A 49,833-nucleotide genomic window follows, 5' to 3' on the forward strand; every position below is an offset into this window, starting at 1 on the left:
GATTTCAACGGTGCGAAAAATATTGCAGCTATGGGGGCGCTTGTAAACCGTCTTGGAGGTCCTTGGTTGTCTTGCCAGATAACTGCAGGGCTACTGAAAGCCCGCGCTGTACTTAGCTCAGCGTCTCCTGCCTACCTTGGGAGACCCATAATGACTGAACCTGCCACCTGCTCTGAACTCAATCAAGTTTTGGATGCCATCCAAGGGATGCAAGTCATTATCCAAGCGATCGACAAAAAGTTAGACATCCACATTGCCACCACAACAGAGCGCTTCAACCTCATGGATGAAAAGCTAAAGCGCCTGGAGGACAAAATTGATGCTGTAGAAGCAAAGTTAGAGCAGCGGATCAATTCCATAGAGATACAGTTAGGGCAGCGGATTGATACAGTAGAGTCCACGTTGCAGGACATTGCTAAGCGACAGGCGGGGACAGATGCACGGCTATGGGGCTTCTTGGTAACCCTATTGGTGGCAACGCTGGGACTGCTCGCAAAATTATTACTCTTTGATTTGCCCTCGTCTTAATCGGTTTAGCCCTTTTCTAAAATACGGGATTGCAAACAGGTACTGACAGTAATGCAACGCTTAACAAAACCCAGTTTTTTAGTGAAGCTACGAGCAAGCGCGTTGTCTCTAATCCTCCTACCCTTGGTTGTACCAGCAGTTGCTAAGGCTGAAAATCCTACCCATGTGCGACAACTCTTGGAAACGCGCCAATGTCCCAACTGTGATCTGCGGCGCGCGAACCTAATGGATGCCAATTTGTTTAAGGCAAATTTGGCGGGTGCCAATTTGGAGGGCGCCTATCTGGCGGGTGCGAATCTCTTTGGCGCCAATTTGGAAAGGGCAAACTTGAACCGTGCCAGCCTCTACCTAGCGATTTTGGTCAATGCCAATTTGGCAGGGGCGCAACTCGTGGGAACCCGGCTCACCCTCAGCAACCTTGTCAATGCCAACCTTAGCGGTGCCAATCTGGAGAATGCAGTCATGAAGGGGGCAAATATGATTGATGTGAATTTGACGGCAGCAAACCTGAAGGGGGCAGATCTCGATCGCGCCAATTTGAGTGGGGCTAATTTCAGCCAAACGATCTTCGATCGCCCCCCAGCCCTTAGGAAGTAACCTGTGCCTGTTTCAATGCTGCCGCAAGTCGCGGTTGATCCCAGCTCCGTTGGTGGAGAATTTGCCACGTGGCCATTAAATCAGGACCATGGACAGCACCCGTGAGAGCAGCACGCAGCGATCGCATTGTTGCCCCTTTTTTCACACTGGCGGCTTTGGTGGCCTGTTGAATCAGGTGTTGCCCCATCTCAACCGTGAGCGTTGGCTCTGAGGGTAAATGCTCTAGTAGGTAGGTCAAAATAGTTGCACTTTGGGGTTGGCTCAATTGAGCCATTGCTTCAGCATCAAAGGTGACGGTGGGGACAAAGAAAACCGCCCCTTGATCAATGGCCTCCTTGAGGGTGTTGAGACCGGGTTGCAGGAGTTGGGCAAGGTCAAGTAACCAAGGGCGATCGCTCGCCTCATCAAAGGCATAGCCAGCTCCGCGCCAGAAAGGAATGAGTTCAGCCAACAGCTCGTCGGGTTGCAATTGCTGAATGTACTGACGATTCAGCCAGTTGAGCTTATCCCAGTCAAAGCGAGCACCCGCCTTGTTAATCCGCTCAAAACTAAAGTGCTTCGCTGCCACCTCTAGGGTAAAGAGTTCACCCATCCCTTCAGGGGGCGACCAACCCAACAGCGTCATGTAGTTGGCCAAAGCCGGTGCAAGATACCCCATCGCCCGAAAGTCAGAAATGGAGGTAACGCCATCCCGTTTCGAGAGTTTTTGTCCCGCTGAATTGAGAATCAAGGGGGTATGGGCAAAGTTGGGGGGAGTGGCGCCAAGGGCTTCGTAGAGCAAAATTTGTTTGGGTGTGTTACCAATGTGGTCTTCACCGCGAATGACATCGGTAATGCCCATGGCAATGTCGTCAACGACCACGACCAAGTTATAGAGGGGATAGCCAATCTCACCTCGCGGCGCCGCCCGCGCAATCACCATATCACCCCCCAGATCAGCCCCCTGCCAACACACGCGACCGCGCACCAGATCCTGCCACTCAATCTGGCGATCGTCCTCAATTTTGAAGCGAATCACAGGGGTGCGTCCCGCCGCATCAAAGGCTGCTTGCTCCTCTGGGGTCAAATGGCGGTGACGGTTGTCGTAGCGGGGGGCTAGACCCTTGGCTTTTTGCTCAGATCGCAGGGCATCGAGTTCTTCGGGGGTGCAGTAGCAGTAGTAGGCCAGTCCCTTATCCAAGAGAGTTTGAATCGCTTGGCGGTACAGATCAAGGCGATCGCTTTGGAAATAGGGGCCCTCATCCCACGTCAGGCCCAGCCATTGCAAGCCCTCAAGGATATTCTCGGTATATTCGGGTCGAGACCGCTCGCGATCGGTATCCTCAATCCGCAGAATAAATTTCCCTCCCCGATGGCGGGCGTAAAGCCAGTTAAATACAGCGGTACGGGCAGTCCCAATGTGCAGATTTCCTGTCGGACTTGGCGCTATACGAACACGAACTGTCACTGCTGACCTCGAATACAAAACCCTTTCGATCCTACCGCATTGGCTACAGGGCTTCTAAGCAAGGGTATAGGGACGATTCAGCCGCTCCAACTGCTGCACCATGAGGCTGAGGAACAATCCCACATCTGTGACCACACCCACCGATTCCACAGACCCGCGATCCGCGAGTTTGGTCACCACTGCTGGGTTAATATCCACACAGACCAGCTTCACCCCCGCAGGGGTCATGTTGCCCACCCCAATGGAGTGCAGCATTGACGAGAGCATGAGAATCATGTTTGCCCCTTTAATCAGGCGGGCATATTCCCGCTGTGCCACAATTAAATCCATAATCGTATCGGGCAATGGGCCATCATCGCGGATTGACCCCGCTAGGACAAAGGGCACATTATTCTTGACACACTCATACATCACGCCACTGGTGAGAATTCCCTGCGCCACAGCATTGGCAATGCTGCCACAGCGACGAATGGTATTAATCACTTTCAGATGGTGACGGTGACCGCCCCGTACAGGAACACCCCGCTTCATATCTACCCCTAAGGAGGTGCCCATGATGGCTTGTTCCATATCGTGCACTGCGATCGCGTTGCCGCCGAGGAGTCCTTGGACATAGCCTTCACGGATCAGTTTGGCTAAATGCTCACCACCGCCCGTGTGGATAACCACAGGCCCGGCCACCACAATCACTTTGCCCCCCTGATCACGGATGCGCCGCAATTCCCAGGCAATTTGTTCCACCACCAGTTCGACGCGGCGTTCACTGGAAACCCCTGATCCCATGAAGGTAAACTCTTGGCTATTGCGTTGGCTTTCTGTTTTGCGAATCGTGCGGATGCCTTCGACGCCCACAACCACGCGATCGCCCACCTGCAAATCCCGCAGAATGCAACACTCTGCCACCGTACCTTCCGGGGTTGAGCGCACCACAATCGCCCCATCCATGCGTTGGTTTTGCACCCGAACCCACTCACCGCCAACCCGCACCTCTGTGGGGTAAATTGTGGTCACATAGAAGTCGTCAGGGGCTACTCCCGCTTGGGTGACGGTTTCGAGGGTGGCATCACACACCTCTGACGGGGGCAAGATCGCACCAAGGGTGATCAGCTGCGCCATGATCGCATCCATCACCTCGGCATCGGGGGCCATGACCCGAATATCCGCTTGGGACGGACTTTGCCGTTGTTCGCCAAGATTAAATTGCAAAACTTGAAAACTGCCGCCACTTTCCACAATCGTGTCTAGAACACGGTTCACAAGGCCAGAGTCGAGGAGATGTCCCTCCAGATGAATGACCCGACTGGGAATCGTTGCCGTGGCATGGAGTTCTTCGCGCACGGGTTCGGTCACCCGCAAGGTCAAACATTTAGCCGCACCCCCTGCCTTGAGAAATTCTGTCAAGGGCGTTTCCACCACCTCAAAGCCCACTTGGGCAAGGGCGGACTTCAATTCTTGGCTGGCACAGTTGAGAATCACTGTGTGATCGATATTGACGGCATTGCAGGCAAAGTTCACCGCATCGGTTTCTTGAACAATAATTCGCTTTTCTGCCGGTACCCGCAGTTCAATCAGGCGATTGGAGTAGGCATCAAAGGCGGGAGGGTAGTAAAGCAAGTAGCCATCCGTCAGCGGACAAAAACACGTGTCAAGGTGATAAAAGCGCTCATCCATGAGCCGTAGGGAGAGGACTTCAATATCCAGCCACTTTGCCAAATAGGCATGGGAATCCAATTCTGAACGGAAGCCATACCCCGCCCACAGCCAGCGACCTTCGCGATCCAAGAGAGCATCCCCTGCCCCCTCAAAGGGCAGTTGTTTCGGTAGCTCAAAAACTTGATACCCCTGAGATTCAAACCATGCTTTGAAATAGGGTTCTTCCCCCTGCCGTTCGGGGTGGTAAAAGCGACTGAGCACCACGCGATCGCCGAGCACTAAGCCCGCATTTGCCGTAAACACCATATCGGGCCAGCCCGGCTGCGGCTCAATTAGGTCAACAGTTGCGCGGCTTTGGATGATCTCATAGAGTTTTTGCCACTGCTCCTGTGCCCGATCGCGAGAGGACTTGTGGATATTTCCCTCCATCCAAGGATTGATTACATAGTCCACCTCATAATGGGTGGGAGGGCACATGAGGAATCGCAGGGTTAAACTCATAGGGGCTGTTTAGAAAGCGTTGCAATTTTTGAAACTCAGCGGCGTGGGCTGTACGACACCCATCACGAACTTTTATTCTATAGGCAGGGGGTACCCTGACGATTGCTTTTGTCATCAAACTTTGACATTGCGACCTTTACCCTGGGCCTTTAAGGGTGGCTCCAGTTGCAAAGAGCAGGGAGTATCTGCGCTAAAATGATAATTTGCGTGTAATTTTTGCGATCGCGCCCAGGCAACGCACACGACACTGACGTTATTTGCGAAGGGGAATGACCTTGACTGACGTGACTGACATCATTTCCATCACAACTGAACCCCGTGCCAATAGCCAACTCCTCGCCACGATTGAGGTTTCGGGGGCACACTCCCAACAGGTGTATAACCAAGTGGTCAATGATCTCCTTCGCCATACCCAAGTGCCCGGATTTCGCAAGGGCAAAGCTCCGCGCCAGCTTGTATTGCAGCAGATTGGCAAAGAGCGGCTGCGCTATGTGACTATGGAAAAGCTGATTGAGGATACCGTCAAAGCCGCCGTCGAAAAGAACAATATCCCCTATCTGGGTAACCTTAGACTCGAGGGGGACGCGGTAGAGGCACTGGATCGCTTTCAGCCCGGCGAAAACTTTTCCTTCAGCGTCACCTTTGATGTTGAACCTGAGGTTACGGTCACAGGCTACAAAGGGCTAACCATTGAGTACAATCCCGTCACCTATAATCCCGAAACCGTTGAGAAGTTCCTGCAACGGCATCAGCGGGAGCACGCCACCCTCATTCCCGTCGAAGACCGGCCAGCGCAGTGGGGCGATGATGTCACCCTGAAACTGGTGACCAAGGATGCCAATGGGGAGGTGGTGAAGGAATTCTCAGCAGATGAACTGCCCCTGTCCCTCGATGAAGAGCAACCCTTTTTGCTCAAAGAAATTCCTGCTGCTGTTGTTGGCATGAGTGTCGGTGAAGCGAAAACGGTGACGGTATCTGTTGCTGAGGAAGCAGAGGAAGGGAAAGCAGAAACCCCCAAACAATTGACCGCTGAGATTGAACTTTTAGGGATTAAAGCGCCGGAACTGCCTCCCTTAGATGATGCCTTTGCTGCTGAGCACAGTCAATTTAGCACGATGGCAGAGTTGCGGGCCTACTTAGAGCAACATCATCGAGAGCGCGCTGAAAACCAAGACAAGAAGGCCAAAGAGGCAGCCCTCATTGATACCCTGATTGCCCAAAATCCAGTTGAATTGCCAAAAACACTGATCCGCAAAGAAGCAGATGTGAAGGTGCGGACGACGCTGATGCAAATTCAGTCCCAAGGTGTTGATCTCAATAAGATCATGACCGAGGAACTCTACGAAAAAATGCGTCAAGAGGCAGAGCCGGGCGCTGCTAAGGAGGTGCACTCCCGCTTATTGCTGAAGGCGATCGCTCGTCAAGAGGGCATTGAACCTAGTGCAGAAGCCGTTGAGGAACGGCTGAACCGCTACAAAGAGGTGTTGGCGAACCAAGCCGCGAAGGATCTGGAACGACTCCGCGAATTTGCCTACGATGAGGTGCAGCAGGAGGAAGCCCTCAACTGGCTCCTAGAGCAGAATACATTCCAACCAGCAACGTCCGAGGCAGCCACCGACGCCACAGCAACTGCTGAAGCGCCAAAAGAGACTCCCATAGAGCCAGAGGCCGCGGTCGAAGAAACAGCCAAGCCTTCAAAACGTTCTGGGAAAAAGGCAAGCCCTACCCCATCCCAAGAATAGTTCGGCATAATGTAAGGTGATGATCCCTATCGGGCCAAACCGCTAGTTACAATTAATTACAAACGAACCGTCATCCTAGGCAACTATGCTGCAATCGCGTTACGACCATCCCCTCAGTTCCATTTTGCGCTCTCCAGTGCTGAACCTGCCGCCTACCCATGCCAATATTGTGCCGATGGTGGTTGAGCAGTCGGGGCGGGGTGAACGAGCCTTTGATATCTATTCGCGACTCCTCCGCGAGCGAATCATCTTCCTAGGTGGGGGGGCCGGCGATCGCCGGGGGATTGATGATGCGGTTGCGGACTCTGTCGTGGCGCAACTTCTCTATCTGGATGCCGAAGATCCAGAAAAAGATATTTACCTGTACATCAACTCACCGGGTGGCTCGGTGACCGCCGGCATGGCGATTTACGACACCATGAAGCACATTCGCCCCGATGTGTGTACCCTCTGCTTTGGCTTGGCCGCGAGTATGGGTGCCTTCTTACTGTCTGGCGGTACCCCCGGCAAACGGATGGCGCTGCCCCATGCAAGGATTATGATCCACCAGCCCCTCGGAGGCGCCCAAGGTCAGGCGGTGGATATTGAAATCCAAGCGCGGGAAATTCTCTACCACAAGCGCAAGCTCAATGAACTCCTGTCACAGCACACAGGGCAACCCATTGAGCGCATTGAAGCCGATACGGAGCGGGATTTCTTTATGTCGGCTGAAGAGGCCAAAGCCTATGGCCTGATTGATCAGGTGGTGACGCGACAGACCCTCCCTAGCCACTAAGTCCACTTGACGTGCAACCCTAGAGGTTCCCTATGGCCAAGTATGATACCCACCTCAAGTGCTCCTTTTGTGGCAAGTCACAGGAACAGGTGCGTAAGCTCATCGCAGGCCCTGGGGTCTATATTTGTGATGAATGCGTCGAACTGTGTAATGAAATCCTCGATGAGGAACTGTCCACCGTTCCCAATGCAGCAGTTCCCCGTCGAGACCCCACACCATCGCGATCGCCCCAGCGTCCTCCTCGCCCGCGTCCCCTCAGCCAAGTTCCCAAGCCCCGCCAAATCAAGGAATTTCTTGATAAACACGTGGTCGGGCAGCACGAAGCTAAAAAAATTCTCTCGGTTGCGGTCTATAACCACTACAAGCGCCTAAGTCTTTTGGATGGCGATCAGCGGGGCGATGACAATGTTGAACTGCAAAAGTCCAATATTCTCCTTATTGGCCCGACGGGTTCTGGCAAGACCCTCTTAGCGCAGACGTTAGCAAAACTCCTTGATGTGCCCTTTGCGGTTGCCGATGCCACTACCCTCACTGAAGCCGGCTATGTGGGGGAAGATGTGGAAAATATCCTGCTGCGGCTGCTACAAACCGCCAATATGGATGTGGAGGAAGCACAACGGGGAATTATCTATATTGACGAGATTGATAAGATTGCCCGCAAAAGTGAAAATCCTTCCATTACCCGTGATGTTTCCGGGGAAGGGGTACAGCAAGCGCTACTGAAGATGCTAGAGGGGACGATCGCCAATGTGCCGCCGCAGGGGGGGCGCAAGCATCCCTACCAAGACTGTATTCAAATTGATACGACGAACATCCTCTTTATCTGTGGCGGCGCTTTTGTTGGTTTAGAGAAAACCATTGAGCAACGGGTGGGCAAAAAATCAATGGGCTTTGTCCGCGAGGGTGAACCCCTGCCCAAGGAAAAACGTTCTGCAGACATTCTCAAGCAACTGGAACCCCAAGACTTGGTGAAGTACGGCATGATTCCAGAGTTTATTGGCCGTATTCCGGTTGTGGCCGTGCTGGAGCCGCTGGATGTGGCGGCCCTGGCTCAGATACTCACCCAACCTCAAAACGCGCTCCTGAAGCAGTACCAAAAACTCATGCGCATCGACAGTGTCGAGTTACGTTTTGAACCGGCTGCCGTGGAGGCGATCGCCCAAGAGGCCTACCGTCGTAAAACCGGTGCCCGTGCCCTGCGCGCCATTGTTGAAGAGATTATGCTGGATGTGATGTACGAACTGCCCTCCCGCAAGGATCTGCGCGAATGCACCATCACCCCCGAAATGGTGGAGAAACGCTCCACGGCTGAGCTACTCCTGCATCCTTCTTCGCTGCCGACACTATCGGCGTAAGGTTTGCTCAATCTCTATAAAGGGCTAAAAGAAAACGTGGCTATCGGGCATCAAGCTCAACTCTAGGGGAACGGCATGGGGATCCGTTTCTAGGGTAGCGCGGATGAAACGAGCAACGGTAGCTGGACGCAACAGTTTCTGGCGATCGATTTTGAGGCTGACCGCATCCCAAAAGGGGGTATCCACGCCGCCAAAATAGAACAGACTAAAGCGAATGCCATAGCGCTTGAGTTCTTCGGCCATACATTTACTGAAACCTACAACCCCGAACTTGGCAGCACAGTAGGCTGACCCCATAGCCATTGAATGCTTACCCAGAATGCCGACAACGGTGCAGATGTGTCCTTGCTGCTGCTCTTTCATCAGTTCGGCTGCCTGTTGGGTGGTGTAAAAACAGCCTTTGAGATTGAGATCAAGCATCTGATCCAGTTCAGCCGCCGTAATTTTTTGATAGGGCTTGAGAAGGCCAGCCCCCGCTGCGTTGATTAATACATCGAGTCGTCCCTGCTCACGGCGAATGGCTTGCATCAAGTCGCTCACCTGCTGTGGTTGAGTGATGTCGCAGGGCTGAATTTGGACAGTTACTGAGGCAGGAAGCTGCGCTGCCACCGCTTGCAGGCGATCGCCTGAGCGGGCCGCTAAGACCAATTTGGCACCGGTTTCTTGGAGTTCGGCAACAACGGCTTGACCAATGCCACCCGTAGCACCCACCACTAACACCACACGATCTGCTAAGACACTCATTTTGTTACATTTCTTTACGTTCACCTTTTTATCCTAGCGTTTCTTGCATGTCCGAGAACCTACCAATGGTTTAAGCGATCAAATTTAGAAAGCCGAGCCTTTGTTCTGCGTATTAGGATTGAGCTGTTGGGCTTCTCGCCTAGGTGTGACGGAGTTGGGATGAATGACGCAGCAACCACAACCCCCCTTTAGCCTTTGGTCTCGTCAGTGGGGATGGAGAATTATTGGTTTGGTGGCGCTAGGGGCGATCGCGGGTGGAACACGGACATGGTGGCTTGTGCGCTATGAATTGGCTCCTGAAATTGCCCAGCAACTACAACAGGGCCTCAATCGGCCAGTGAGCATGGGCAATGTGCAGCAGGTGGGTTTAAATTTTATTCGTTTTGGTTCCTCAGCGGTTCCCAGCTACACGCCAGAAGAGGGCACTCCCGAATTGGACAATGCCCTAATCAACGGAATTGAGGTCGCCTTTAATCCATGGCAACTCCTCACGGGTCAAAAATTAGATCTCGACGTGACCCTCCACCAACCCCAACTCACGGTGGTTCAGGATGCCCAAGGGCGGTGGTGGCGCACGGAAGTTAAGCTCCCAGAGGAGGAGCCGACCTTTTTTCAACTGAATCAAATTAGGGTGAAGGTGCGGGATGCCTCTGTACTGGTTCAACCCTTTCAGCGTCCTGCCTACCTGCTGCGCCAAATTCAGGGGGGATTGACACTGACGCCCGATCGCCACAATTTTGTCGTCGAAGGTCAAGCGGAAGGACAACTGGCCGGGGGTGGCCAATGGTGGTTGCAGGCAGACTGGCACCAACCCCAAGAATCAGGGCAACTGGATTTGCGCTTTAGGGGGATTCCCCTTGCTCTGGGAAATGAGCTTTTGCCAGAGACTATTCGTGTCAAAGGGGGGCAACTAGAAGGACAGGTGCAGCTTAAGCTTCCCTTGCGAGAAACTCCTGAACTCACGGGGCAAATCCGGTTGCGGGATGGCACTTTACACACGGCCTTTGTGCCCCAAGACATCAAGGGATTACAGGCCCATGTGCAATTGCAGGACAATCAGGCAACGCTCCACTATCTGCGGGGGGCGATCGCCAATGTCCGCTGGCAGGCTAGAGGGACGGTGAGTCTTGAAAGTGGCTGGAACCTGCAAGGGCAAGTGGCCAGATTCGATCTAGCGCCGACGTTTAAGGCATTACAGATTGCCTCTCCCATTTCCCTCAAAGGTCAAGTGGCAATTCCCACCCTGCGGGTGCAAGGGGATTTGACGAATCCCCAAGTCAGCGGTGAACTGTACAGCCAAAGCCCGCTGCAGGTGGATCAATTGCAACTGCAACAGCTACGGCTGCCTTTTATGGCATCCCTTGATCAAGGGGTTAGGTTGATGGATGTCCGCGCCCAGTTAGTAGATGGGGGGAAGGTGCAGACCACTGTAGGCATACGGCCCAGCGGGGAATTTCGCGGCCAGGCACAAGTGCAGCAGGTGAATCTTCAGGCGATCGCCCGCCGCTACGATGTGGCTTTGCCCATGTCCCTAGGGGAGGGGTTTGCGCAACTGGACTTTGGCGGCAATTTGCGTACCCCAGAGCCTTGGCAGGCCAAGGCAGCCTTTCAACTGCCGACGGCTCAATATCCACTGCGGGGCACTGCCCGTCTGACGCAAACCCGACTGGTCGTTCCTGAGTTTCAAATGCAGTTTCTAGGGGGGAGTCTGCGAGGTCAAGTGCAAGCCGCGGCTGGTCAGTGGCAGTTACAGGTTCAGGCCGAAAATATTCCCCTGCCGCAGTTCCATCAAGATTTACAAGGTCGTCTCAGTGGGCAGGCGATCGCCCAAGGGCGGCTGGATCAACTAACGCTGCCAGCGATTCGAGCCAGGGCCAATCTGCAAGTGGATCAAATCCCCACGGGTACTCCCCTTCTGGCACAGGTAAATTGGGATGGCCAGCAACTGCAAGTCCAAGAAGCTACCCTCGGTGCCATTCGCGCTCAGGGAACCATCGGCGTTGATCTTGCGGCTTTGGAACCCACGCATATTCGATTGGGCATCCAAGCCAGAAATCTCTCTCTGAGTACCTTAAGCACCTTCTTGGAACCGAATCTTCCTGTTCCCCTCACCCTTGCGGGTACCACCTCCTTGCAAGGTCAACTGACCGGACGCCTCAAAAATCTCCAATTTCAGGGGGCACTGCTCACCCAAGGATTGGCGGTGAATGATTTGCGTTTTGCCCCTCAACTCACAGGCACGGTCACCTTGAGCCAACAACAGGGGGCAACCCTCAACTTACAGGGGGGGGGCGATCGCTTAGCGCTTCGTCTTGATGCCGATGGCCTACCCCGCTCACTGCTGGTTCAACGGCAACAGGCGCAACTAATGGGCCAGCGCCAAGGGGAAAACTTTGATTTGCGTCTTCAGCAGTTTCCTGTGGAATCCCTGCGCTTACGACCCCCGCAACTTCCTCAGGATGTCATTCTCGCAGGAGTCGCCTCTGGCAATCTACAGTTGCAAAATTGGACAAGGGGGCAGGGTAGTTTTACCGTAGAGCGACCGGGGTTAGGGGCATGGCGGGGCGATCGTCTGCAAGCGCAATTTCGTCTGCATCGCGATCGCTTGACAATTCAATCCGGCCTCTTTGAAAAAGGCGAGAGTCGCTACCAGTTCACTGCTGATCTCCAGCCGCAACAATTGGGAGCGCAGTTGACAATTGCCCAAGGCAATTTAGCGGATTTGACAGGGTTGGCGACGATTCTTGGGATTGGCCAACCCATCGCTCGCGGCACCGCGGCAGATCTAGGCACACCGACCGCAGGGGCAGGTCTGCAAGTATCACTGCTAACCCAAATTCGCCGCCTTGCTGAAATTGATCTGCTGCAATCCCAAGCGGCTTTGGTGCGGCGGCCACAACTGCTGCCCTCCTTAGATCAACTTCAAGGGGTTTTTAATGGCCAAATCAATCTCCGTCAAACCCCCCAGTCAGGTCTAGTGGCTAGCTTTGATCTCAAGGGCGCCAATTGGCATTGGGGCAACTACCAAGTTGATCAGTTTCTGAGTCGTGGTCGCTTTGCCCAACATCAACTGGTGCTGACGACCCTCAATCTGCTGGCAAACGGTGGGCAATTGAGCGTCAATGGCATTCTGGGTGGCAACCAGCAAAATGCCCGATTGCGGCTAGAGCAGTTCCCTATGAGTCTTGTGGCCAGTCTTTTGCCCCCTGGGGTGGATGTTGAGGGCAAGGTGAATGCCCAAGCAATGTTGACTGGCTCATGGCAGCAGCCCATCCTCACGGGTGAAGTGAGTCTTGCGGAGGGTCGGTTGAATCAACGTCCCTTGGAGGCAGCGAATGCCACATTTCGCTATGCCCAAAATCGTCTCGCCCTTCAGGCGATCGCCCGTTTGGACACGCCAGAACCGCTAGTGGTTACAGGTTCAGTTCCCTTGATCTCTCCCCTTGACCCGCGACCAGTGGTGGATCCGCAGTTAGCTCTAGATGTCAGCCTCAAGGATGAGGGATTGTCCTTGATTAATGTCTTTACGGATCAGGTGCAATGGCAACAAGGAAAGGGGCTGCTGCAAGCCCAACTGCGGGGCACATGGGAAGAACCCATTGTCAATGGTGTCCTTAGTGTGGATGATGCGGTGATTAAAACTCCCGCCTTTGAGGAGCCGGTAACCAATCTCAGTGCGCGCGTGCGCTTCGATCGCGATCGCCTGCGGGTGGATGGCATCCAGGGTCTCCTTAGCCAAGGGCAAATTACCATGGCAGGGGTGCTGCCCATTCAGACTCCCTTGACCGCAGATGATCCCGATGCTGTCACACCCCTCACCGCTTCCCTGCGACGCTTGCAAGTGAATGCCGGCAATCTCTATCGCGGTACGGTAGATGGCACCCTCGTGATCAAAAATACCCTCCTGAGTCCCGATCTGGGGGGCAGTGTTGAACTCAGCCAAGGCCGTTTCGATTTAGGCGCTTTGGGCGCTATTAATGGTGTTGCCAAGGGCAAGGGGTTAGCTGCTCCTTTTAGCCGTCTCTTTGAACCCCCAGCCTTTGATAACTTGGAAATTAAGATTGCAGATTCCTTACGGGTGACGCGATCGCCCGTTCTCAACCTCACGGCCACTGGCAGTTTGCTCCTCAATGGCAGCCTCGATAGTCTCCAGCCCGAGGGTAAAATTCGGCTCACGGGAGGGCAACTGAATCTGTTCACCACCCTCTTTTTGCTCCAGCGGCAAGCGGATAACTATGTGCTCTTTACCCCGGCCAATGGCTTGGATCCCGAACTCAATCTCGCTCTTGGGGCAACTGCAACAGAGGTCTATACCCCCGGCACCGTTACCCGTCTATCGGATTTTGGATCCGTCACAGCCACCAGTGTGGGGACTCTAAACACGGTTCGGATTACTGCCCGCATTAATGGTCGTGTCAGTCAATTTCAAACCAATTTGCCTGCGGTGCTTGAGCTATCGAGTACTCCCTCCCGCAGCACGACTGAACTCCTTGCCTTGATGGGCGGTGGCTCAATTGCGGATCTCAACCAAGTGGGGGGAGAAGCAGCGGTGGCGAGTCTTGCTGGATCTGCGCTTTTTAATAACCTACAGGCATTGATTGATCAGGCCACAGGCAACCGCACCTCCTTTCGGATTTTTCCAGCGGTGGTGCCCCCCGATCGCCAAGCCCAAAGCCAAGCCCCAACCCTTGCTGTGGGGGCTGAACTGGGTTTTCAAGTGAACAGTTTTACCTCGGTTTCCCTCTTGCAGTTGCTGACTGCCCCTGGTGATCCCACCCGCTTTAACCTCGGCTTTCAAGTGACAGAGCAGATTCGCCTTGGCGGACAGGTGAGCACCAGTGGTCAGGGCACAGGCTTTGTTGAATTTCGCTACCGTTTTTAAGGGGTAGCAGAGCAGTTCCGCTGCGGCATCAGATTTGCTTACCATAGGGAAAAACGCAAGACCCAACGAGTGCGCATGCTGTTGCAGTGGTGCTGCCGCTGTCCCCTCTGAAGCCATGACCAATATCCAAGCCCTGTTTGAGCGCATTGCCCCCCTCTACGATCGCCTCAACGATCAACTCAGCTTTGGCCTTCACCATGTCTGGAAACAGATGGCCGTGGACTGGCTGGAACTGCCTAAAGGGGCAGCGGCTTTAGATCTCTGCTGTGGCACGGGGGATTTAACCCGTGTCCTAGCACGGCGAGTGGGGCAGCAGGGGCAGGTCGTGGGATTAGATTTTGCCAAGGCACCCCTAGCGATCGCCCGCCAACGCAGTTATCATTATCCCCAAATTGAATGGCTCCAAGGAGATGCTTTAGCAGTACCCTTTGGAGATCAAACCTTTCAGGGCATCACGATCGGCTACGGGTTACGCAATGTGGCAGATATTCCCCAAGCCCTCAGGGAAATGTTTCGGCTGCTTGTCGCCGGTGGGCGGGCAGCAATTCTCGACTTTAGCCATCCCCAAACGCCCGTACTCCAACAATTTCAGCAATGGTATTTGCAACAGTGGGTAGTGCCTACTGCCCGTCAGTACGGCTTGGCAGCAGAGTATGACTATTTGTGGCCGAGTATTCTAGCCTTTCCTAAGCCATCCACCCTCTGTGAACTGATCCAGAAAGCAGGCTTTCAGCAGGTAAAGCACTACCCCCTTCTAGGGGGGCTGATGGCGATTACTATTGCTCAAAAGTAGTCTGTGTTACAAATGTTAGTCTTCACGCCTTTGGCAATCCCCTAAGCTATAGATAGGCGAACCGCAGGGCGTTTGGAGGGCAGTATGTATAAAAAAATTCTCGTTGCAGTTGACGACAGTGAACTGGGAGAACAAGTGTTTCAAACCGCGCTGGATTTGGCTCAGCACTACCAAGCTCGCATGATGCTGATTCATGTCCTCTCGCCCACCAACGAATCCTATCCTGACCCAATCTTTACCACCCCTTTAGCTTCAGGAGTCTATGTGGGACTCCACGAGGAAGTGATGCGTGCCTATGCTGAGCAGTGGGAAAACTTTGAGCAAAAAGGCTTGGATATGCTGCGCAACCTTACCCAAATTGCCACTGAAAAAGGGGTGCCCACAGAATTTACCCAAGCCTTGGGAGATGCCGGTCGTGCCATTTGTGATCTGGCCAAAGATTGGGAAAGTGATTTGATTGTGCTGGGGCGGCGGGGTCTCAAGGGCTTGAGTGAATTTTTCCTCGGCAGTGTCAGCAACTATGTGCTCCACAATGCCCCTTGTTCTGTGCTCACCGTCCAGCGCCGCCGTGATTGAGACTCCCATTCGCATTAAGTTCCTTGTGCAACCTACCCGTCCTGAGTGGGTAGAGCAGGCGATCGCTCACCTAGATACGATTTTACTCGATCACTCCCACTGTGAGCGCAAAGCGGCTGGCGTCGCTATTAATCTGATGTTTCGCTATCCTTCCCACAAGCCCTTAGTGGATGCCCTCACCGATATTGCCCAAGAGGAACTGGATCACTTCCGCCAAGTTAATCAGCAACTGGAACGCCGCCAAATTGCCCTTGCCCCCCTCAGTGCACCCCCCTATGCCTCCCGCTTGAATGCGGCTGTCCGCTCGCAGGAACCCCAGCGTTTCTTGGATACCCTATTGGTTTGCGCGTTGATTGAAGCCCGCAGTCACGAGCGCTTGCAACTGCTGGCTCAGCACTGTCCAGATCGGGAACTGGCGGAGTTCTTTGCTGGCTTAGTCACCTCTGAGGCACGCCACTATGGCACCTATTGGTACTTGGCCTATCAGTCCTTTGGTCAAGAGGTGGTGGCAGAGCGATTACAGCAGTTGGCTGCCCTTGAAAGTGAGATTCTCAGCACGCCCTATCCCTTGCCCCGGATTCACAGTTAGTCCTAAATGGCTGGTGGTGTTGCCCCTTGAGCAGTGGCGGGTTGACCGACCGTGAGGCGTACCGTTTGGCCAAATTGCTCTAAAACGACTGCAGGGGTAGTGTCATAGGCATCAATGGCACGCACAATCACATTGCCGGCGATCGTATCCCCCACTTGCACAGTGCGGGTGACATTCTCCTTAGGTGAGCGAATAATCGCTTGAAGACGTCCATTCACCGCAGCCACACCAAAAACTTTCACAGCTTGGGCATCAACGGGTGGCGGTGGTGGCGGGGGGGGCGTAGGTGGAACAGGGGCAAAGGTAGGTGGAACAGGGGCAAAGGGATTAGCACGACCGATATTGGAGAGTCCCTCAATGTAGGTTTTGGGGTTGGTGGGTGGGGTTAAGGCGGCAACCGCAAACCCAGCAGCAGTGGGTTCCGTGGGTTCAGGGGGAGTGGGAGCGGCTGCGGGGGGAGCAACGGGTTGATCGGGTTGAGTTGTAATTTCTGTTTCACTAAAAATGAGGCCACAGCCACTCATTGCTGAGGCCAGCAGCGCGGCTGCAATGGTAATGATCTTGGTGCGCTGTTTGAACATTTGGTGTCTCACCTTTGGATGATGGTCTGGTGGTGCAGACGTGCTCTTTGTTGCCTACTATAAAATGTACCGTTGGCTGGCAGTGGCTATGCATAGGCAGTTGCCAAAGTGGTCTTTGCAGCGCAGAGTTGCTGTGGGGGCGATCGCTCGGTACACTGAAAACAATTGTAACGTTATTTACGGAATGAATCGGTCATGAGTGCTAAGCCCGTCGTGATTGCTCCCTCCATTCTTTCTGCAGATTTCAGTCGTTTGGGTGAAGAGATCCAAGCCGTTGATCGGGCGGGAGCCGACTGGATCCATGTGGATGTAATGGATGGTCGCTTTGTTCCCAATATCACGATCGGGCCATTAATTGTTGAGGCGATTCGCCCCTTGACCCAAAAGCCCCTCGACGTGCACTTAATGATTGTTGAGCCAGAAAAATACGTGGCCGATTTTGCCAAAGCCGGTGCCGATATTATCTCAGTTCATGCCGAACACAATGCCTCCCCTCACCTGCATCGTACCCTCTGTCAAATCCGCGAACTGGGTAAACAAGCAGGAGTGGTACTCAATCCCTCTAGCCCTCTTGAACTCATTGAGTACGTCCTCGATGTTTGTGATCTCGTGCTGATTATGAGTGTCAATCCCGGCTTTGGGGGTCAGAAGTTTATTCCAGCAGTGCTGCCCAAAATTCGGCGGCTACGGCAACTGTGCGAAGAGCGCGGCCTAGACCCATGGATTGAAGTGGATGGTGGTCTCAAGGTGGACAATACTTGGCAAGTTCTCGAAGCGGGTGCCAATGCCATTGTGGCCGGTTCAGCTGTCTTTAAGGCGCCTGATTACGCCGCCGCGATCGCCGGTATCCGCAATAGCAAGCGTCCTAGCCCTGAGTTGGTGACTGCCTAGACCCTAGCTTCTGACGGAGCTTGAAATCGCTGCCACGAAAAGGCTTTCAGGTGGCGATCGCCCGTCTGGTGCAGAATCAGGTTCGCCATTAGCTTTGCTGTAATCGGGGCAAGCAAAATGCCATTGCGGTAATGCCCCGTCGCGAGGTAAAGGTTGGCCGCTGGCCCTTGCCCCAAAATGGGTAAATCATCGGGAGTGGCTGGGCGATAGCCCCACCATGTATCAATCACCTCGTAGCTGGCCAGTTCTGGAATAAGGGCGGTGGCACGATTCAGCAGGGCCTGCAGACCCGCCACTGTTGTCCCCTCTTGGAAGCCCACATTTTCACTGGTGGCACCCACCACGACTTTGCCGGAGCGACGCGGCACGAGATAGAGTTGATCGCCAAAAATCACGTGCTTTAGCAGGGGTTGCCCTGGCGGTTTCAGCGCCAACATTTGCCCCTTACGGGGGGTAACGGGTAGAGGAAGCAGGCTTTGTGTCCATGCCCCTGTAGCCAGAATATAAATCCCCGCCGACCAACGCCCGCGATCGCTCTCTAACGCTGTAATCTCCCCTCGGGGCGTTTGCTGAAATCGCTGAACTGTAATCCCCTCAATCACCTCGACGCCAAGAATCCGAGCGGCGCTCACCAGAACCTTCGCCAAGTTGCGTGTATTCACCTGCCCATCTTGAGGAAACCACCAAGCTCCTAGCACACTCTCCGCAAAGCCCGGCTGATAGTTCACCAGTTCAGACGCATCCAGCCAGCGGCTGTCGGGTTCCATGGGGTGGGGGCGATCGCGCTGCCGCTCATCGGTCACGGGTGCCAAAATACCACAGGGCCAGTAGCCGGCATCCAGCCCCGTCAGTTGCTCAAGCTTGTCAATCCAACTGGGGTAGAGATTGCGGCTCGCCGTACACAAATTCCACATGGCGCCTGCCGGCAAGCCTTCTGCTTGGGGGGCTAACATTCCCGCTGCCGCATGGAGGGCTGCTTCTCGAAACTGACGGCTGAGAACCGTGGATCGCGCCCCCCGCAAGGCCAATTCGATGGCGATCGCCAGCCCCATGGTGCCGCCTCCGATAATCAAAATGTCCCGCTGCTCATCCCCAAGGATCATTGCTAAATGCTTTATCCCAAATTACACATTTCCTTATCTTGGCATTTGCCACCCCTTAAGGGTAGCCCAAACCGTCCATGGCAGGGGGAACAGTGCTTTGTTTTCCCCTCCTAAAGTCAACTCGTTATAATAGGAGCGATCGCGGTGGATTTGCTGCCGCTGTGTGGTAACTGTCCATGATCTCATCCGGCTCTCACTACCCGATCTTTGGTCCTGAAATTCGTTGTCCCCACTGTCGGCAAGTCATTCCCGCTCTGACCCTCACCGATACCTACCTGTGCCCACGCCACGGTCCTTTTGAAGCGAATGCCAAAACCGGGGAATTGATGCACCTGCAATCCGGTCGCATTTGGCGCCTCTGGGACGGCGAATGGTATCGCCAGCACACCCATCCTGACGGAATTCGTTTTGAAATTCACGATGCCCTTGATCGCCTCTACACCCAAGGCTACCGCGCCACCAAAGTCATTATTGCCGAACGCTATCGGGACCTCTTTTGTGCCTACCTCGAACGTAGTACCCCTTGGCGAGGCCCCACGGATCCGCAAATGCTGCGCCTCTTTGGTCTGCCCGTTGAGTTTAGTCCCCCCGCTAGTCAAGAGGAGCGCTGGGATGTGATTAACTTTGATCTCGAAAAAGAACCCGGCGCTCCCATTCGCCCCCCCTATTTTCGGATGTTTGACTAGTGATGCTCACTCTCGCCGACTGTGGCGAACTGGACTTGATTGCTCGCCTGCGCCCCTACTGCCACAGGGAATTGATGGGCGATGATGCCGCGGTTCTGTCACTACCCCCCGCTGAACAACTTGTTGTCAGTACCGATGTGCTGGTTGAGGGGGTGCACTTTAGTTTAGGCATGACCGGTACGCCGGTAACGATGACGCCTGTGGATGTGGGCTGGCGATCGCTGGCCGCCAATTTGTCCGACCTTGCGGCCATGGGGGCATTGCCCTTGGGGTTAACGGTGGGTCTCGCGGCGCCGCGTAACTGTCCTGTGGCAACGATTGAAGGGATTTACCAAGGGATGGCTGCCTGTGCTCAAGCCTACGGCACCAGTATTATCGGTGGGGATACCTGTCGCTCTAGCGTTCTCAGTCTCAGCATCACGGTCTTGGGCAGTGCGCCGCCAGAACGGATTATTTATCGCGATCGCGCCCAAGCGGGGGATGTGATAGTCGTAACCGGTGTTCATGGTGCCTCTCGTGCTGGTCTGGAGTGCCTTTTGTATCCCCAGTGGGCCAGCACTGTGCCCGAACAACTGCGGCAGGGGTGGATCCAAGCTCATCAACGTCCCCGACCCCGCTTGGATATTGTCCAGTGGCTCCGTCAGCAAGTGTGCCCGCCTCGCATTGCCGGCATGGATAGTAGTGATGGTCTGGCGGCTGCCGTCCTGCAACTCTGTCAAGCCAGTGGGGTGGGTGCAGTGCTTTGGGCGGAGAAAATTCCAATGGTGGGCTATAGCGATCGCCTGCAGGCGTTGAACTGGGCGCTCTACGGTGGTGAAGATTTTGAACTGGTGTTGTGCCTTACTCCAGAATTGGCTCAGGATCTCTGTCGGGCAGCAGGCGACCAGGCTGCTATTATCGGCGAAATTATTCCTGAAAAGAGGGTGCAACTCAAGCTCAATGGGGAATTATTGCCCGTGCAGCCCGATCAACTTTTTCAGCACTTTTAGGCAATCGGTATGAGTGGGCCGATTCGTTGCCTAAAGTAGGCAGGGGTGTTGAGGTCGGGTGCAGCCGTCAAGGAATATTACAAAAATTCATAAAGCTTAGGGGCGATCGCCGACAAATCCCCATAAATTTATACATTTCTTAAAAAAATACCGCGCTACCCCCGAATCGTTCTAATCTAAGTTAGCGCGTTAACTAAAAGTAAAGGGAGCCTCTTAGTAACCATGGTTGTCAAAGCAAGTGGTGGAAGCTCGGTTGCCCGCCCGCAACTTTATCAAACCGTCCCCGTTTCAACAATTATTCAAGCTGAACAGCAGGATCGCTTTCTGAATCGGGGTGAACTGGATGAACTCGCTGTTTATCTGCGCTCTGGGGCAAAACGCCTTGAAATTGCCACCACCCTCACCCGCAACGCCGACATCATTGTTTCCCGTGCTGCCAACCGCATCTTTGTCGGTGGTTCCCCCATGGCCTTCCTCTCCCGTCCCCAAACCGAAGAAACCCCCCAGTTTACCACCGGGGCAAGGGGCGAACCCATCGATATGAAAGAAGCCATGAAGCTGGGAATCGCAACCTATGTGGACACCCGTGGTGGATTCCTAGAGGGCTTGCGCTCCGTCTTTAGTGCCTCCGGTGGTGGTGCGCCCGTCGGCTTCAAACCAATCAACATTGCCCGCTATGGCCCTACCCGCATGGAAAAATCCCTGCGCGACTTGGATTGGTTCCTGCGCTATACCACCTACGCCATTGTGGCTGGCGATCCCAACATTCTGGCGGTGAATACGCGCGGCTTGCGGGAAATCATTGAGGCTGCTTGCTCCACCGATGCCACCATTGCTGCCCTACAGGAAATGCGGCGAGCCGCCCTCAGCTACTTTGAAAAAGACGCTGAAGCCAAGGGCATTGTGGAAACCTACTTTGAAGTCCTGATCAACGAATTTATTGCCCCTGCCCCCTCCGATAAAGTGCGGCAGCGCAACTCCACGGATCTTCAAGGTCTGCAACTACCCCAGATTTACTTCAATGCCGCCGAACGCCGTCCCAAATTTGTGATGAAGCCAGGGCTATCGGCTGCCGAGAAAAATGAAGTGGTCAAAGCCGCCTATCGGCAAATTTTTGAGCGGGACATCTCCCGTGCCTACGGCTTGGGCATCTCTGACTTGGAATCCAAGGTGAAAAATGGCTCCATCTCCATGAAGGAGTTCATCCGCCAACTCGCCAAATCGCCTCTCTATCGCAAAAACTTCTACGAACCCTATATCAACAGCCGTGCCCTAGAACTAGCCTTCCGCCATATTTTGGGGCGTGGCCCTTCGAGCCGCGAGGAAGTGCAAACCTACTTTGCCATTATTTCCAAAGGGGGTCTCCCTGCCTTGGTGGATGCCCTTGTGGATTCCAAGGAATACAGCGACTACTTTGGTGAAGAGACAGTGCCCTATCTGCGGGGTCTGGGTCAAGAGGCTCAAGAATGCCGCAACTGGGGTGCCCAACAGGATCTCTTCAAATACAGTGCTCCCTTCCGCAAAGTCCCGCAATTTATCACCACCTTTGCTGCTCAGGATCAGCCGCTGCCGAATCAACACCCCTACGGTGCCGGCAACGATCCCTTGGAAATTCAGTTTGGTGCCATCTTCCCGAAAGAGAAGAAAAACCCCAGCGCTCGTCCTCAGCCCTTCAACAAAGACACCCGCCGCATTCTCATTACGCGCGGGCTAGGGATCAACAATCAGGTGAGCAATCCCGCAGCGCGTGGAGTCGCCCCCGGCAGCCTAGGGCCAAAAGTCTTCAAACTGGATCAACTGCCCAGCATCAATGCCCGCATTGGCAAACGCTCGATCGCTACGGGCGGCGACAGTGTGAAATTTGCCGAAAGTTCGACCCAGCGGGTGATTCGCGCCGCTTATCTCCAAGTCTTTGGCCGCGATGTCTATGAAGGGCAGCGCCAAAAAGTGGCCGAGATCAAACTGGAAAACGGTGAAATCTCTGTCCGCGAATTTGTGCGGATTTTGGCCAAGTCAAACCTCTTCCGCAGCCTCTACTGGACACCCCTGTACGTCACGAAGGCAATTGAATATATCCACCGTCGCCTCTTGGGGCGTCCCACCTATGGTCGCAAAGAGATGAATGCCTACTTCGACATTGCCTCGAAGAAAGGTCTCTACGGCTTGGTGGATGCCATCATTGATAGCCAAGAGTACAGCGAAGCCTTTGGTGAAGATACGGTTCCCTACGAGCGCTACATTACACCCCAAGGTCTGGCCCTGCGATCGCTCCGCACCGGCACGATTGGTGAAACTGGCGTACCCCCTAAAAAAGAAGAAACACCTCGCTTTGTCGAATTGGGGGCGGTCACCGAACTGCGCACAGAGCCTGCGATCCAGTTCCGTGCCAATCAGGGGGTGAGCAAGCGCCGCGAGCAAACCAAGGTCTTCAAGCTCACGGATCTCAATGACAAGCAAAATCTGCAACTGGTGATTCAGGCCGCCTATCGTCAGGTCTTTGAGCGGAATGTGGCGCCCTACATTGTGCGCGATGAATTTACCGCTCTTGAATCAAAGCTCAGCAACGGCGAGATCACCCTCAAGGAGTTTATTGAGGGGTTGGGTTGCTCGGAACTCTATCAGAAGGAGTTTTACACCCCCTATCCCAACACCAAAGTCATCGAACTGGGCACCAAGCACTTCTTGGGGCGGGCACCCCTCGATCAAGCGGAAATTCGCCGCTACAACCAAATTCTCGCCACCCAGGGCTTAAAGGCCCTTATCCAAGCCCTCGTCAATAGTGCCGAATACGCCGAAGTCTTTGGGGAGGATACGGTGCCCTATCGTCGCTTCCCCACCTTGCCGGCGGCCAACTTCCCCAACACTGAGAAGTTGCACAATCAACTCACGAAGCAAAGTGATGCGATTGTCGTGCCCAGCTTCGCACCGGTAAAACCTCGCCTCGATAACACGAAGCTGCCGCTCCTCAGTCGGGCGATCGCCGAGCAAGAGGCCAAAGCGCGTCAAGCGGATCCCAGCAAGCCCCGCTTTATCGAATTGGGACGCTCCTTCCGCAATGGGGATGGTCAATCTGTGGAAGTGGGGGTCGGTACTACCCGTCGCCGTCCGGCGCGCATTTTCCGCATGACCTTAGGTGCCCCTAGTGCTGAGGTAGAGCTAGTGATCAATGCCATCTACTGCCAAGTGATGGATGTCTTTAGTGGCCAAGTGCCGAGCCAGTTCCGGCGTCCTGATCTCGAGAGTCGTCTGCGCAACGGGGAAATTACTGTGCGGGAGTTTGTGCGCACCCTAGCCAGCTCGGAGATCTATCGCAACCGCTTCTATACTCCCTATCCCAACACCAAGGTGATTGAATTCCTCTTCCGTCACCTCCTCGGTCGTGCCCCGGCCACCCAAGCGGAAATTCGCCAATACAACAAAATCTTGGCGGATCAAGGCCTCAAGGCTGCTGTCGAAACAATGGTCAATAGCCCTGAGTACAGCCGCTACTTTGGCGAGGATGTCGTACCCTACAAACGCTTCCCCACCCTGCCAGCGGGCAACTACATTGGCAGTGTCAAGGCCGATGCCGACTTGGTGAAGCAATCTTGGTCGAGCCTCTCGCCCTCCTTGGTGGGGATTCAACTGAGCCGTCGCGACTAGGGAACGCTGCGACTAACCACTTGTGAATCAATCGGCTAGCGGATACTCTCGCAGGGGTGTCCGCTTTTTTGTTGGGCAAGAGCACGTTAAAATATGTTAAAGATTTTCAATTCTGAAAAGCTCGCAAAATCCTGTCCTAGTCAGGGCTGGGGGTCTTTCTATAGCCAGTAAAAAAATGATAGAGTACAAAAAATTCCCATTTTAATTTCTATCCATTACTGTCCTCATTGAGTAGGAGTGTCCGTTACTTTGGAGAGCCACAAAGAAAAGATACTCGTTGTTGATGATGAAGCGAGTATTCGCCGCATTTTAGAAACTCGGCTGTCAATGATTGGCTATACGGTCGTCACTGCCGCCGATGGCGAGGAAGCCCTGACCACATTTCGGCAGGAGCAGCCGGATTTAGTCGTGCTGGATGTGATGATGCCCAAACTAGATGGCTATGGCGTCTGTCAAGAATTGCGCAAGGAATCCGATGTGCCGATTATTATGCTCACTGCCCTTGGGGATGTTGCCGATCGCATTACAGGGCTGGAACTGGGCGCCGATGATTATGTGGTCAAGCCCTTTTCCCCCAAGGAGCTAGAAGCCCGCATTCGCTCGGTGCTGCGCCGCATTGAGAAAACCAGCACCTCTGGCATCCCTAGCTCAGGGGTGATTCAGGTGGGCAATATTCGCATTGATACCAACAAGCGCCAAGTCTATAAAGGGGAGGAGCGCATTCGCCTCACGGGCATGGAATTTATGCTCTTGGAATTACTCGTGGGTCGCTCCGGGGAACCTTTCTCGCGGGCAGAAATTCTCGAACAAGTGTGGGGCTACACGCCAGAACGCCACGTGGATACGCGGGTGGTGGATGTCCACATTTCCCGCTTGCGGGCGAAGCTAGAGGACGACCCCAGTAATCCAGAGTTAATTTTGACGGCGCGGGGAACGGGGTATCTCTTTCAGCGGATTACTGAAGCGGGCGAAGCCAGCAACAAAAACTCATAACCTGTTGGCTTGAGGTTAACCCATGGGTAAGTCACACTGGCGCTGGCCAGAGGCTTTGAGACTAGGGCTGACTACTCTAGCCTTTATTGTTGTTGCTTTTATGCAGCAGCATGCCCTGCGGCAATTACAGGCGCAAACCGGAGAACAACTCACTGATGTCGAATATGAGCGGCAGAATGCCCAAACTATTACCCAAATGCGGCTTTTGGCCAATCTCCCTTCCTTTGGTTTTGACAATTTAGTTGCCGATTGGGCATTTTTGCAATTTCTGCAATTTTTTGGTGATTCCGCTGCCCGCCAAGTTACGGGTTACGATGACGTGCCCGCTTTTTTTGAGGTGATTGTTGCCAAAGACCCTCGCTTTGCCCAGATCTATCCCTATCTCTCAACGGCCATCACGGTGTATGCCGGACAGCCCCAAACCTCTGTGGCGTTAATGGAGCAGGGGTTGCCCTTGATGGATCCCTATCACCAGCCGACAGGTTACTTGGCATGGGTGTTTCGGGCCATGGATGAATTTCTCTTTTTGGGGCAGGGACAAGCGGCAGCAGAGTCCTACGATCGCGCCGCAGTTTGGGCAGAACTCAATCCCGATCCCCAAGTACGCGCCGCAGCAGAGTATTATCGCTCCTTGGCACGCACCCTACGCCGGGATCCCGACAGCCGCATGGCCCAGATTAATTCGTGGATTTGGGCACTGGTCAATGCAGTGAGCGATCGCTCGCGACAAACGGCGATAGAGAATATTGAACGCCTAGGGGGCAAAGTCTCCCGCCTCCCCGATGGCACTTGGCAAATTCGCCACCCTGAGGATCTGCGGTAACGCCTGTGGAACGCACAATTGCCGAAATTAATGAAAAGATTATGGCGGGCAAGGCCACAGTTTGGACACTGGCAGAACTCAAAGCTCGCCTTGAAAGCTTGAGTATCGCTGAAGCCACCCGCCAAGTGGATGTGATTACGACGGGCACCTTTGAACCCATGGAGTCCTCCGGGGCGATCATTAACTTGGGACCGACAGATCCGCCGATTAAACTGCGGCAGTGCTGGCTCGATGGTATTCCCGCCTATAGTGGTTTTGGCGCTGTGGATCTGTACCTAGGCGCAGCGCAATCCCTTGACCCCACTTCCGAAGGGGGAGAAGAACGGGGCGGTGGCCATGTCATTGCCGATTTGATTGCCGGTAAAGCCATTCCTCTACGGGCTGTGGGCTATGTCACCGATTGCTATCCCCGCGCCAGTTTAGAAACGGTGATCAGCAAAGAGACGATCAATCAGTTCTATCTCTACAACCCCCGCAATCTTTATCAAAATTTTATTGTGGGGGTGAATGGGGGCGATCGCCCGCTCTATACCTACCTTGGCCCCCTCCAACCACAGTTGGGGAATGCCGTCTATGCCTGTGGCGGTGCCCTCTCGCCTCTCCTGAATGACCCTTACTTGCGACTGGTGGGGATCGGCACACGCATTTTTCTTGGCGGCGGCATTGGCTATGTCGCCTGGGAAGGCACCCAACACTTCCCCTTGCAAAAACGTTTGGCCAACGATACCCCCATTGGCCCAGCGGCCACCCTTGCCCTCATTGGCGATGCCAAACAGATGGATCCCTTTTGGGTGCGCGGTTGCTACTTCAAGCACTATGGGGCATCCCTGATGTTGGGGGTGGGGGTTCCGCTGCCGGTGTTAGATCAAGAGGTCATTGCCCGCTGCGCCATTCGCGATGAGGACGTGGTGGCACCGATTATTGACTTTTCTATTCCCCGCCGCGTGCGTCCCACCTTTGGCATGGTCAACTATGCGCAATTGAAGTCAGGCAAAATCAAGATTGAAGGCAAAACCGTGCGCACCGCTCCCCTCACTAGTCTCTACTTTAGTCAACGCATTGCTGAAATCCTCAAGAATTGGATCCAGAGTGGTCGTTTTACACTCACAGAACCCATCGCCCCCTTGCCGCGCGATCGCGCCTTTTTGCCGCAACAACCTTGGATGCCCGCTGCCAGCGATGATTAATCACTTTTGGCGGGTGGCAACCCTCCTTTCGCTATAATGACAAATAGTTCAACCACCTTGACCTTGACAACTCTCCAGTTCCCGACCTAGGGATTCAGGCCACTGATGAACTCCTGCCGATGGGGTTTAATAAAAATATAGGGTTCTAGATTTATAGGGTTCTAGATTCCAGCGATCGCAAACAAACGAAAAGGTGCATCCTTCATCAGCTCAAATCCGTCATGCGTATTATTACGGTTGTTGTACGTTCTAGTTGTGTGTCAGTCTCAGCATTAGGGTAGAGGTCAAGGGCTGTGCAGTATCTTGCCGAGGTGATTAAAAAAACGGGTTTCATGGGGACGAAATCCGAGTTGAAGTTGCTCATGCGCGAGCAGTCGGGCTACTGGCACCCTGTCCCCCAAAATGAAGAGACAATCCCCTTTGACAACAGTCGGGACTACGGCAATGGTGTGTTGGTCTTTGTGGAGATGGCCGCCAACCGCCAAATTCACAATGTGGATGAAGCGACACGCCGCCTTACGGGCATTTTACACGGCTTCACACGCATGCGTGAGCGGTTCCAAAGTCAAGAGGAAGAAATTGAAGGCTGGAAGCAATCGCTCTCCTATCAAGCGGAAGTCCTCAACCAAAGGGAACAGGAATTTGCACAGCGCAAAGAAGAACTGGAAGAACTCGAGGCGCAACTAGCGGGTGCTGAAGAGCAACTAGCACAACTCAATAAACTGCGGGAGGAATTGACTGCCGAGGAACAGCGAATTCAGGCGGAGCGGCAAGCCCTTGAAAATCTACGCCACCAAGTCCATCAAGAGCAGCAGCGCTGGGAACAACTTAAATCAAGCCACAGCGTTGGCCTATCCCCAGAACAAATCCGCCGAGTGGACTCAATTTTGCAGCAGTTGGTGGAGAGCCTCGATAGTGGTGGGCGTCCCCAAATCGCAGAATGTTTTCAAATTTTAGACCAGCAGCAGGCCTTGCTGAGTCAATACTGGCAGCAACTGGAGCAACTGGAGCAGGAAGTCAGTCAAGGCCAAGCGACCCTAGAGCAGCGCCTGCAAGCCTTTCATCAAAAGGAAGAGACGTGGCGTACGGCTCAAGAACAATTCTGGCAAGATAGTCGGGCGATCGCCCTGCAGGAGGAACTCTGCCGCTACAAACAATCTGTCCTTGAAAAAGAACGTCACCTCCTTGCCCAACAGGAGGAAATGATCCAGCAAATGCGCCAAGCCATGGTCAGTGATCTCACAGAGGCAGTGGATGTCAATGCCCTGATGAAAATGCCCATGGAGGAACTGGAAAAAGAAGTGGCCAATCGAGGTAATGATCTCAAACGTGCCTCTGCCTTTGTCAACGATCAAGAAGAAGAGCTAAAAATGGCTCTGGAGTCCTTGGCAGAATTGGAGCAAAAAGTCAAAGAAGCCAGTGACTTCGATCGCCTACAACTAGTGGCAGAACTCGAAGACGAACGCCAGCGCTGTAATCTGCTCAATCAGGCTCTTGAGGGACAGCGACAACATATCCGAGAAAAAGAAGCGATCTACAAAATACACAAGCAAGTGCTAGAGGCACGGCTAGATCCCGCCTCCCAACAGGGCATTAGCCTGATTCCCATCCTCAGTGAGCTGGAGCGTCAGTTTCAGGAGTACAGTGTGGCTGTCAATCAACTGGCGGAGGAATTACAGCAGGCCTATACCGATTTAGAAAGTCTGCGCCACGACCTTGAAGAACGTCGCAAACTGCAACAGCAGCAAAAAGATCAATTGAGCCAAGAAGAACAGGCACTTATTGAAGAGCAACGTTTGCTCGCCGCCAAACGTGGCCAAGCGAATCTGCTGCGGGAAATTTTGCAACCCGTTCAAGATCGCCTCAATCATCTGCGTCAAAGCCTAGAGGGTCTGAACCAAAATATCCTCAATGGTCGTTCCAGTGCCCTCATTTCTGAATTGCAGCAGGTGGTCGTGAATTTGGCTCAAGGGGCTTAGTTGCTAATTGCGCTGCCGCATTGCGTCTCGGACTTTCGTTTCCCCAGCGGGGTTGTTTTGCGCACGATAGAGCTGCAAAGCCATTTGATAGGCACTGCGAGCCTCCTGACGCCGACCTTGGGCGGCCAAGGCTTTCCCCAAGCGGTAAAATCCTTCGGGATCCTTGGGGTTGATCTGCGTGGCTTGACGATAAATCGCCACCGCTTCCCAAAACTTATTCTGTTGCATTAACAGCTCACCAAAACTGAAGTAGGCGGCTACCCGTTCAGGTTGCAGGGTAATCAGACGCCGATAGGTTTCAATGGCGCGCTGCGGTTCATTGGCAGCAATGGCGAGTTCTGCCACCTGTTGCAGGAGATCTGGATCCCGCTGACCCAAGCTCGCCGCGCGATCAATTGCCTGCCAGCCATTACTCGTGTCCCCAGCCGCTAGGAGAGCCATCCCCAAATTGAGTTGGATCAAGGCATTGCCGGGGGCAAGGGTTGCCGCCTGTTGCAGATGACTAAGGGCTTCAGGAATATTGCGTTGTTGGAGCAGCAAAACACCTAATCCCTTTTGAGCCGCCCAATTGCGAGGGTCAAGACTGAGGGCAGAGCGGTAGGCCTGTATAGCCCCTTGGGGATCTCCCATGCGGGCAAGAATCACCGCTAGTCCTTCGTAGGCTTGGGCATTACGGTTATTTAGGCGAATGGCTTGGCGGTAGGCGGCTGCCGCACCATGGTTTTCCCCCATCATCCCTAGACTGTAGCCGAGGGCATAGTAAAAATCAGGGTTTTGTTGATCCAGCTCAATGGCGCGTTGGTAGGCACGGGCAGCTTCGGCAAATTGTCCCTGCTGGGCATAGATGTAGCCAATGGCAGAGTGCACGCGGGGATTACGGCTCTCGCTCTGGAGCAGTTGCTGATAAATGGCCAAGGCTTGGGCATAGTTTCCTGCTTCCACTAACCGTCGCCCTTCCTGCATCAGCGTGCTGACTTGGGCGTGAACTGGTGACGCTAGCCAAAGGCTAAGACTGGCAATACTAGCCCATACAAGGGAATTGAAACGCATCGTGAGTGAGTCCTCCTCGCAAACGTTAACCCCAACTTAACGGTTGTTTACAGCTCCCTTAAGAGATACTGCAAATTCTGCCAAGGGCGATCGCTAAGGGTTAAGAGATCTAGTTAAGGCAAAACTAAGGCTCTATTCTGGACAATTTTGACCCGAATGGCAAATCAAAAGGTAGGTGTGCGATGGCGAGACGATGCAACATTGCCCTTGTGGGCAGCTACAACAGTGGCAAAACGACCCTCGCAGAAAGTATTTTGCGCCTTACCCAAGCTACCAATGGGAAGGCCAGTAGTCTTCTGGATACCAGTCCTGAAGCTCGCGATCGCCAAATGGGGGTGGAACTGAATGTTGTTCATACCCGGTATGGGGACTTGGATCTCACGCTTCTCGACTGTCCCGGCGCGGTGGAATTGCTGCAAGAAACCCTCAATGCCCTCGTGGGCGTGGATATGGCGATCGTTGTCTGTGAACCCCTCAGCGATCGCGCCTTTACCCTAACTCCCCTGTTCAAATTCCTCGATGACTGGCAAATCCCCCATATCCTTTTTGTCAACAAGATGGAGCGTGCCCACGACCCCTACAGGGAGATCCTCGCCGCCTATCGTCAAGTCTCTAGTCGTCCCCTTGTGCCCCACCAGTATCCGATTTGGCAGGGGGATGATCTCTTGGGCTACATTGACTTAGTGACCGAGCAGGCCTATCACTACCATGCAGGGGCAGCGGCAGATTTAGTGCCCTTCCCTACGGAATTGCAATCGGTCGAACAGGCGGCACGGGCGGAGCTACTGGAGGCTCTAGCCAACTATGACGATCATCTCCTAGAAGAACTCCTTGAGGATATTGCGCCGCCAGAAAGTGAAATCATGGCGGATCTGCGCTGGGAGTTGGGAGCCGATTTAATTGTGCCCGTCTTCTTTGGCAGTGCGCAAAGGGACTACGGTGTGCGTCCTCTACTAGCTGCCCTTGATCGCGAAGCCCCCGATGCCCCAGAAACTGCTACCCATCGCCAGATCAGTGGTGAGGAACCGCTCGCCCAAGTGCTAAAGACCTTCTATCTCCCCCAAGGAGGCGGCAAGCTCTCCCTCGTGCGGGTTTGGCAAGGCACCTTGACCGATGGGATGAGCTTGAATGGGGTGCGCGTGGGGGGCATCTACCGTGCCCAAGGCACGCAACTGGAATCCTTGGGTCAAGCCACAGCCGGAGATATTGTTCTCGTGGCGCGGCTAGAGGGTATTCGTACGGGTGAGACTCTCAGCGTCAGTGGTCAGGCGACACCTTTGCCCTGTGCTCCCCAACTCGAACCGGTCTATGCCTTGGCCATTACCCCCAGCAAACGCAGTGATGAGGTAAAGCTGACCAGCGCGCTGCAAAAACTGCTTGAGGAAGACCCGGCGCTGCGCTGGGAACAGCATGGCGATACCCATGAAATTATTCTCTGGGGTCAGGGTGACATTCACTTGCAGATTGCCCTCGATCGCCTGCGCCGCAAATATCACCTACCGATGCAAACCCATCTCCCCCAAGTCCCCTACAAGGAAACCATTCGCCGCAGCACGAAAAACAGTCATGGCCGCTATAAACATCAAACCGGTGGCCACGGCCAATTTGGCGATGTGTACCTCGATATTGCTCCTCTAGAGCGCGGCAGCGGCTTTCAATTTAGTGAAACCATTGTCGGCGGCGTTGTGCCCAAGCAATATATTCCCGGTGTCGAGCAGGGGGTGCGGGACTTTCTGCAGCGCGGGCCATTGGGATTTCCAATCGTGGATGTGGCGGTGACCCTCACGAATGGCTCCTACCATTCTGTGGATAGCTCTGAGCAGGCCTTTCGCCAAGCAGCTCGCCTTGCTATGCAAGCGGGGATTCCCCAGTGTGAGCCGCAACTCCTAGAACCCATTATGGCGGTGCAGGTGTGGATGCCCCAAGCCTTTACGGCCAAGGTGATGCAGGCCTTGACAGGGCGGCGCGGTCAGGTCTTGGGCTACAGCAGCAAGGAGGGTTGGCCTGGCTGGGACCAGATTGAGGCTTATTTACCCCAAGCGGAAATGCATGACTTTGTGGTGGAGTTGCGATCGCTAACCATGGGCACAGGTGGCTTCCATTGGCAATTTGACCACCTTCAAGAGGTACCTGAGAAACTGGCTGCGACGATTGTGCAGCGCCACAAAAAAGCCTAGGCTACCAGTTGAGCTGCCTTAGCCTGTAATTCCTGAAGTCGTGTGGCTATAATTTGCTGAATCTGCGCCTCCTGCTGGCGATCGCTGGCATCCAGATCATCAGCCACGGTGCCCGGTGCCGCTTGGAATTTCTTGAGTTGACGGTCAAAGAAACTATCGGGAAAGCGGCGGTACTCAACGGTCTGTTGCTCTAGGCGGGCAGTGTGGCAAAACCGGTGTAACCAATGGGCATAGGCCACATCCTCAGCTCCGTAGCGAAATTGGCGAAACACCGCCTCTTCGGGAAAGCCGCCAATAAACTCATGAACTTCACGGCGGACGGCGAGATTGAGCACCAGCGTTTGCTCGAGGCTTCTGTGCCAGTAGGGGTGCAGGCGATCGCGACAATAGACCCCTGTGCGCACCGCCCCAAAATAGCTGGGGGCATAAGGTTCCGGTAGAGGCTGATTCAACACCGATAGGGCTAAAAACAGGTGCTCAGGGCGGTATAGATCATCGGCATCACAGAAAAAAATCACTTCTCCCTTGGCCAAGCGCACTCCCATGTTCCGTGCTGCGGCAATGCCGATATTCGTGGGTAACCCCACCAGTTGCAGGGGCACGATATTCGGCCATCCTTCTGTTGCCACATCACAGGTGGTATCCGTTGAACCATCGCTGATCAAGATCAACTCCCCTTCCGTAGCGTAGGGAAAGTGCTGCTGGAGGTAGCGGCAACTGGCAGCAATGCTCTCAAGGGTTTCCCGAAAGACGGCTTCTCCCCGCTGGGTCACCACATTGTAGGCGGGCATCACAATCGAGAAGGAACGCAGGCCAGCCAGTTCCACAGCAAGTCCCTCAGTCACTCGCCCTCATTTTCTCCTTGACGACGCGCTCCATGCAAAAATTTCCCGAGGTGTTGACAAACGCTTAGTGCATTCGCTACATTAACTAATGCTGAGTCTTGCCCCCATCGTCTAGAGGCCTAGGACACCTCCCTTTCACGGAGGCGACGGGGATTCGAATTCCCCTGGGGGTATTATGAGCCGCAAAACCCAACGCCAACACTAAGCACGCCAAGCCTCACAACAGGCGAGAGCACCTGTCTTTTCCTCAGGCATGTAACTGGATGTACTTGGTGCTACAGGGATGTTTGCAAGTCGCCGATCTCCTGTCAAAGTGCCACAATACGGAAAGTAGTGCAGGAGACAAAGGATGGACTGGGCAACGCGGGTGATGCGGGTCACGCCGTCGGTAACACTGGCGATTGATGCCAAAGCTAAGGCAATGCGCGCGGCTGGAGAAGATGTCTGTAGCTTCAGTGCCGGTGAACCCGACTTTGACACCCCTGCCCATATCCGTGAAGCGGCCAAAATGGCTCTTGATCAAGGCAAAACCCGCTATGGTCCAGCGGCAGGGGAACCGGCTTTGCGGCAGGCGATCGCCACCAAGCTCAACAACGATAATCACCTGCCCTATCGCGCTGAAAATATCCTCGTCACCAATGGCGGCAAACAGGCGCTCTTTAACCTAATGCTAGCCCTGATTAATCCCGGCGATGAGGTGATTATTCCAGCCCCCTACTGGGTGAGCTATCCAGAAATGGTACACTTGGCCAGTGGTACGCCGGTGATTGTGACGACAACTGCTGAAACGGGGTATCGGATTACGCCGGCACAACTAGAAGCAGCAATTACCCCGAAAACCCGGCTCTTTGTTCTCAACTCCCCCAGTAACCCCACGGGCATGGTCTATACCCCGGCGGAAATTCGTGACCTCGCGACAGTGATTGTGCGGCACCAGCTGTGGGTGGTTTCCGATGAGATTTACGAAAAGATTCTCTATGAGGGGGCCAATCACCTGAGTATTGGGGCTGTGAGTGAGGCGGTCTTTGAGCGCACGATTGTGTGCAGTGGTTTTGCCAAAGCCTATGCCATGACGGGTTGGCGTGTGGGGTACCTTGCTGGCCCTGCGGATTTAATTCAGGCAACCACGAAGATCCAAGGCCACAGCACTTCCAATGTGTGTACCTTTGCCCAATACGGTGCCCTTGCGGCTCTAGAGGGAAGTCAAGCCTGTGTGGCGGAGATGGTGGCTGCCTTTCGCGATCGCCGTGCCTGCATGTATCAAGGCATTTGTGAGATTCCGCGGCTGCGCTGTCTCAAACCCCAGGGCGCCTTTTATCTCTTTGTGGATATTAGCGAAACGGGTTTAAGTTCTGTCGAGTTTTGCGATCGCCTGCTGGAGGAGGAAAAAGTTGCCGCCATCCCCGGCAAAGCCTTTGGCATGGATGATCACATTCGCCTCTCCTACGCTACGGATTTAGCCACCATTGAAAAAGGCCTGACGCGACTGGCCAAATTTGTCGAGCGGCTCTAAGCCCACAAGCATGCCAGCAGAAAACTGAATCCTAGTTAAGGGCGCCTAGGGACGAGCTTTGACGTATTTCCAAGCTAGTTTGGCGGCACCAACCATGCCCGCTTGGTTTCCAAGGGTGGCTCGCAAGCAGTGGAGGTTATGGCGGGAGGTGGGCAGCACCCGCTCTTCCAATTCAGCAATCATTGCGGGAAAAAAGAGATCACTGGCGGCACTGATCCCGCCACCAATAATCACCGCTTCAGGGGTGAGGACATACACTAAGCTTGCAATACCCGCGGCTAATTCACGACCATACTCCTGCCATAGGGCGATCGCTTCAGGGTCTCCTTGGGTGGCACGCTCTGCCATCTCATGGGGTTCACAGCCCCACCGCCGCCGCAGCGCTTGGGCGGAAACGTGTTGCTCAAGGGAACCGCGATTACCGCTATTGCAGGGATAGCCGTTGTAGTCAAGGGTAATGAGACCCAACTCCCCTGCGGTTCCATCCCGACCCACGAACAGCTCCCCATTAAGGAGAATGGCACCCCCCACACCAGTACCAAGGGTGAGCATAATTAAGTCTTTGAACTGACTACCGGCTCCGAGCCATGCCTCCCCTAGACCAGCGCAGTTGGCGTCGTTACCAATCACGGTGGGTTTGCCCGTCAGGTGCTCGAGACTGTCGCTAATCGGGACATCGTACCAGTCAAGGTTAATGGCACGGCGGGCAATGCGACCTATGGCATCCACTGGCCCCGGAACCCCCATACCGATCGCCAGCGCTCGATCCTCTGGATCGATGTTTTGGATGCCCTGAGCAATGACTTTCACGACTTGGTCTGGAAAGGGGGGCTGGGGAGTTGGCAGTGTGAGGGCATTAAGGCAATCCCCCTTGGGGCTAAAGCGCCCCATTTTGATGGCAGTGCCACCAAGATCAACACCAATAACGTAGGGTTCATTCACAGAGATTTTGCCGGCCTCAATTGCAGGCGATCGCGAGCATCGTCGCCCAGTTGAATCGTCACATCCGATGCTAGCACACCCGTACTCTCCACCCGCACTTCCCCAAATCCCAGCAATAACTGCACCCGGCGGGCGGCTGCTAAGTCTCCCTGCTGAGCAATGATGCGCGTAATCGGGAGGCGCCGGGGCAATGGTTCTGCCACCAAAGGATAGGGGTAACCGGCGGTTTGCAGTTGCTGACTCAGTTGCATGACCAATGATTCTGGCAGGCTGGTATTTTGAATCGCAATCCGCACTTGGGCAGGGGTGGTCAAACCCGTCTTGCGCGGATCAGCCGTGGGAGTATCGCGGAAATACTGATCCGTCAGCCAAGCAATGCGTTGGTAATTGGGCAACCAATAGCTCACTTCCACTTCCGCAGGGCTGCCATTGAAGTTCCCCGGCAGCATCAGAAACTCCACCCGCGATCGCGGCACGCTGGCGAGGAATTGCCCCAAGCTCATCAGTTCTTGAATGGTCAAATTCGTATCCAAGTTTTCGCGAATAATACCGAGAATTTGCGGCAGGCGAGCAAGGGTTTCGGGGCGAGCCGTTTGCTCCAGCAATGCCCGCAAAAACATCTGTTGTCGCTGCACGCGGCCAATATCGCCAAGGGCGTCGTAGCGAAAGCGCAAAAATTGCAGGGCTTGGTTGCCATTTAGGTGCTGGCGCCCCGGCTGCAAATTGATGTAGAGGTGCTGACTGTCATCCCGATAGCGCATGGCTGTGGGGACATCCAGCGTCACCCCCCCAAGGGCATCAACCAGTTTCTCAATGCCTTGCACATTAATGCGCAAATAGCGATCAATGGGCACATCCCCCAACAGATCACTCACGGTTTCTGCCGCCAGTGCGGGTCCACCGAGGGCATTGGCTTCGTTAATTTTGGCGTCCCCTCGGCCGGGGATAAAGGTCAGCGTATCGCGGGGAATAGACAGCACCACCAAGCGTTGCTGTACGGGATCAAACCGTACTAGGAGGAGGGAGTCCGACAGCCCCTCCACAGAGTTGACTAGGGCATGGTAGGTGAGATTGGGGTCGGGTGGCTCATCTAAGTCGGAGGTTAAAACCTTGGCGCCAATGAGCAATAAATTCAAGGGTTGATGGAGCCTTGCCCCTGTCCAGCGATCGCCCCGTTGAAACACCTGCCACTCCTGAGGGGTGAGCGATCGCTGCATGAGTGGTGTACTCTGACTCAATAGCCCCCACAGTGCCCCTAGGCTGCCGGAGATCAAGGCAACCCCTAACCACAACACCAGTCGCCAAAATAAAACCCCTTCTTCAGGCGGAGCAGGTCGTCGGCGTTGCCATCGAATAAACACTATTGCCTTGCCACGCTAAAAATTCTCCTAAGCCTACCATATAACCCTTTTTCCATAGGGAAAATACATCAAGCGGAAAGCGCTTTCGATGCTGAGTTTCACCTTTTGAAGCCTACGTCATCCCTGTGAAAAGAACGGTCAACAAGTTGGCAGGATACAATACTCAAATACCTAGCCTATACGCAACCAATTGCGGCCAAAATGCAATTTATTGACCTTGCCGAAATTCATGTCAAAGCTGGAAAAGGAGGCGATGGCATTGTGGCCTTTCGTCGTGAAAAATACGTGCCAGCGGGAGGGCCAGCGGGGGGCAATGGCGGCAATGGCGGCTCTGTGATTCTCAAGGCGGTGCCCCACTTACAAACACTGCTGGACTTTCGCTATGCCCATGTGTTCAAGGCAGAAGATGGCCAGCGCGGCGGGCCGAATAACCGTACGGGTGCCTGTGGTGCAGATTTAGTGATTGAAGTACCCTGCGGCACAATGGTCTGGGATGCGCAAACGGAGGAATTGCTGGGAGACCTCACTACCCCCGGTCAAACGCTACTAGTGGCCAAGGGGGGTAAAGGGGGGCTAGGGAATAAGCACTTCCTGAGCAATCATCAGCGGGCGCCAGACTATGCGCTCCCCGGCCGCGAGGGGGAAGAACGCCATTTGCGGCTAGAACTCAAGCTGCTGGCGGAAGTGGGGATTATTGGCCTGCCCAATGCGGGCAAATCCACGCTGATTTCCGTGCTGTCGGCAGCGCGGCCTAAAATTGCCGATTACCCCTTTACAACCTTAGTGCCCAATTTAGGAGTGGTGCGCCAACCCACTGGCGATGGAACGGTGTTTGCTGATATTCCCGGTCTGATTGCCGGTGCCCATGCGGGCCTAGGCTTGGGACATGAGTTTCTCCGCCATATTGAGCGCACGCGGCTGCTGCTGCACTTGATTGATGCCACGGCTGAGGATGTCGTAGCTGCTTACCAAACGATTCGTGATGAGTTAGTGGCCTATGGACACGGCTTGGGCGATCGCCCGCAAATCATTGCCCTGAATAAAATTGATGCCCTCGAAGCTGAGCGGGTTGAGGCATTGCAAGCCACCCTTGCCGCCTATGTGGGACAGCCGGTGTTTGCCATCTCGGCGGTGGCGCGTCAGGGGTTAGAGCCTCTCTTGGACGCTATTTGGCAGGAACTGGGGGTGAGCGTTTCTTGATTCGATGGCTGCTGTTGAGGCAAAAATGAACACCAGAGGATGCCTTGTCTTGGGGGCGATCGCCCTTGGAACTAGTCTGATTCTTGGTTGGCGTTCTCCAACTCTCTCGCAACCTTCTGCTCAAGAATTTCAGGAACTGGCGAATCAGATTGATCAACTGCGGCAGGAGGGCAATGTTCAAGCCGCCATCCCCCTTGCGGAGCGCTTTGTGACCCTCGTGGAAAATACCCTGGGCAACAATCACCCCCTTTTAGCCGCAGCTCTCAATGAATTGGGGAGGCTTCAGGTGGAGCAAGGCAACTATGCAGCAGCACTCCCTCTCTATCAACGGGCATTAGCCATCTATGAGCGCACTGGGGGGTCAGATCAACCAGAAGTGTCTGCAACCCTGAATAACTTGGCTAATCTCTACCGTGCGCAGGGGAACTATGATGCTGCGTTACCGGTATTTGAGCGGGCGTTGGCGATCGCCGAAAAGACCTTAGGCTCAAATCATCCCGAAACAGCAATTATTCTTAATAACATCGCTCTCCTCTACACTGAGCAAAAAAACGCCGCCGCTGCTCTGCCCCTCTACCAACGTGCCCTCAGGATTTTTGAGCAAACCCTTGGGGAGAAGAGTCCCTATGTGGCCACAACACTGAACAACCTCGCAGGCTTGTATCGGGCACAAAAGGATTACGCCGCTGCTTTGCCCTTGTACCACCGCGCCCTGCAGATTCGCGAACAAACCTTGCCTGCCGATCACCCCGACATTGCCGCCAGCTTGAACAATTTGGCAACCCTCTATTTTGACCAGCGCAACTACGCAGCGGCTCTGCCCCTTTATGAACGCACGCTGGCGATCGCGCGATCGCGTCTCGGTGAGCATCACCCCAATACAGCGGCGACCCTCAGTAATCTTGCAGCCGTCTATTGGCAACAGGCCAACCTGCCGCAAACCCTTGCCCTGCTAAAGCGCGTAGAGGAAATTGAGGAGCAAAACCTCAGCCAAAATCTCATCGTCGGCTCGGAAGAGTACAAGCGCAACTACTTGGGGACGTTTCAGGACACCACCAACGCCATTCTCACATTGCATCTCCAGAGTCTCCCCCAACAGGCACAGGCCACTGCCCTAGCCCTGACAACCATTCTGCGCCGCAAAGGACGATTACTCGACTTCCTAAGCCAAAACCAAGCCCGGCTGCGACAGCAACTGGCGGCGGCGGATCATGCCAAGCTCCAGGAACTCATTGCTTTGCGCACAAGGATAGCCAAGCTCGTCTTTGCCTCAGCAGAGCCAGCCGCCTTCTTCCAAGTGCAGCACCTACAAGCCAAGGCGAATCAACTGGAAGCCGAACTGAGTCTTAGCAGTGCTAGCTTTCGTGAACTCACTCAACCTGTAACCCTTGCTGCGGTTCAACGGGCTATTCCAGCCAATGCCGCGTTGATTGAATTTATTCGTTATCGCCCCTACGACTTGGGCAGGCAGCGCTTTGGTGAGCCGCGCTATGGGGTCTATGTCCTGCGTGCTACGGGGCAACCCCTAGGCAAAGATCTTGGCTCTGCCACTGAAATTGATGCCCAAGTACGCCAGACCCGCTTGCGTTTGGCTGACCCCCGCTTACCTAAAGTTGAAGTTCAACGGGCAGCCCAAGTTCTTGCTGAGCGGGTGATAACGCCGATTCGTCCTTGGATTGGCAATGCCACCCATTTGCTGATTGCCCCAGATGGGGAGTTGAACACGATTCCCTTTCAGGCTCTGGTGGATTCCCAAGGGCGCTATTTGGTCGAATCCTACATGATCACAGTGCTCACCTCTGGACGCGAACTCCTGCGACTGCAATACCGACCTGCCACTGCGAATCCCCCTTTAATTATTGCTGACCCTAGCTTTGATCGCTCCTTTGGGAACTCCTCTTCTTCTTCAGCAACGGTGCGCTCCCTTGATTTGCGAGACTTGAGCTTTCCTCCTTTACTGGGGACGGCTGAAGAAGCCCAAGCCCTATGGGCACTCCTCCCCCAAGCCCAAGTGTTGATCCAAGCTGCGGCCACAGAAGCAGCGGTTAAAGCAGCCAATTCTCCAAAAATTCTCCACTTGGCCACCCACGGTTTCTTTTTGGCTAATTCAGAAGATAAAAGTCTGCTTGAGAATCCTCTCCTGCGATCGGGCTTGGCCTTGGCGGGGTTTAACCAACGCCAGAGTGGCTCAGATGTGGATGATGGTGTCCTGACTGCGTTAGAAGTGACCGGCATAAACCTCAGCGGCACAGAATTAGTGGTCTTATCTGCTTGTGATACAGGGCGGGGCGATGTGGTGAATGGTGAGGGGGTCTATGGCTTGCGGCGAGCCTTTACCTTGGCGGGGGCGCGATCGCAGGTGAGTACCCTTTGGAAGGTAGATGATCAAGTGACCCGCGATATGATGGTGGCCTTTTACCAAAATCTGCGCCGAGGGATGGGGCGCACAGAAGCCCTGCGACAAGTCCAGCTGCAACGGCTCAAGGATGAATCCCCCTACTATTGGGCAGCGTTTGTGTCTATTGGTGATTGGTCTCCCTTAGCATTGCCCCGATGACGATGGTGCGTGCGATTCAATACCGCCTTGCCCTGTGGTATGTGGGAGTCACGGCACTCCTGCTCCTCATTTTTGCCACAGGGTTCTTTTTCTATGTGCGGGGAACGCTGATTGAGCGCATTGATGACACCCTCAACCATGTTGTAGAGGTGGTGAGTCGTTCCCTGCTGATTGAGACGGGGGCAGGGGAAACCATTGATTGGCAAACCAGTTTAGGCAGCCATCCCCTTGCGGCTCTGGAGGAAGATCACATTGACCTTGAGGGGTTTACCCCCGATCAGCAGTTGGCTTGGAGCACGTTTTCAGAACCCCTTGATCTGCCTTTGCATTTGAGTCGAACAGCAGAAACGGTACAGGTGGGCGAGGATCGCTGGCTACGGCAAATGACGGTGGCCTTAATGGTGGGCGATCGCCTACTGGGCTATTTGCGGGTTAGCCATCCTTGGTTCGAGGTGACCCAACCGAGTCAAGCCCTACTTTGGGATCTCTTGGTTGGTATTACCATCACGCTGACCCTAGTGAGTATTAGTGGTTGGTTCCTGTCACGGCTGGCGATCGCCCCCTTGCAGCAGTCCTATGCTTATTTGAAGCAATTTACTGCCGATGCTTCCCATGAATTGCGCAACCCCGTGGCCCTCATTCAAACCAATGTCCAAGTTGCCTTAGCCACTGCGGATGCCGAAACCCAACGCCAACAACTCCTTGTCATTGAACGCCTTAGCCGCCGCCTCAGCCGCTTGGTGGATGATTTGCTTTTTCTCGCTCGCCAAGATAGCGGCATGATTCCCCTAAACGCTCAGCCCTGCCACCTTGATGCCATCCTCCTCGGCGTAATCGAGGAGCAGACGCCCCTGATCCAGCAAAAGCACCTCCAACTGGAGTTGGAGCTTGCGGATCCCCAGACCTCGGAAGCGGCAGCCTATCGCCTTTGGGGCAACCCCGATCATCTCAGCCGCTTGTTAACGAATCTCCTCAGTAATGCCGTGCAATATACGCCTGCGGGGGGTCAGATTCAGGTGAGGTTGGATCAGCAGGGCAAATTCTACTGCGTGGTGATTGCCGATAATGGACCGGGGATTCCCGCCAGTGAACTGCCCCGCCTGTTTGATCGTTTTTATCGCCTTCAGGGTACAACGTCCGAAGGGACGGGTTTAGGGCTAGCGATCGCCCAATCCATTGTTCAGGCGCATCGAGGTCAGATTCAGGTTACGAGCGAAGTCGGTCAAGGTACCTGCTTTACGATTTTGTTACCCCTCGATCTTCGCGAAGGCTGAAATTATTTGCCCACTTTAACCAACCATGTTCGCTGCAGCTCCCCAGCCACCTTAGATTGATCCGACGCCACCAAAAATAGCTGCTTGCGGGCACGGGTTGCTTCAATGTTGCTGGCATTTGGTTCAGAGTCTCATAAGCTGTTGTAATGTGGAGTGTCATCACAGGGACATTAAAATTATTCTCATCATCCAGTAAGGAAGGCTCACGGCTCAGGTAGCTAAATTGTTGCTCGATTAACTGTTGGTTAATCAATGGAATATGCTTATTGAGCGGTTTATCGAAAATATTGATAAATATGAGACCTAGAGCATTGTCGATCAGAATGAAATGAGGATAGTGAAGATAGCGTGACTTGAGACAAAGAACAAAAATGCATCCGGCAGTTCCCTAAGCTTATTTCGCTAGGAATAAACTGTGCCATGACTATTCCTCAATTTTTAAGCACAGTACAGTCGTCTCAACTTTTGCAATGGGTGCAAGAAATGATTTGAAACAATTTGATGAAGACTGAGAAGCCTTTACTGCGCATGTTAAGACAGTCCTGATCAAAGCAATTGAACACGCTGAAAACAATGAAAACTAATCTGAGACAGGCTGCATATTTTTAGAAAGGGGCTGTAACTGGTACGATGATTGCCAGAGTTACCCCTAAACCAGCTAGTTTTATTAGGATTGCCACCACTGTGGAAAAGAAATCTCGTTCGCTTGCCCACATTGCCACCATTGTTGCCATTGCCACCCTCTTGAGTAAAGTTGCCGGGCTTGTGCGTCAGCAGGCGATCGCCGCTGAGTTTGGTGTGGGTGCCGCAGTGGATGCCTACAGTTATGCCTATGTGATTCCGGGGTTTCTCTTTGTGCTTTTGGGGGGGATCAATGGCCCGTTCCACAGTTCGATCATCAGTGTTGTTCTCAAGCAACCCCCAGAAAAAGCCGCGCCCCTCGTGGAAACCATTACCACCGTTGTGGGGGGGCTATTACTTGTGTTGACAGCCATTTTGATGCTGCTGGCCGACCCTCTGATTCAACTCATTGCCCCCGGTGCCAGCCCAGAGATCCAAGCCCTAGCGGCAGAGCAGTTTCGGATTATGGCGCCCTTGGCGGTGCTCTCAGGTCTCATTGGCATCGGCTTTGGCACGCTCAACGCTGCCGATCAGTACTGGCTGCCTTCCATTAGTCCCCTGTTGTCTAGTTTGGCGGTGATTATTGGCATTTGGTTCTTTGCCGATCAATTTGGCCCAGCGGTGCTGGCTTGGGGAACTTTAGCGGGAGGCGTGTTGCAATGGCTGGTACAAATTCCTGCCCAATGGCAAGCTGGCATGGGCACCTTGCGGTTGCGGTTTGATCTGAATCGTCCTGAGGTGCGGGAGTTAATTCAACTCATGGGGCCTGCTACCCTATCCTCGGGCATGCTCTTAATCAGCGTCTATATCAGTCTCTTCTTTGCCTCCCAGTTGCCTGTGGGCGCGGCTTCAGCCTTAAGTTACTCGCAATTGTTATTTCTCACGCCTTTGGGGATTCTCTCCAATGTGATCCTTGTGCCCTATATGCCCATTTTTGCAAAGTTGGCCCAACCCGAACATTGGCCAGACCTTAAGGAACGCATTCGCCAGAGCTTGGTACTGACGGCTCTGAGTATGATGCCCCTCGGTGGCATGATGGCGGCTTTGGCCTTGCCGGCAGTGCGGGTGGTCTATGAGCGGCGTGCCTTTGATTTTGCGGCTTCCCAATTGGTGGCGGCGCTGCTATTGGTCTATGCCATTGGCATGTTTTTCTACCTTGCCCGCGATGTCATTGTGCGGGTCTTTTATGCCCTAGAAGATGGCCGTACCCCCCTCTACATCACCCTCTGGGGACTGGGATTTAATGCCCTCTTTTGCTTTTTCTTTACCCAAGCTTTTGGCGCTGTCGGGTTGGCCATGGCCACGGTGGGGGTGAATACCGTATCGTTTATTGCCCTGACTTGGATTTTGCACCGTCGTTTGGGGGGGCTGCCTTGGGGGGAGCTAATGGTGCCCTTGGTGGGAATTGCCCTAGCTAGTGTTCTCAGTGGTGGGGCAGGTTGGGGTGCCCTCAAAGGACTGGAATTGCTCTGGGGGCGGGAAGGCTTGGGGGTGCAACTGTTGCAGTTGGCGATCGCCGGCAGTGTCAGCCTGATTGTCTTTGCAGCGGCTATCTCCCCCCTGAATCTGCCAGAACTGGACTTTTTCTTGAGCAAAGTGCGGCGGTTTTTGCCCAAGCGCTACCAGTAGTGGATTGCCGTAGTATGCTAGAAAACCGTCCCAATCCATGATCTGTTTGTGCGATCGCCCACCTTGAATTAAAAACCCTAACTTTACCTGCATCTGCCGTGGAGTACACCATGAAAGTTGTTTGTTCACAATCAGTTCTCAGTAGTAAGCTTGCTCCCTTGAGTCGCGTTGCTCCTAGCAATCCGTCGCACCCGATTTTGGCCAATATTCTGCTGCAAGCTGAGGGGAGTCGCCTCGGACTTTCCGTCTTTGATCTCAGTTTGGGGATGCAAATCTGGCTCGATGCAGAGGTGAAAGTGCCGGGGGCGATTACCGTTTCCGCCAAGCTCTTTAGTGAGATGGTGTCGCGGATGCCCAACCGTGATATAGAAATCACAGCGGAAGATACGCGGGTCATCCTCGACTATGGCAGCGGCTTTTTCGAGATTCAGGGGATGAGTGCTGAGGAATTTCCTGCATTGCCGACGTTAGAGGATGTGACACCGGTAACTTTGACGGCAGAGGCGTTGCGGCGGGGCCTGCAGGGGAGTTTGTTTGCGGCCAGTACCGATGAAACCAAGCAAATTCTCACCGGGTTGCACGTGACCTTTGAAGTGGATTGCTTGGAGTTTGCCGCTACCGATGGCCACCGCCTTGCCGTGACCGTAACTGAACAGCCTGTGCCAGAAGCCCTCTCGCCGATTACGATTCCGGCTAAATCCCTCAAGGATCTAGAGCGGCTGATGGCGAAACAAGAGGGGGATGTCGCCCTGCGCTGTGACCCCACCCAAGTGGTGTTTGATATTGGCAACGATGCTCGCATTACCAGCCGTCTGCTGGAGGGGCAGTACCCCAATTACCGCCAACTGATTCCCAAGACCTTTGCGCGCCAAGTCACCGTAGAGCGATCGGCCTTAGCAGATGCCCTAGAACGGGTGGCAATTCTTGCCGCTCAAAAGAATAACGTGGTCAAAATCAACATTGATGCGGATGCCCAGGAACTCAAACTCTCCGCTGAGGCGCCGCAATTGGGAAGTGGGGAAGAGAATGTGCCGGCTCAGATTTCTGGCGAGTCCATGACGGTGGCCTTTAATGTCAAGTACCTCCTCGAAGGTCTCAAGGTGATGAATAGCTCGGCGGTGCAACTGCAACTCAACGGCGAAACCCAGCCCGCGATCCTCCTCCCCCTTGGAGAAGCACAGATGAAATACTTGGTGATGCCGATTCAAATTCGCGGCTAGCGCAGGAAATTGCTGGTGAGCCAAAAGGTGACGAAAACCCCAATGCCCACCAGTTGATCCACATTGAGGAAGACCCCCGCCAGACCCAGTTGGTAAATGCCCACGGCGATCACCGCGCCCAATATCAAGGCAAGGAGGGTGATCAAAAAGGCACGGCCGAGGCGTTGTTCTTTGCGTTGGAGCCATACGAGGTTAAAGCCAACTCCCAGCGACAGCACCAATGCTAAGGTATCTGGGTTCGCTTGAGATAGCCCGATCGCCATTAGAACAGCATAGACCGTTGAGGTAATGGCAATGCCCCGCAGGTTGGGGGTGTCCAACTGTTGCTGCCACCACTGAAGGGCGGGATGATTTGCAATGCGATTTGGTTTCGCTAGGGCCGGTTCATTGAGTTGCTCAGCATAGCGAATGCGCTCAGGTACTTTAATTTTGCCCTGTTGGCGTTGCCGCAGCCGATCCATCAAAATTGCATCGTAGGCTGCTTCAATTTCGGTACGCTGCCGTTCATCCCCCGAATGAGCTGCCAATAGCGCATCCCGCGCTTCCTTGATTTGCTCAAAAGAAGCGTCTTCCGGCACTTGCAGCTTTTCGTAGGGGTTGTCACTCATGGCAAATTGATCTTTGTTCATTGGCCATTCTTAGGGGCAGTATCAACAGCGGACTGAAGGCTACCCTACAGCTTTAACAACGCCGCACTTTTCCAAGGAGCCAATCTTGCTCGTTCGCACGGATAGCAGAGAAAAACACTGTAGCACAATCGCCTTCCCTCAAATTCTAGCGACTTCCTAGGGAAAACGAGAGAAAGTGGTGCTCAAAGGGATGCAACTGCCCAAATTGTAACAAATCATTTACTTTCGAGATTTTTAATGATTCTTTACAACGGCGGGGGCGATCGCCCCCTAGGAGAAAAGTTTCTTTTTTCAGATTTCCTTTGGCGCGATCGCTGGTCACAGAAACTGTAGCTTTGGGTTCAATCGGTCAGGGCATAAGTCAGGGAGAGGGAATTTTTGTATTTTTGTTTATTTTAAATATAAAACTAATCACAAAAAGCTTAAAACTAACTCCTCAAGTAACTAAGCGTCCCCTGAGAGACTCCTAAAACTTGGAAGAACCTTTGCTAATTCTCAAATAAGCTGAAATTTTATTGCGCAAAAATAATTTTCTTGACCGCTGCGGCTTCTGGCGATCGCTGGCCGAGAATAGCAATTAGGTCATCGTGTCGCTCCCTTACTTAGGAGGCAAGGTCAACGTGAAACTCGCAGTGTACGGTAAAGGCGGAATTGGCAAATCCACCACGAGTTGCAATATCTCAGTGGCGCTGGCGCGGCGGGGCAAAAAAGTCCTGCAAATTGGCTGTGACCCCAAGCACGACAGCACATTTACCCTCACGGGCTTTCTCATTCCCACCATCATTGACACGCTCCAAGCCAAGAACTACCACTACGAGGATGTCTGGCCGGAGGATGTGATCTACAAAGGCTATGGCGGTGTAGATTGTGTCGAAGCGGGTGGCCCGCCGGCCGGGGCAGGTTGTGGTGGCTATGTTGTTGGTGAAACGGTCAAGCTCCTCAAGGAACTCAATGCCTTTGATGAATACGATGTTATTCTCTTTGACGTTCTGGGGGATGTGGTCTGTGGTGGCTTTGCTGCCCCCCTTAACTATGCCGATTACTGCCTGATTGTTACCGATAATGGCTTTGATGCCCTCTTTGCGGCTAATCGCATTGCCGCCTCCGTCCGCGAAAAAGCGCGCACGCACCCCCTGCGCCTTGCCGGTCTCATTGGCAATCGCACCAGTAAGCGGGATCTCATTGACAAGTATGTGGAAGCCGTTCCCATGCCAGTCCTTGAGGTGCTGCCGCTAATTGAGGATATTCGCGTGTCACGGGTCAAGGGCAAAACCCTCTTTGAGATGGCCGAGAGTGATCCCAGTCTTAACTCTGTCTGTGACTACTACCTAAACATTGCCGATCAAATTTTGGCTCGGCCTGAGGGGGTGGTGCCCAAGGACGCCCCCGATCGCGATCTCTTTGCCTTGCTCTCCGACTTCTACTTAAACCCACAGGCGGCAGAACGCCCACTCGCAGCGGTCTAAAACTCCCCTAGAATACTCCACGGAACCCCCTCGCTGGAGTGAGTATGAACCCTGAGCAACTACGGCAAAGCGCACGCAGTAAGTGGCTGGCCTACTACCAACAAAACCGTCATTGGATTGTCCGCTTGGCGATTTGGAGTACCTATCGCGGTCAACGACGCCCCTCCTCAAGTTTTATTTTGGGGGTGCTTACCGCCCTAGAGCCACGCCTCTTAGATGCCCTGCCCGTGATTGTCGAACTCAGCAACGATCCCGATCGCATTATTTCTGCCCTCGGTTTGAACTTCAACCCCGACGAAGAACTGGCCAATCGCGATAACCCTGCGCCACTGCCCCCAGAACCTCGCTTACTACCCTCCAAGCCCTTTGTCAGTAATCGGGCTGAAGAACATCGTGAGGAGACCGCTCAAAGTCATCAAACCTAGTTCCAATCGTTCCTAAATTTGGAGGCTCTCCCTATGAGTGCGACTGCTCCCAATGCCCTCAACTTTGAGTGTGAAACAGGCAACTACCATACGTTTTGCCCCATAAGCTGTGTAGCTTGGCTCTACCAAAAGATTGAAGATAGTTTCTTTTTGGTTATTGGTACCAAGACCTGTGGCTACTTTTTGCAGAATGCGATGGGGGTGATGATTTTTGCTGAACCCCGTTATGCCATGGCGGAGCTAGAAGAGGGAGATATTTCGGCGCAACTCAATGATTACGAAGAGCTAAAGCGCCTCTGCCTCCAAATTAAGCGCGATCGCAACCCCAGTGTCATCGTCTGGATTGGCACCTGCACCACGGAAATTATCAAAATGGACTTGGAGGGATTGGCTCCCAAACTAGAAGCCGAAATTGGCATTCCCATTGTTGTTGCTCGCGCCAATGGTCTCGACTACGCCTTTACCCAAGGGGAAGATACCGTGCTAGCCGCCATGGCCGCCCGTTGCCCCACGCCCACAGCAGTGAGTGATCCAGAGGAACGCAACCCCATCCAACGTCTTCTCAACTTTGGCAAGAAAAAAGAGGATGTCCAAGCTGAATCTCAGCACTACCACGACCACCCCCCCCTTGTTCTTTTTGGCTCCCTGCCAGATCCCGTAGTGACCCAACTCACCTTGGAATTGAAAAAACAGGGCATCAAGGTGTCAGGATGGCTGCCTGCCAAGCGCTATACAGAATTGCCTGTAATTGATGAGGGTTACTACGTCGCTGGCGTGAATCCCTTCCTCAGTCGGACGGCCACCACCCTAATTCGCCGCCGCAAATGTCAACTCATTACGGCACCCTTTCCCATTGGCCCTGATGGGACCCGTGCTTGGATTGAACAGATTTGTGCCACGTTTGGCATTCAACCCCAAGGCCTAGCAGAGCGCGAAGCTGAAACTTGGGCAAAACTTAGCGACTACCTTGAATTGGTGCGGGGTAAATCGGTCTTTTTCATGGGGGACAATCTGCTAGAGATTTCCCTAGCGCGGTTTTTGATTCGCTGTGGTATGCAAGTGCATGAAATTGGCATCCCTTACATGGATAAACGCTACCAAGCAGCGGAGCTAGAACTCTTGGCGCAAACCTGTGCCGAAATGGGTCATCCCCTACCCACCATTGTTGAAAAACCCGATAACTATAATCAACTCCAGCGGATTAAGGCGCTCCAGCCCGACCTAGTGATTACGGGTATGGCTCATGCGAATCCCCTCGAAGCCCGTGGCATCAGCACCAAGTGGTCAGTGGAATTCACGTTTGCTCAGATTCATGGCTTTGGCAATGCCCGTAACCTCTTGGAACTGGTGACCCGTCCCCTCCGGCGCAACCAAGCCCTTGCGGGATTAGGCTGGCAGAAACTGGTTGTCAATTGAGCAAGAAAGACCCCTCCGAGTGTACCGAGAGGGGACAAATCACGCTTAGAGTCCCTTAGAAGCGCTGCTGAGGTGGTTGCAGAATCTGGTTTTGGAGACTGGGGGGAATGCTCCCTGGTGTTGGCGAGTACTGATAGCCAAACCCCGCATTCTGTGTATCATCCATAATCTTCGGTGTCACCATCACCACCAGCTCGTTGCGTTGACGTTGATTGCTTTCCCGCCGGAACAGCCGCCCCAACAAGGGAATCTCCCCTAGGATTGGAACCTTCGTCACTAGCGAGCGATCCTGATCTTGGATAATGCCCGCCAGCATCAATGTTTGGCCATCGCGCAAGCGAATCCGCCCCGACTCCATCCGCCGCTGGGAGAGTAGCGTGCCTGTCCCGTCAGATGAATTATAGGTTCCTGCTGGTGCACTGACCTCTGGCGACAATTGCAGAGTTATAAAG

At 54.0% G+C, this 49,833-nt stretch carries 39 protein-coding genes and 1 tRNA gene; 28 read left to right on the forward strand and 12 right to left on the reverse strand.

Annotated features, from left to right (window positions below):
• Window positions 1-150: 150 nt before the first annotated feature.
• Together ACK4HN_RS09760 and ACK4HN_RS09765 are read left to right on the forward strand one after the other, a co-directional pair.
• Window positions 151-528, forward strand: a complete 378-nt coding sequence (locus ACK4HN_RS09760; protein WP_409868570.1) for a hypothetical protein — start codon at window positions 151-153, stop codon at window positions 526-528.
• Between the two features lie 102 nt (window positions 529-630).
• Window positions 631-1,125: a pentapeptide repeat-containing protein gene (locus tag ACK4HN_RS09765; RefSeq protein WP_409868571.1), complete on the forward strand. Its 495-nt coding sequence runs from the start codon at window positions 631-633 to the stop codon at window positions 1,123-1,125.
• On the opposite strand, the gene gltX is transcribed toward ACK4HN_RS09765, so the two are convergent.
• Window positions 1,115-2,572, reverse strand: a complete 1,458-nt coding sequence (gene gltX / locus ACK4HN_RS09770; RefSeq protein WP_409868572.1) for a glutamate--tRNA ligase — start codon at window positions 2,570-2,572, stop codon at window positions 1,115-1,117. The two genes, ACK4HN_RS09765 and gltX, sit on opposite strands and share 11 nt — an antisense overlap.
• Before the next feature lie 54 nt (window positions 2,573-2,626).
• Entirely contained in the window at window positions 2,627-4,726 is a 2,100-nt protein-coding gene (locus tag ACK4HN_RS09775) for a TIGR00300 family protein (RefSeq protein WP_409868573.1), read from the reverse strand.
• A 284-nt stretch (window positions 4,727-5,010) separates the two neighbouring features.
• On the opposite strand from ACK4HN_RS09775, the gene tig reads away from it, so the two are divergent.
• The 3 genes from tig to clpX all read left to right on the forward strand — a co-directional run bounded on the left by tig (window position 5,011) and on the right by clpX (window position 8,598).
• The gene (gene tig / locus ACK4HN_RS09780; protein WP_409868599.1) at window positions 5,011-6,468 is read left to right on the forward strand and encodes a trigger factor; all 1,458 of its coding nucleotides are present in this window, start codon (window positions 5,011-5,013) and stop codon (window positions 6,466-6,468) included.
• 85 nt (window positions 6,469-6,553) lie between these two features.
• Window positions 6,554-7,243 (forward strand): ATP-dependent Clp endopeptidase proteolytic subunit ClpP, encoded by a 690-nt coding sequence (gene clpP, locus ACK4HN_RS09785; protein ID WP_409868574.1) that lies wholly within the window; start codon window positions 6,554-6,556, stop codon window positions 7,241-7,243.
• A 32-nt stretch (window positions 7,244-7,275) separates the two neighbouring features.
• Window positions 7,276-8,598 (forward strand): ATP-dependent protease ATP-binding subunit ClpX, encoded by a 1,323-nt coding sequence (gene clpX, locus ACK4HN_RS09790; protein ID WP_409868575.1) that lies wholly within the window; start codon window positions 7,276-7,278, stop codon window positions 8,596-8,598.
• A gap of 24 nt (window positions 8,599-8,622) precedes the next feature.
• Here the strand turns inward: clpX and ACK4HN_RS09795 are convergent, their stop codons facing one another.
• The gene (locus tag ACK4HN_RS09795) at window positions 8,623-9,342 is read right to left on the reverse strand and encodes an SDR family oxidoreductase (protein WP_409849391.1); all 720 of its coding nucleotides are present in this window, start codon (window positions 9,340-9,342) and stop codon (window positions 8,623-8,625) included.
• A gap of 163 nt (window positions 9,343-9,505) precedes the next feature.
• Here ACK4HN_RS09795 and ACK4HN_RS09800 point away from each other — a divergent pair, with 163 nt between their 5' ends.
• The 4 genes from ACK4HN_RS09800 to miaE all read left to right on the forward strand — a co-directional run bounded on the left by ACK4HN_RS09800 (window position 9,506) and on the right by miaE (window position 16,182).
• A complete protein-coding gene (locus ACK4HN_RS09800) occupies window positions 9,506-14,224 on the forward strand; it encodes a translocation/assembly module TamB domain-containing protein (protein WP_409868576.1) in 4,719 nt (1,572 codons plus the stop codon).
• 115 nt (window positions 14,225-14,339) lie between these two features.
• A complete protein-coding gene (ubiE, locus tag ACK4HN_RS09805; RefSeq protein ID WP_409868577.1) occupies window positions 14,340-15,017 on the forward strand; it encodes a bifunctional demethylmenaquinone methyltransferase/2-methoxy-6-polyprenyl-1,4-benzoquinol methylase UbiE in 678 nt (225 codons plus the stop codon).
• Between the two features lie 84 nt (window positions 15,018-15,101).
• Window positions 15,102-15,593: a universal stress protein gene (locus tag ACK4HN_RS09810; protein WP_149819316.1), complete on the forward strand. Its 492-nt coding sequence runs from the start codon at window positions 15,102-15,104 to the stop codon at window positions 15,591-15,593.
• A complete protein-coding gene (gene miaE, locus ACK4HN_RS09815) occupies window positions 15,550-16,182 on the forward strand; it encodes a tRNA isopentenyl-2-thiomethyl-A-37 hydroxylase MiaE (RefSeq protein WP_409868578.1) in 633 nt (210 codons plus the stop codon). The genes ACK4HN_RS09810 and miaE overlap by 44 nt, the downstream gene beginning before the upstream one ends.
• A gap of 2 nt (window positions 16,183-16,184) precedes the next feature.
• Here miaE and ACK4HN_RS09820 read toward each other — a convergent pair whose 3' ends face one another.
• Window positions 16,185-16,763, reverse strand: coding sequence for a hypothetical protein (locus ACK4HN_RS09820; protein ID WP_409877576.1), 579 nt, complete (start codon window positions 16,761-16,763; stop codon window positions 16,185-16,187).
• 195 nt (window positions 16,764-16,958) lie between these two features.
• Between ACK4HN_RS09820 and rpe the strand changes: the two genes are divergently transcribed.
• On the forward strand, window positions 16,959-17,654 hold the full coding sequence (gene rpe, locus ACK4HN_RS09825) for a ribulose-phosphate 3-epimerase (RefSeq protein ID WP_409868580.1): 696 nt from the start codon (window positions 16,959-16,961) through the stop codon (window positions 17,652-17,654).
• Here rpe and thiO read toward each other — a convergent pair.
• A complete protein-coding gene (thiO, locus tag ACK4HN_RS09830; RefSeq protein WP_409868581.1) occupies window positions 17,651-18,757 on the reverse strand; it encodes a glycine oxidase ThiO in 1,107 nt (368 codons plus the stop codon). The genes rpe and thiO overlap by 4 nt on opposite strands.
• A gap of 176 nt (window positions 18,758-18,933) precedes the next feature.
• On the opposite strand from thiO, the gene ACK4HN_RS09835 reads away from it, so the two are divergent.
• The 7 genes from ACK4HN_RS09835 (at window position 18,934) to hmpF (ending at window position 29,056) form a co-directional block, all read left to right on the forward strand.
• On the forward strand, window positions 18,934-19,443 hold the full coding sequence (locus ACK4HN_RS09835; RefSeq protein WP_409868582.1) for a TIGR02652 family protein: 510 nt from the start codon (window positions 18,934-18,936) through the stop codon (window positions 19,441-19,443).
• A 2-nt stretch (window positions 19,444-19,445) separates the two neighbouring features.
• On the forward strand, window positions 19,446-20,432 hold the full coding sequence (gene thiL, locus ACK4HN_RS09840) for a thiamine-phosphate kinase (protein WP_409868600.1): 987 nt from the start codon (window positions 19,446-19,448) through the stop codon (window positions 20,430-20,432).
• Window positions 20,433-20,654: 222 nt separating this feature from the next.
• Window positions 20,655-24,074, forward strand: coding sequence for a phycobilisome rod-core linker polypeptide (locus ACK4HN_RS09845; RefSeq protein ID WP_409868583.1), 3,420 nt, complete (start codon window positions 20,655-20,657; stop codon window positions 24,072-24,074).
• 249 nt (window positions 24,075-24,323) lie between these two features.
• Entirely contained in the window at window positions 24,324-25,067 is a 744-nt protein-coding gene (rpaB, locus tag ACK4HN_RS09850) for a response regulator transcription factor RpaB (RefSeq protein ID WP_409849450.1), read from the forward strand.
• Window positions 25,068-25,089: 22 nt separating this feature from the next.
• Complete coding sequence (locus ACK4HN_RS09855) at window positions 25,090-25,890, forward strand: hypothetical protein (protein WP_409877578.1); 801 nt, start codon at window positions 25,090-25,092, stop codon at window positions 25,888-25,890.
• 41 nt (window positions 25,891-25,931) lie between these two features.
• A complete protein-coding gene (locus ACK4HN_RS09860) occupies window positions 25,932-27,077 on the forward strand; it encodes a homocysteine biosynthesis protein (RefSeq protein ID WP_409868601.1) in 1,146 nt (381 codons plus the stop codon).
• A gap of 293 nt (window positions 27,078-27,370) precedes the next feature.
• Window positions 27,371-29,056: a pilus motility taxis protein HmpF gene (hmpF, locus tag ACK4HN_RS09865; protein ID WP_409868585.1), complete on the forward strand. Its 1,686-nt coding sequence runs from the start codon at window positions 27,371-27,373 to the stop codon at window positions 29,054-29,056.
• A gap of 3 nt (window positions 29,057-29,059) precedes the next feature.
• Here hmpF and ACK4HN_RS09870 read toward each other — a convergent pair whose 3' ends face one another.
• Window positions 29,060-30,106 (reverse strand): tetratricopeptide repeat protein, encoded by a 1,047-nt coding sequence (locus ACK4HN_RS09870; protein WP_409868586.1) that lies wholly within the window; start codon window positions 30,104-30,106, stop codon window positions 29,060-29,062.
• A gap of 182 nt (window positions 30,107-30,288) precedes the next feature.
• Between ACK4HN_RS09870 and ACK4HN_RS09875 the strand changes: the two genes are divergently transcribed.
• Window positions 30,289-32,283: an elongation factor G gene (locus ACK4HN_RS09875; protein ID WP_409868587.1), complete on the forward strand. Its 1,995-nt coding sequence runs from the start codon at window positions 30,289-30,291 to the stop codon at window positions 32,281-32,283.
• On the opposite strand, the gene ACK4HN_RS09880 is transcribed toward ACK4HN_RS09875, so the two are convergent.
• Window positions 32,280-33,128 carry a glycosyltransferase family 2 protein gene (locus tag ACK4HN_RS09880; RefSeq protein WP_409877580.1) on the reverse strand — a complete coding sequence of 283 codons (849 nt, stop codon included), beginning with the start codon at window positions 33,126-33,128 and terminating at the stop codon, window positions 32,280-32,282. The two genes, ACK4HN_RS09875 and ACK4HN_RS09880, sit on opposite strands and share 4 nt — an antisense overlap.
• 100 nt (window positions 33,129-33,228) lie before the next feature.
• Here ACK4HN_RS09880 and ACK4HN_RS09885 point away from each other — a divergent pair.
• Both ACK4HN_RS09885 and ACK4HN_RS09890 read left to right on the forward strand, forming a co-directional pair.
• Window positions 33,229-33,301 (forward strand) — tRNA-Glu (locus ACK4HN_RS09885).
• Window positions 33,302-33,477: 176 nt separating this feature from the next.
• Complete coding sequence (locus ACK4HN_RS09890) at window positions 33,478-34,641, forward strand: pyridoxal phosphate-dependent aminotransferase (protein WP_409868589.1); 1,164 nt, start codon at window positions 33,478-33,480, stop codon at window positions 34,639-34,641.
• Between the two features lie 45 nt (window positions 34,642-34,686).
• Here the strand turns inward: ACK4HN_RS09890 and ACK4HN_RS09895 are convergent, their stop codons facing one another.
• Window positions 34,687-35,583: an ROK family protein gene (locus ACK4HN_RS09895; RefSeq protein ID WP_409868590.1), complete on the reverse strand. Its 897-nt coding sequence runs from the start codon at window positions 35,581-35,583 to the stop codon at window positions 34,687-34,689.
• Window positions 35,580-36,944: an LCP family protein gene (locus ACK4HN_RS09900; RefSeq protein WP_409868591.1), complete on the reverse strand. Its 1,365-nt coding sequence runs from the start codon at window positions 36,942-36,944 to the stop codon at window positions 35,580-35,582. Before ACK4HN_RS09900 ends, ACK4HN_RS09895 begins: the two co-directional genes overlap by 4 nt.
• A 201-nt stretch (window positions 36,945-37,145) precedes the next feature.
• On the opposite strand from ACK4HN_RS09900, the gene obgE reads away from it, so the two are divergent.
• From obgE to dnaN, 5 genes are all read left to right on the forward strand, one after another.
• Window positions 37,146-38,144, forward strand: coding sequence for a GTPase ObgE (gene obgE / locus ACK4HN_RS09905; RefSeq protein ID WP_409868592.1), 999 nt, complete (start codon window positions 37,146-37,148; stop codon window positions 38,142-38,144).
• A 4-nt stretch (window positions 38,145-38,148) separates the two neighbouring features.
• The gene (locus ACK4HN_RS09910) at window positions 38,149-40,701 is read left to right on the forward strand and encodes a CHAT domain-containing tetratricopeptide repeat protein (protein WP_409877582.1); all 2,553 of its coding nucleotides are present in this window, start codon (window positions 38,149-38,151) and stop codon (window positions 40,699-40,701) included.
• 2 nt (window positions 40,702-40,703) lie between these two features.
• Window positions 40,704-41,975: a sensor histidine kinase gene (locus ACK4HN_RS09915; protein WP_409868602.1), complete on the forward strand. Its 1,272-nt coding sequence runs from the start codon at window positions 40,704-40,706 to the stop codon at window positions 41,973-41,975.
• 630 nt (window positions 41,976-42,605) lie between these two features.
• Window positions 42,606-44,225, forward strand: coding sequence for a murein biosynthesis integral membrane protein MurJ (murJ, locus tag ACK4HN_RS09920; RefSeq protein ID WP_409868594.1), 1,620 nt, complete (start codon window positions 42,606-42,608; stop codon window positions 44,223-44,225).
• A 110-nt stretch (window positions 44,226-44,335) separates the two neighbouring features.
• Window positions 44,336-45,445, forward strand: coding sequence for a DNA polymerase III subunit beta (gene dnaN / locus ACK4HN_RS09925; protein WP_409849432.1), 1,110 nt, complete (start codon window positions 44,336-44,338; stop codon window positions 45,443-45,445).
• Here dnaN and ACK4HN_RS09930 read toward each other — a convergent pair.
• Window positions 45,442-46,074 (reverse strand): CPP1-like family protein, encoded by a 633-nt coding sequence (locus tag ACK4HN_RS09930; RefSeq protein ID WP_409868595.1) that lies wholly within the window; start codon window positions 46,072-46,074, stop codon window positions 45,442-45,444. The genes dnaN and ACK4HN_RS09930 overlap by 4 nt on opposite strands.
• 145 nt (window positions 46,075-46,219) lie before the next feature.
• Window positions 46,220-46,396, reverse strand: coding sequence for a hypothetical protein (locus ACK4HN_RS09935; RefSeq protein ID WP_409868596.1), 177 nt, complete (start codon window positions 46,394-46,396; stop codon window positions 46,220-46,222).
• Between the two features lie 298 nt (window positions 46,397-46,694).
• Between ACK4HN_RS09935 and bchL the strand changes: the two genes are divergently transcribed.
• Genes bchL through ACK4HN_RS09950 form a run of 3 tightly spaced genes read left to right on the forward strand, consistent with a single transcriptional unit; the run spans window position 46,695 to window position 49,381 of the window.
• Window positions 46,695-47,540, forward strand: coding sequence for a ferredoxin:protochlorophyllide reductase (ATP-dependent) iron-sulfur ATP-binding protein (gene bchL / locus ACK4HN_RS09940; RefSeq protein WP_409849436.1), 846 nt, complete (start codon window positions 46,695-46,697; stop codon window positions 47,538-47,540).
• A 44-nt stretch (window positions 47,541-47,584) separates the two neighbouring features.
• Window positions 47,585-47,965 (forward strand): DUF5331 domain-containing protein, encoded by a 381-nt coding sequence (locus ACK4HN_RS09945; protein ID WP_409849438.1) that lies wholly within the window; start codon window positions 47,585-47,587, stop codon window positions 47,963-47,965.
• Window positions 47,966-47,998: 33 nt separating this feature from the next.
• Window positions 47,999-49,381 carry a ferredoxin:protochlorophyllide reductase (ATP-dependent) subunit N gene (locus ACK4HN_RS09950; protein WP_409877583.1) on the forward strand — a complete coding sequence of 461 codons (1,383 nt, stop codon included), beginning with the start codon at window positions 47,999-48,001 and terminating at the stop codon, window positions 49,379-49,381.
• Between the two features lie 55 nt (window positions 49,382-49,436).
• Here the strand turns inward: ACK4HN_RS09950 and ACK4HN_RS09955 are convergent.
• On the reverse strand, window positions 49,437-49,833 hold a 397-nt coding region (locus ACK4HN_RS09955; protein WP_409877584.1), incomplete at its 5' end, for a type II secretion system protein GspD.

Source organism: Thermosynechococcus sp., assembly GCF_046299655.1.
In the GTDB taxonomy this organism is placed as follows: Bacteria; Cyanobacteriota; Cyanobacteriia; order Thermosynechococcales; family Thermosynechococcaceae; genus Thermosynechococcus.

Excerpts from the sequence above, each read along its gene's own strand:
- ACK4HN_RS09890 (WP_409868589.1), top strand. The coding sequence starts at position 33,478 with ATGGACTGGGCAACGCGGGTGATGCGGGTCACGCCGTCGGTAACACTG.
- ACK4HN_RS09855 (WP_409877578.1), top strand. The coding sequence starts at position 25,090 with ATGGGTAAGTCACACTGGCGCTGGCCAGAGGCTTTGAGACTAGGGCTG.
- ACK4HN_RS09945 (WP_409849438.1), top strand. The coding sequence starts at position 47,585 with ATGAACCCTGAGCAACTACGGCAAAGCGCACGCAGTAAGTGGCTGGCC.
- ACK4HN_RS09870 (WP_409868586.1), bottom strand. The coding sequence starts at position 30,106 with ATGCGTTTCAATTCCCTTGTATGGGCTAGTATTGCCAGTCTTAGCCTT.
- ACK4HN_RS09845 (WP_409868583.1), top strand. The coding sequence starts at position 20,655 with ATGGTTGTCAAAGCAAGTGGTGGAAGCTCGGTTGCCCGCCCGCAACTT.
- ACK4HN_RS09910 (WP_409877582.1), top strand. The coding sequence starts at position 38,149 with ATGGCTGCTGTTGAGGCAAAAATGAACACCAGAGGATGCCTTGTCTTG.
- ACK4HN_RS09820 (WP_409877576.1), bottom strand. The coding sequence starts at position 16,763 with ATGTTCAAACAGCGCACCAAGATCATTACCATTGCAGCCGCGCTGCTG.
- rpe (WP_409868580.1), top strand. The coding sequence starts at position 16,959 with ATGAGTGCTAAGCCCGTCGTGATTGCTCCCTCCATTCTTTCTGCAGAT.
- ACK4HN_RS09950 (WP_409877583.1), top strand. The coding sequence starts at position 47,999 with ATGAGTGCGACTGCTCCCAATGCCCTCAACTTTGAGTGTGAAACAGGC.
- ACK4HN_RS09810 (WP_149819316.1), top strand. The coding sequence starts at position 15,102 with ATGTATAAAAAAATTCTCGTTGCAGTTGACGACAGTGAACTGGGAGAA.
- ACK4HN_RS09930 (WP_409868595.1), bottom strand. The coding sequence starts at position 46,074 with ATGAACAAAGATCAATTTGCCATGAGTGACAACCCCTACGAAAAGCTG.
- ACK4HN_RS09795 (WP_409849391.1), bottom strand. The coding sequence starts at position 9,342 with ATGAGTGTCTTAGCAGATCGTGTGGTGTTAGTGGTGGGTGCTACGGGT.
- thiO (WP_409868581.1), bottom strand. The coding sequence starts at position 18,757 with ATGATCCTTGGGGATGAGCAGCGGGACATTTTGATTATCGGAGGCGGC.
- murJ (WP_409868594.1), top strand. The coding sequence starts at position 42,606 with ATGATTGCCAGAGTTACCCCTAAACCAGCTAGTTTTATTAGGATTGCC.
- ACK4HN_RS09915 (WP_409868602.1), top strand. The coding sequence starts at position 40,704 with ATGGTGCGTGCGATTCAATACCGCCTTGCCCTGTGGTATGTGGGAGTC.
- ACK4HN_RS09775 (WP_409868573.1), bottom strand. The coding sequence starts at position 4,726 with ATGAGTTTAACCCTGCGATTCCTCATGTGCCCTCCCACCCATTATGAG.
- miaE (WP_409868578.1), top strand. The coding sequence starts at position 15,550 with ATGCCCCTTGTTCTGTGCTCACCGTCCAGCGCCGCCGTGATTGAGACT.
- ACK4HN_RS09860 (WP_409868601.1), top strand. The coding sequence starts at position 25,932 with ATGGCGGGCAAGGCCACAGTTTGGACACTGGCAGAACTCAAAGCTCGC.
- dnaN (WP_409849432.1), top strand. The coding sequence starts at position 44,336 with ATGAAAGTTGTTTGTTCACAATCAGTTCTCAGTAGTAAGCTTGCTCCC.
- thiL (WP_409868600.1), top strand. The coding sequence starts at position 19,446 with ATGCTCACTCTCGCCGACTGTGGCGAACTGGACTTGATTGCTCGCCTG.
- obgE (WP_409868592.1), top strand. The coding sequence starts at position 37,146 with ATGCAATTTATTGACCTTGCCGAAATTCATGTCAAAGCTGGAAAAGGA.
- ubiE (WP_409868577.1), top strand. The coding sequence starts at position 14,340 with ATGACCAATATCCAAGCCCTGTTTGAGCGCATTGCCCCCCTCTACGAT.
- ACK4HN_RS09800 (WP_409868576.1), top strand. The coding sequence starts at position 9,506 with ATGACGCAGCAACCACAACCCCCCTTTAGCCTTTGGTCTCGTCAGTGG.
- ACK4HN_RS09875 (WP_409868587.1), top strand. The coding sequence starts at position 30,289 with ATGGCGAGACGATGCAACATTGCCCTTGTGGGCAGCTACAACAGTGGC.
- clpP (WP_409868574.1), top strand. The coding sequence starts at position 6,554 with ATGCTGCAATCGCGTTACGACCATCCCCTCAGTTCCATTTTGCGCTCT.
- clpX (WP_409868575.1), top strand. The coding sequence starts at position 7,276 with ATGGCCAAGTATGATACCCACCTCAAGTGCTCCTTTTGTGGCAAGTCA.
- ACK4HN_RS09835 (WP_409868582.1), top strand. The coding sequence starts at position 18,934 with ATGATCTCATCCGGCTCTCACTACCCGATCTTTGGTCCTGAAATTCGT.
- ACK4HN_RS09760 (WP_409868570.1), top strand. The coding sequence starts at position 151 with ATGACTGAACCTGCCACCTGCTCTGAACTCAATCAAGTTTTGGATGCC.